The sequence below is a fragment of the Antribacter soli genome (assembly GCF_021568775.1).
GTDB classification, from domain to species: Bacteria; Actinomycetota; Actinomycetes; order Actinomycetales; family Cellulomonadaceae; genus Antribacter; species Antribacter soli.
In genome coordinates this window covers 1-43,612 of record NZ_JAKGSG010000004.1, presented here as the reverse complement: position 1 = coordinate 43,612, position 43,612 = coordinate 1, and the positions used below count along the sequence as shown (strand labels likewise).

General features: G+C 73.0%; 34 protein-coding genes. 20 read left to right on the top strand and 14 right to left on the bottom strand.

From position 1 onward, the window contains the following. The first annotated feature begins 196 nt into the window (after positions 1–196). On the top strand, positions 197–1,246 hold the full coding sequence (locus L1785_RS00530) for a hypothetical protein (RefSeq protein WP_236087160.1): 1,050 nt from the start codon (positions 197–199) through the stop codon (positions 1,244–1,246). Here L1785_RS00530 and L1785_RS00525 read toward each other — a convergent pair. The 4 genes from L1785_RS00525 to L1785_RS23105 all read right to left on the bottom strand — a co-directional run bounded on the left by L1785_RS00525 (position 1,176) and on the right by L1785_RS23105 (position 5,519). Continuing rightward, positions 1,176–1,625, bottom strand: a complete 450-nt coding sequence (locus L1785_RS00525) for a tRNA (cytidine(34)-2'-O)-methyltransferase (RefSeq protein ID WP_236087164.1) — start codon at positions 1,623–1,625, stop codon at positions 1,176–1,178. The genes L1785_RS00530 and L1785_RS00525 overlap by 71 nt on opposite strands. A gap of 124 nt (positions 1,626–1,749) precedes the next feature. Further along, the gene (locus L1785_RS00520; RefSeq protein ID WP_236087159.1) at positions 1,750–2,571 is read right to left on the bottom strand and encodes an alpha/beta fold hydrolase; all 822 of its coding nucleotides are present in this window, start codon (positions 2,569–2,571) and stop codon (positions 1,750–1,752) included. A 2-nt stretch (positions 2,572–2,573) separates the two neighbouring features. Then, on the bottom strand, positions 2,574–3,371 hold the full coding sequence (locus L1785_RS00515) for an alpha/beta hydrolase (protein ID WP_236087158.1): 798 nt from the start codon (positions 3,369–3,371) through the stop codon (positions 2,574–2,576). A gap of 87 nt (positions 3,372–3,458) precedes the next feature. Continuing rightward, a complete protein-coding gene (locus L1785_RS23105) occupies positions 3,459–5,519 on the bottom strand; it encodes a helix-turn-helix transcriptional regulator (protein ID WP_236087157.1) in 2,061 nt (686 codons plus the stop codon). A 290-nt stretch (positions 5,520–5,809) separates the two neighbouring features. Here L1785_RS23105 and trpS point away from each other — a divergent pair, with 290 nt between their 5' ends. Continuing rightward, positions 5,810–6,925, top strand: a complete 1,116-nt coding sequence (trpS, locus tag L1785_RS00505) for a tryptophan--tRNA ligase (RefSeq protein WP_236087156.1) — start codon at positions 5,810–5,812, stop codon at positions 6,923–6,925. A gap of 168 nt (positions 6,926–7,093) precedes the next feature. Here trpS and L1785_RS00500 read toward each other — a convergent pair whose 3' ends face one another. Next, positions 7,094–9,058: a phosphoenolpyruvate carboxykinase (GTP) gene (locus L1785_RS00500; protein ID WP_236087155.1), complete on the bottom strand. Its 1,965-nt coding sequence runs from the start codon at positions 9,056–9,058 to the stop codon at positions 7,094–7,096. A 199-nt stretch (positions 9,059–9,257) separates the two neighbouring features. Between L1785_RS00500 and L1785_RS00495 the strand changes: the two genes are divergently transcribed. From L1785_RS00495 to L1785_RS00485, 3 genes are all read left to right on the top strand, one after another. Continuing rightward, positions 9,258–10,721 (top strand): XRE family transcriptional regulator, encoded by a 1,464-nt coding sequence (locus L1785_RS00495; protein ID WP_236087154.1) that lies wholly within the window; start codon positions 9,258–9,260, stop codon positions 10,719–10,721. A gap of 81 nt (positions 10,722–10,802) precedes the next feature. After that, positions 10,803–11,513 (top strand): hypothetical protein, encoded by a 711-nt coding sequence (locus L1785_RS00490; protein ID WP_236087153.1) that lies wholly within the window; start codon positions 10,803–10,805, stop codon positions 11,511–11,513. A 79-nt stretch (positions 11,514–11,592) separates the two neighbouring features. Beyond that, the gene (locus tag L1785_RS00485) at positions 11,593–12,642 is read left to right on the top strand and encodes an AbrB family transcriptional regulator (protein WP_236087152.1); all 1,050 of its coding nucleotides are present in this window, start codon (positions 11,593–11,595) and stop codon (positions 12,640–12,642) included. Here L1785_RS00485 and L1785_RS23360 read toward each other — a convergent pair. From L1785_RS23360 to L1785_RS00465, 5 genes are all read right to left on the bottom strand, one after another. Further along, a complete protein-coding gene (locus L1785_RS23360; protein ID WP_372461764.1) occupies positions 12,555–12,743 on the bottom strand; it encodes a ribonuclease HepT family protein in 189 nt (62 codons plus the stop codon). The two genes, L1785_RS00485 and L1785_RS23360, sit on opposite strands and share 88 nt — an antisense overlap. Before the next feature lie 80 nt (positions 12,744–12,823). Further along, positions 12,824–14,128 (bottom strand): alpha/beta fold hydrolase, encoded by a 1,305-nt coding sequence (locus tag L1785_RS00480; RefSeq protein WP_236087151.1) that lies wholly within the window; start codon positions 14,126–14,128, stop codon positions 12,824–12,826. 128 nt (positions 14,129–14,256) lie between these two features. Then, complete coding sequence (glpK, locus tag L1785_RS00475; RefSeq protein ID WP_236087150.1) at positions 14,257–15,777, bottom strand: glycerol kinase GlpK; 1,521 nt, start codon at positions 15,775–15,777, stop codon at positions 14,257–14,259. A gap of 93 nt (positions 15,778–15,870) precedes the next feature. Then, complete coding sequence (locus L1785_RS00470; RefSeq protein WP_236087149.1) at positions 15,871–16,602, bottom strand: MIP/aquaporin family protein; 732 nt, start codon at positions 16,600–16,602, stop codon at positions 15,871–15,873. A 157-nt stretch (positions 16,603–16,759) separates the two neighbouring features. After that, positions 16,760–18,505, bottom strand: coding sequence for a glycerol-3-phosphate dehydrogenase/oxidase (locus L1785_RS00465; RefSeq protein WP_236087148.1), 1,746 nt, complete (start codon positions 18,503–18,505; stop codon positions 16,760–16,762). A 144-nt stretch (positions 18,506–18,649) separates the two neighbouring features. Between L1785_RS00465 and L1785_RS00460 the strand changes: the two genes are divergently transcribed. Next, positions 18,650–19,165 (top strand): amino-acid N-acetyltransferase, encoded by a 516-nt coding sequence (locus tag L1785_RS00460; RefSeq protein WP_236087147.1) that lies wholly within the window; start codon positions 18,650–18,652, stop codon positions 19,163–19,165. A gap of 49 nt (positions 19,166–19,214) precedes the next feature. On the opposite strand, the gene L1785_RS00455 is transcribed toward L1785_RS00460, so the two are convergent. Continuing rightward, on the bottom strand, positions 19,215–20,141 hold the full coding sequence (locus L1785_RS00455; RefSeq protein ID WP_308113215.1) for an iron-sulfur binding domain-containing protein: 927 nt from the start codon (positions 20,139–20,141) through the stop codon (positions 19,215–19,217). A gap of 192 nt (positions 20,142–20,333) precedes the next feature. Here L1785_RS00455 and L1785_RS00450 point away from each other — a divergent pair, with 192 nt between their 5' ends. Together L1785_RS00450 and L1785_RS00445 are read left to right on the top strand one after the other, a co-directional pair. Beyond that, a complete protein-coding gene (locus tag L1785_RS00450; protein ID WP_236087146.1) occupies positions 20,334–21,104 on the top strand; it encodes a hypothetical protein in 771 nt (256 codons plus the stop codon). A gap of 47 nt (positions 21,105–21,151) precedes the next feature. Continuing rightward, a complete protein-coding gene (locus L1785_RS00445; RefSeq protein WP_236087145.1) occupies positions 21,152–21,556 on the top strand; it encodes a RidA family protein in 405 nt (134 codons plus the stop codon). A 53-nt stretch (positions 21,557–21,609) separates the two neighbouring features. Here L1785_RS00445 and disA read toward each other — a convergent pair whose 3' ends face one another. Together disA and radA are read right to left on the bottom strand one after the other, a co-directional pair. Beyond that, on the bottom strand, positions 21,610–22,695 hold the full coding sequence (gene disA / locus L1785_RS00440) for a DNA integrity scanning diadenylate cyclase DisA (protein WP_236087144.1): 1,086 nt from the start codon (positions 22,693–22,695) through the stop codon (positions 21,610–21,612). Positions 22,696–22,788: 93 nt separating this feature from the next. Then, on the bottom strand, positions 22,789–24,249 hold the full coding sequence (gene radA, locus L1785_RS00435; RefSeq protein ID WP_236087143.1) for a DNA repair protein RadA: 1,461 nt from the start codon (positions 24,247–24,249) through the stop codon (positions 22,789–22,791). 200 nt (positions 24,250–24,449) lie between these two features. Here radA and L1785_RS00430 point away from each other — a divergent pair, with 200 nt between their 5' ends. The 4 genes from L1785_RS00430 to L1785_RS00415 all read left to right on the top strand — a co-directional run bounded on the left by L1785_RS00430 (position 24,450) and on the right by L1785_RS00415 (position 30,107). Further along, complete coding sequence (locus tag L1785_RS00430; protein ID WP_236087142.1) at positions 24,450–25,175, top strand: hypothetical protein; 726 nt, start codon at positions 24,450–24,452, stop codon at positions 25,173–25,175. Between the two features lie 17 nt (positions 25,176–25,192). Continuing rightward, on the top strand, positions 25,193–26,005 hold the full coding sequence (gene proC / locus L1785_RS00425; RefSeq protein WP_308113214.1) for a pyrroline-5-carboxylate reductase: 813 nt from the start codon (positions 25,193–25,195) through the stop codon (positions 26,003–26,005). A gap of 183 nt (positions 26,006–26,188) precedes the next feature. Further along, positions 26,189–28,900, top strand: a complete 2,712-nt coding sequence (locus L1785_RS00420; RefSeq protein WP_236087141.1) for a beta-galactosidase — start codon at positions 26,189–26,191, stop codon at positions 28,898–28,900. 103 nt (positions 28,901–29,003) lie between these two features. Next, the gene (locus L1785_RS00415; protein ID WP_308113213.1) at positions 29,004–30,107 is read left to right on the top strand and encodes a LacI family DNA-binding transcriptional regulator; all 1,104 of its coding nucleotides are present in this window, start codon (positions 29,004–29,006) and stop codon (positions 30,105–30,107) included. Positions 30,108–30,124: 17 nt separating this feature from the next. Here L1785_RS00415 and L1785_RS00410 read toward each other — a convergent pair whose 3' ends face one another. Then, on the bottom strand, positions 30,125–32,089 hold the full coding sequence (locus L1785_RS00410; RefSeq protein WP_236087140.1) for a hypothetical protein: 1,965 nt from the start codon (positions 32,087–32,089) through the stop codon (positions 30,125–30,127). A 181-nt stretch (positions 32,090–32,270) separates the two neighbouring features. Between L1785_RS00410 and L1785_RS00405 the strand changes: the two genes are divergently transcribed. The 8 genes from L1785_RS00405 (at position 32,271) to L1785_RS00370 (ending at position 43,524) form a co-directional block, all read left to right on the top strand. Then, the gene (locus L1785_RS00405; RefSeq protein WP_236087139.1) at positions 32,271–33,884 is read left to right on the top strand and encodes a xylulokinase; all 1,614 of its coding nucleotides are present in this window, start codon (positions 32,271–32,273) and stop codon (positions 33,882–33,884) included. A gap of 54 nt (positions 33,885–33,938) precedes the next feature. After that, a complete protein-coding gene (locus L1785_RS00400; RefSeq protein ID WP_236087138.1) occupies positions 33,939–34,649 on the top strand; it encodes an L-ribulose-5-phosphate 4-epimerase in 711 nt (236 codons plus the stop codon). A gap of 57 nt (positions 34,650–34,706) precedes the next feature. Beyond that, positions 34,707–36,218, top strand: a complete 1,512-nt coding sequence (gene araA / locus L1785_RS00395; protein ID WP_236087137.1) for an L-arabinose isomerase — start codon at positions 34,707–34,709, stop codon at positions 36,216–36,218. Between the two features lie 265 nt (positions 36,219–36,483). After that, positions 36,484–37,452 (top strand): ABC transporter substrate-binding protein, encoded by a 969-nt coding sequence (locus L1785_RS00390; protein ID WP_236087136.1) that lies wholly within the window; start codon positions 36,484–36,486, stop codon positions 37,450–37,452. A gap of 164 nt (positions 37,453–37,616) precedes the next feature. Then, on the top strand, positions 37,617–39,158 hold the full coding sequence (locus tag L1785_RS00385; RefSeq protein ID WP_236087135.1) for a sugar ABC transporter ATP-binding protein: 1,542 nt from the start codon (positions 37,617–37,619) through the stop codon (positions 39,156–39,158). Beyond that, on the top strand, positions 39,155–40,198 hold the full coding sequence (locus L1785_RS00380) for an ABC transporter permease (protein WP_236087134.1): 1,044 nt from the start codon (positions 39,155–39,157) through the stop codon (positions 40,196–40,198). The genes L1785_RS00385 and L1785_RS00380 overlap by 4 nt, the downstream gene beginning before the upstream one ends. Then, complete coding sequence (locus L1785_RS00375; protein WP_236087133.1) at positions 40,195–41,259, top strand: ABC transporter permease subunit; 1,065 nt, start codon at positions 40,195–40,197, stop codon at positions 41,257–41,259. The genes L1785_RS00380 and L1785_RS00375 overlap by 4 nt, the downstream gene beginning before the upstream one ends. A gap of 102 nt (positions 41,260–41,361) precedes the next feature. Continuing rightward, a complete protein-coding gene (locus L1785_RS00370) occupies positions 41,362–43,524 on the top strand; it encodes a LamG-like jellyroll fold domain-containing protein (RefSeq protein ID WP_236087132.1) in 2,163 nt (720 codons plus the stop codon). Positions 43,525–43,612 lie beyond the last annotated feature (88 nt).

Below are 43,612 nucleotides of genomic sequence, written 5' to 3'. Positions count from 1 at the left end.
CCCCCCCCCCCCCGCCCCCCCCCCCCCCCGGCCCCCCCCCCCCCCGGGGGGGGGGCCCCGGGGGGCGGCCCCCCCCCGCGGCCCACTCTCCGACCAAAAGGCAGCAACCGCGGTTATCTGATTACATCCGGCTATGGCTCGGCCCCGAACACTGCCAGACCATCTCATCGCCGTCGCACGCCTTCAGGCGGGTCTGGTGACGGTCGGCCAGTGCGAGGAGGCGGGCGTCACCAGGAAGCACCAACGGAGGCTGCTGGACTGCGGCACGTGGACCCGTGTGACGACCGGGGTGCTCGACACCAGCGCCGTCGACCCGCGCCAGCACAGGAACGACGTCCGGCGACTGCGATCCGTGTGGACGGGGCTCCTCGCCTACCCGGGCTCCGTCGCGGTCGGCGCCTGCGCGCTCATGCTCCTCGGGGTCAGGGGCCTGCCGCGCGACCTGACACCCGAGGTGGCCCTGCCCGGCGGGCAAGCGGGCAGGCCGCGCGACGGCATCCAGGTACGCCAGTACACGTTCGACCTGGCGCCCGTCGTCGTCACCCGGCGCCGCATGGCCGCCGTCGAGTGGGCGTTCGCCCAGGCGCTCCCGGATCTCCCGAGGTTCCACGCGGTCGCGGCTCTCGACTCGGCTCGCAACCAAGGGCTCATCGACGACGCCGGGCTGGCGCGGGTCCGGGGGCTGCTGTGGCGGCGTCGCAGCAGTACCCGCTGCCGCTCGTTCCTGGACGACGTCGACGGCCGGGCGGAGTCACCGCCCGAGACCTTTGCCCGGCTGCAGTGCCAGGACGCCGGCATCGGCCCGGACGACCTCCAGCGCAACCTCTACGACGACGGCCGGTTCCTCGGACGCGGCGACCTCCTCTGGTACCTCGGCGACGGCCGCTGGCTCGTCGTGGAGATGGACAGCGCCCAGTTCTACACGGGCGACGCGGCGCTCCGCCATGACACCAGCCGGCAGAACGGGCTGGTCGGACGCGGCGGTCTCGTCCTGCTGCGGTACTACGCCGACCAGCTCTGGCCGCCAGGAGCGGTCACCGGGGAGATCACGTACTTCCTCCGCAAGCACGGGTGGGCGCCAGGGCGTGCGCTGCCATCCATGAGCGGCGACCACGACATCGTGGCCCCAACCGAACGGAGTTGGGGCCGCGACGTCGTGGTCGGAAGGCCCGGCCTCAGCCGCCCGCGAAGCCTGCCTGCCGCCACACCTCGTACACCGCGATCGATGCGGCGTTGGTCAGGTTGAGCGACCGTCGACCAGGCAGCATCGGGAGCTTCACCTGGTCGGTGATGCGGGGGTGGGCCAGGACGTCGTCGGGCAGGCCGGTGGGCTCCGGACCGAACAGCAGCACGTCGTCCCAGCGGTACTCGACGTCGGTGTACCGGGTGGTGGCCCGTGTCGTGAAGGCGAACACCCGCGAGCCGGGGAGCGCGTCGAGGGCGACGTCGAACGACGGGTGCACGTCCATGACCGCGAGGTCGTGATAGTCCAGGCCGGCGCGCTTGAGCTTGGCTTCGGACAGGTCGAAGCCGAGCGGCTCGACGAGGTGCAGCCGCGCCCCGGTGACCGCCGCCAGCCGGATCGCCGAGCCCGTGTTCCCGGGGATGCGGGGCTCGAAGAACATGACGTGGACGAGCGGGGCGGCGTCGTGGGGCACGGCCCCATTCTCCCAGCCGCCGCGTCGGCTGCCCGACGCCGGTCGCGCGCCCTCGCGAGAAGGCGAGCGACCAGCGTCGGGCACCGACGGCTCAGGAGGCGATGAACTCCAGGAGGTCCTTCGTGAACTCCTCCTCGTACGTGCCGAACAGGCCGTGCGGGGCACCCGGGTAGACCTTGAGGGTGGCGTCCTTGACGATCTGCGCCGTCTTGTAGGCCGCGGCGGCGATGGGGACGATCTGGTCGTCGTCGCCGTGCGCCACGAGGACCGGGATGTCGATCTTCTCGAGGTCCGCCGTGTAGTCCACCGCGGAGAACTGCGCGATGCAGTCGTAGGCGGGGGCGAGGCCGGCCTGCATGGACAGCCGCCAGAACTGGTCCCGCACGCCCTGGGTCAGCGCGGAGCCCTCCCGGTTGCCGCCGTAGAACGGGACGGACAGGTCCTGGTAGAACTGCGACCGGTCGGCGAGGACGCCGGCGCGGATGCCGTCGAACGCCTCGATCGGCGTCCCCTCGGGGTTCTCGGGCGTCTGCAGCATGAGCGGCGGCACGGCACCGAGGAGCACCGCCTTGCGGACGCGGGACGTCCCGTGCCGGCCGAGGTAGTGCGCCACCTCGCCGCCACCGGTGGAGTGGCCCACGAGCACGGCGCCCGTGACGTCGAGCGCCTCGAGGAGCGCCGCGAGGTCGTCGGCGTAGTGGTCCATGTCGTTGCCGGTGGACGTCTGGGTGGAGCGCCCGTGGCCGCGACGGTCGTGTGCGATGGCGCGGTAGCCGGCGTCGGCCACGGCCTTGAGCTGGTAGTCCCATGCGTCCGCGTTCAGGGGCCAGCCGTGGCTGAACACGACCGGGCTGCCCGAGCCCCAGTCCTTGTAGAAGATCTCGACGCCGTCAGAGGTGGTCACGTACGACATGGTCAGAATCCCTTCTCTTTCAGCCAGGCCAGGGCCGTGTCCGCGACCTCGGTCCAGCCGTGATCGATGGTCAGCGAGTGCCCGCGGTCCGGGTACTCGACGAGGTCCGTCACCACGGCGGTGTTGCGACGGTGCAGCTTGTACGCGGTGCGCGTCAGGGACGCGGGCACCGTGTGGTCCATGCCGCCGGCGACGAGGAGCAGCGGGCCGCGCTCGGCGTCGAAGTCCACGGTCGCGGGCGAGCCCGGGAGGATGTTGGCCGCGGCGTCCTCGAAGAGGGGCCGGCCGGGTGACGGGATCGTCCACCGCTCGTACAGGTCGGCGCACTCCTCGGCGGTGAGCTCGTTGCCGAAGCCGTAGGCGAACTCGTCCGGCGTGAGCGTCACCGAGCCGCGGAAGTTCGCGGGGTTGCGCAGCGCCACCGATGCGACCTTGAGCGACGACGGCGGCAGCAGGATGTTGCCTCGCATCGGCGCCGGGTCGATCGCGACGGCCCCCGCGACGTGCCCCTCCGCCAGGAGGCGCTGCACGATGAGGCCGCCGAACGAGTGGCCGACGGCCACGACGGGCCCTTCGGCTGCGTCCAGGCCCGCGATCAGCTCCACGTAGTGGCGGACCACGTCGCTGATGCCGAAACCGCCCGCCCGGTCGGGGTTGGCGCGGGCCTCCGCGACCGTGGGCGAGTCGCCCGGCCAGCCGGGGTGGTGGGCGTTCCAGCCTTCCGCGGCGAACCGCTCGGCCCAGGGTGCCCACGAGCTGGCGTGCAGCCACAGCCCGTGGACGAAGACGACAGTGCTCATGTGTGCTCCCGTTGTCCGACGACGTCGTTGTCGCCCAGCCTCGCCGCCGCGCCCGGGGTGGCGCTTCCGTCAGATGACTGCTCCGCGTCAGCGGGGCGGGACCACGTCCCGGAGCTGGGCCCGGCTCGTCACGCCGAGCAGCGGGAACACCCGGTACAGGTGGGAGCTGACCGTGCGCGGCGAGAGGTACAGCCGCTCGCCGATCTCCTTGTTGGTCAGGCCGCGTGCCGCGAGGAGAACGATCTCGCGCTGCTGCGGGGAGAGGCCGTCGAGGGTCGCGGGCGCGGGGTCCGAGCGGGCGGTCACGCCCGCGGCCCGCAGCTCGGTCGCGGCCCGCTCGGCGAAGGGCCGGGCGCCGAGACGCTCGAACGTCTCGGCGGCGGCGGTCAGGTGGGGCCGGGCCTCCTGCACGCGCCGACGGCGGCGCAGCCAGGCGCCGAGGTCGAGGAGTACACGGGCGCGCTCCACGGGGCGCGCGTCACCGTCGGGGTCGGACAGGGCGCGTTCGAAGTGGATCTCCGCCTCGTTTCCGGAGCCGGGCGAGGCAGCGACGACCAGCGCCGTCGCGTGCTCGGAGAGGGTGCGCAGCCGCGCCGATCCGCCGTCGCGCAGGCTGTCCCGGAACCGGTCGGCGACGTCGGCCGCCTCCTCGTACCGCCCGGTGCGCAGCGAGCTGGTCACCAGGTCGACCAGTCCGAAGAGGGCCGCGTGCGGGTGCGCGGGGTCGCCCTTGTCGTCGACGAGGAAGCGCAGGACGTCGTGCGCCCGCTCGTGGTCGCCGTCGGACAGGGCGGCGACGCCCAGGGCCTGCCGGGCGAACGCGCCGACCGACCGTGAGGTGCCCGGGTCGATCCCGGCCAGCGCGGTCCCCGCCAGGTCGCGGGCCCGCGCGGTGTCGCCGCGCAGGGCGACGAGATGGGCGAGGTCGATCAGCGCGTTCCGGCGCACGACGTCGGCGCCGCGCGCCTCGGCCTCGACCGCCGTCTCCTCGAGGATCGCCTCGGCCTCCGCCCAGGCGCCCGCGTCCCGGAGCGCCGCGCCCAGGGTGCCCGTGGCCAGCGGGTTCGCCCCGCTGGTCGCGAGTCGCTGGTGCTGGTCCCGGAACGCCCGCAGCATCGCGACGGCCTCGGTGGTCCGGTCGGCCATCCACGCGGCGCCGCCCAGCATGTTCAGCGTCACGTGGTCCAGCTCCAGCGGGTGCCCGACGGCGGCCAGCACCTCCCGCACCCACGCCGCGTGCCGCACCGGGTCCAGGGCGACGGAGAGCCACAGGTGGTGCGCGAGACCCGGGGACCGGTCGAGCGGGCTGCGGCCGGGCCGGAGGGGCGCGGGCGCCGGGACCAGAGCCAGCGCGGCCGCCACCTCCGCCGTCAGGACCGGGTCGCCCGCGTAGTACGCCGCGACCGCGGCGGGGGCGAGCGCGCCGTAGGCCACGTCCAGGTCGCCACCGCCCGCAGCGCGCGCGGCGACCGAGGTGAGCAGCCGGACGGCGTCCTCGTGGCGCGTCGTCTTGGACATGGTCCAGCCGGTCGCGAGCCCGGCCTCGAGCGTGAGCCGGGGGTCGTCCGTGAGGGCGAGCGCCCGGTCGCCGAGCCACGCGACCCGCTGCGCGTCCCCGGCGTACATCGCCGCGCGCATCGCGTGCATGAGTCGGTCGGCGGCGTCGGTCGGGTCGGGCGTCAGGGAGGCGGCGCGTTCCAGCAGGCGGGAGCTCGCTGCCCACCCGCCGTGCGCGCGGGCGTCCTCGGCAGTGCGCTCGAGGGCGGCGGCCGCCACCTCGTCGGGCCCGAGCGTCGCGGCCGCCAGGTGCCAGGCCTGCCGGTCCGTCCGGTGCGCGGCGTGCGCGCGATGTGCGGCGGCGAGCGCGAGGTGGCCGCGCCGTCGGTCCACGAACGGGGCGCGCTCGTAGAGGGCGGCCGGCAAGTCGGGCGAGGACCACAGGAGCGGGGTGCCCGCGGTGCCGTCGAGCCGGAGCAGCCCCGCGCGCTCGGCGGGCGCCCAGGTCGCGAGCTCCTCCTCGGTGAGCGAGCCGAGGAAGACCGGCAGGTCCTCGGGGTCCGCGGCCGCGGCGGTCATCAGCAGGTTCCGGGTGGCCTCGGGGAGGCCGTCGGCGACGGCGAGCATGGTGTCCAGGTCCGCCACGTCCACCGTTCCATCCCATCCCGCACGGCCCGCCCTGTCTCGCCGGGACGGCGAGCCGAGCGGGTGAATCGACGGACGACAGTACCCCGGGCGGTGACGCCGCCAGGCTCTCCCGGGCGGCCGGGCACCCGGTGTACCGTGAGGCACATGGCTCTCCGGCGCGACTGGTGGCGGCTGCACCCGCAGCCGTGACCTCGCGCGCCCGAGCGCACCCCGTCCCGAGCTGCCCGCCGCAGCCCGGGACGTCTTCTTATGCGTGGGGACCGGCGGGCGGCGCCCGAAGAAGGAGCCGACCCATGACCACCCTGACCGACACGCCCGAGGCGACCCGTCCGACGTCGGGCACCACACCCTCCGTGGAGGCCGCGCGCTTGCGGACCGCCGAGCTGGAGGCACGCATCGCGGGCGACCCCAGCGGGTTCCGCGTGCTGACCGGCGACCGCCCGACGGGCGCCCTGCACCTGGGCCACCTGCTCGGCACGCTCGCGAACCGCGTCCGCCTCCAGCAGGCGGGCGTCGAGCTCTTCCTCGTGCTCGCCGACTACCAGGTCGCCACGGACCGTGACGACGTCGGCGACCTGCCCGCGACCGTCCGCGAGGTCCTCCTCGACTACCTGGCGGCCGGGATCGACCCGGGTCGCACCACGGTCTTCACGCACTCCGCGGTACCGGCCCTGAACCAGCTCCTGCTGCCGTTCCTCTCGCTGGTGACCGTGGCCGAGCTGGAGCGCAACCCCACCGTCAAGGCCGAGGCGGCCGACGCCGAGCGCCGCCAGGGCCGCGGCATGTCGGGCTTGTTGTTCACCTATCCCGTGCACCAGGCCGCCGACATCCTGTTCTGCCACGGCAACCTCGTGCCCGTGGGACAGGACCAGCTGCCGCACCTGGAGATCACGCGGGCCGTCGCGCGGCGCTTCAACCAGCGCTACAGCGCGGCGCGGCCCTACTTCCCGGAGCCGGAGGCGCTGCTCGCGCCGTCGCCGACCGTGCTGGGCAACGACGGCGCCAAGATGGCGAAGTCGCGCGGGAACGCGCTCGAGCTGCGGGCAACCGAGGACGAGACGGTCGCCTTCGTGCGGCGTTCCCGGACCGACGCGGAACGGCGGATCACCTACGAGCCGGAGCGCCGGCCCGGCGTCGCCAACCTGCTCGTGCTCGGGTCGCACTTCGCCGGGGTGACGCCGGAGGCGCTCGCGGAGGAGGTCGGCTCGGCCGGCGCGGGCCGCCTCAAGCAGGTCGTGACGGAGTCCCTCGTGGAGGGCCTGCGCCCCCTGCGTGCCCGACGCCGGTCGCTCGCCTCGGCCGGGGACGAGCACCTCCGCGAGGTGCTCGCCGGCGGCAACGCCCGCGCGAACGAGATCGCGGACCGGACCTTGGACGACGTCCTGGAGCTCATGGGGATGCGGTACTGACCGCACCGGCACCGACCGCACCGGCACCGACCGACTACCTCGGCGACGAACACCCGCCGAGATGGTCACTCCGTCCGACCGGCCTACTACCTCGGCGACGAATACCCGCCGAGATGGTCACTCCGTCCGACGGAGTGACCATCTCGGCGTCTGAGGCGAGTGTCCGGGCTACTGCTCGAGGCGGTTGCGCAGCTGGGCGAGCTGCACCCAGAGCTGCTCCGGCACGCGGTCGCCGAACGTCTCGAAGAAGTCGCGCGTCAGGTCGGCCTCGGCCAGCCACGGCTCGACCGGGATGTCGAACAGCGCCTCGAAGTCGTCGGCGGGCACGTCGAGCCCGGTCAGGTTGATCGAGCCGTCCTGGGGCAGGCGCCCCACGGGCGTGCCGACGGACGCGTCGGGGCGCAGCCCGCGCTCGGCCTCGACCTGCCCGACGATCCACTCGACGACGCGCGAGTTCTCGCCGAAGCCCGGCCACAGGAACCGGCCGTCGTCGCCGCGGCGGAACCAGTTGACCTGGAAGATCTGCGGCCGCCGGTCGGCCTTGACGACCTCGCCCATGTGCAGCCAGTGCGCCCAGTGGTCGGCCATGTTGTAGCCGCAGAACGGCAGCATGGCGAACGGGTCGCGGCGCAGCTCGCCGAGCGCCCCCTCGGCAGCCGCGGTGCGCTCCGACGAGATCGTGGCGCCCATGAACACGCCGTGCTCCCAGCCGTACGACTGCGCGACGAGCGGCACGTTCGTGGCGCGGCGGCCGCCGAACACGATCGCGTCGACCGGCACGCCCTCCGGGGACTCCCACGTGTCCGCGATGGACGGGCACTGGGCGGCGGAGACGGTGAAGCGGGAGTTCGGGTGCGCCGCCGGCTCGGCGGAGTCCGGCGTCCAGTCGCGGCCCTGCCAGTCGGTCAGGTGGGCGGGCGCCTCGTCGGTCAGGCCCTCCCACCAGACGTCGCCGTCGTCGGTCAGCGCCACGTTCGTGAAGATCGTGTCGCGGGAGAAGGTCGCCACTGCGGTCGGGTTCGTGTCGATGCCGGTGCCCGGCGCGACGCCGAAGAAGCCCGCCTCCGGGTTGATGGCGCGCAGCGAGCCGTCCGGGCCGGGGCGCATCCACACGATGTCGTCCCCGATGGTCTCGACCTTCCAGCCCGGGATGGTGGGCTGCAGCATCGCGAGGTTCGTCTTGCCGCACGCGCTCGGGAACGCGGCCGCGACGTGGTACTGACGGCCCACGGGCGACGTCACGCGGACGAGGAGCATGTGCTCGGCGAGCCAGCCCTCGTCGCGCGCCATCGCGGACGCGATGCGCAGCGCGAAGCACTTCTTGCCGAGGAGCGCGTTGCCGCCGTACCCCGACCCGTAGGACCAGATCTCCCGCGTCTCGGGGAACTGCACGATGTACTTCGTGTCGTTGCACGGCCACTCGACGTCGGCCTCGCCCTCGGCGAGCGGCGCGCCGACGGAGTGCACGGCGGGCACCCACTGGGCCCCGGCCTCGATGAGCTCCAGCACGCTGGACGAGACCCGGGTCATGACATGCATGGACACCACGACGTACGGGGAGTCGGTGATCTCGACGCCGACCTGGGAGATCGGCCCGCCGACGGGGCCCATCGAGAACGGCACCACGTACAGGGTGCGGCCGCGCATGGAGCCCTCGAAGACGCCGCGCAGCTCGGCGCGCATCTCGTCGGGCTCGCGCCAGTTGTTCGTGGGGCCCGCGTCGTCCTTCGCGACGGAGCAGATGAAGGTGCGCGACTCCACGCGCGCCACGTCACTGGGGTTGGAACGCGCCAGGTAGGAGTTCGGGCGCTTCGCCTCGTCGAGCTTGATCAGCGTGCCGGCCTCGACCATCTCGTCGATCAGGCGCTGCTTCTCGGCGGCGCTGCCGTCGCACCACACGACGCGGGCGGGCTGGGTGAGCTCGGCGATGCCGGCCACCCAGGCGCGCACGTCCTGACGGCCGGTGCCTCCCAGCGCTCGCGGGCTCGCACCGGTGGGACGCCCGGTCTGCCCGACGTCGGCCGGGGTCGCCTCGCCTGGGGCGACGGCGCTGTCGGTGGAGGTCTGGTCGGTGACGTCGGCGACGAGCTCGGCGACGAGACGGGTGCGGCGGGGGTTGGCGAGGAACGACATCGGTGGGCTCCGTTCTGCTGCTGCGGTCCGGATTTCCACTGTGCGGCCCTCGGGGCCTACTTTTCCAGGCAACCTGCTGTGAAGATTCGCCGATCTTTACATATGATGAAGGACCGTCGTCCTGCGGGCAGTTCCGGGGTCTCCGGACGGTGACGGCGGTCACGTTTCACGGCGAACAGGCGAGTACGGGAGAGATGCCATGGTGCAGGCGGACGAGCGGCCGGCGTCGGACACCGACCTCATCACCCTCGGGCGGCGGATCCGGCACGCGCGCACGGCGCGCGGCCTGACGCTCGACCAGCTCGGGGAACGGGTCGGCTCGGCCCCGAGCCTGCTGTCCCTCGTCGAGAACGGGCGGCGCGAGCCGCGGCTGTCGCTGCTGCGCGCGATCGCCGAGGCGGTCGGGGTGCCCCTGAACGACCTGCTGTCGACGGAGCCGCCGTCGCGCCGGGCGGCGCTCGAGATCGCGCTCGACCGGGCGCAGCGGGGGCCGCTCTTCGCCGCCCTCGGCCTGCCTGCCCTCAAGCCGAGCCAGAAGCTGCCGATCCCCGTCCTGGAGCAGCTCGTCGGGATGCACCAGGAGCTTGCGCGCCGCGAGGAGGAGGCGATTGCGACGCCGGAGGAGGCGCGGCGCGCCAACACGGAGCTCCGGCTCGAGCGGCAGGCTCGCGACAACTACTTCCCGCAGTTCGAGACGATCGCCGAGGACCTCGTCACGCGCGCCGGCCACACCGGCGGCGCGCTCACCCACCGGACCGTCGCACGGATCGCCGAGCAGCTCGGGTTCACGCTGCTGCACGTGGAGGACCTGCCGCGCTCCGCCCGCACCGTGACCGACCTGCGCAACGGCCGGATCTACCTGCCGCCCGCCTCCACGCCCGGCGGCCACGGGCTGCGGTCTCTCGCGCTGCAGGCGATCGCGCACCGGGTGCTCGGGCACGAGCGGCCCCGGTCCTACGGCGAGTTCCTGCGGCAGCGGGTCGAGATCACGTACTTCGCCGCGGCGTGCCTCGTGCCGCGGACGCAGGCTGTTGCGTTCCTCGAGGCGAGCAAGCGGGAGCGTGACCTCGCGGTCGAGGACTTCCGGGACGCCTTCGGCGTCACGCACGAGGCGGCGGCCATGCGGCTGACCAACCTCGCCACCGTCCACCTCGGCATCCCGCTGCACTTCCTCCGGGTGGGCGACGACGGCGCCCTGTTCCGGGGGTACGCCAACGACGGCGTGCCGCTGCCGCAGGACGTCACCGGGGCGATCGAGGGGCAGCTCGTGTGCCGGCGGTGGGGCGCCCGCGAGGCGTTCGCACGCCGCGACAAGGCGAGCGAGTACTACCAGTACACCGACACCCCGGCCGGGACGTTCTGGTGCTCCACCCAGACCGGGTCCGGCGACGCCGGCGCGTTCTCCATCACCGTGGGCGTGCCGTACGCGCACGCCAAGTGGTTCCGCGGACGGGACACCCCGGTGCGCCGGGCCTCCACCTGCCCCGACCCGTCGTGCTGCTCGCGGCCCTCGCCGGACGCCGCGGAGCGCTGGGCGGCGTCGGCCTGGCCGAGCGGCCGGATGCACCAGCAGGTCCTGGCTGCCCTGCCGCGCGGGGCGTTCCCCGGCGTGGACGACGCCGAGGTCTACGCGTTCCTGGACAAGCACGCGCCGGAGCAGTGAGGCGAGGTTTTTCCTCTCAGGGCCGGATGGCGTTTACCGTTCGTACTCATGGCGACGAACCTTGCGTGCGTAGGACTGGACGTGAAGACTCGCAGCGGCTTCCGCGACCTGGTGCAGTCGGCGCTCGGCGAGGCCAGGCTCATCGCGAGGGAGCGCGACGTCGCGCTCCAGGTCTGGACGGACTCCTCCGGCGCCCGGCTCGTCATCACCACCGAGGGCGATCTCGTGCGCGCGGTGACGACGTCGTTCGCCGGACCGCTCGGCGCCCGCCTCGCGGACGTCCAGGCGGCCGACGGCGGGCTCGTCATCGCCGAGGTGGTGGACTCCGACCAGGAGGTGCTCGCCGCGTTCGCGTGCGAGCTCGAGGAGATCGCGCTGCTCGGCGACGCGCAGCACCCGGTCGTGGGCGACGCCTGCGTGGTGGCCCTCGGCCGGTCGCTCGACGTGTTCCCCGACGAGGACGCCTTCTACGCCTCCGACGCGTCGCTCATGACCTTCGCCGACGCCGACCCCGACGACGAGCCGCTGCGCTTCGACCCCGAGGCCTTCAGCCCCGACGGGGCCTTCACGATGCAGGTCGACGCCGTCGCGAGGATGAACGGGACGGTGCTCGAGGTGTCGCGCCGGCACGTCCGGCGGACGGGCCAGTACTTCGACGTCGCCCGCGTCCGCACCGGCGGCTTCGAGGCGAACCTGTGCGTTCCGGCCATGGAGGTGCCCATGCGGCCCGACGACGTCGTGGCCGCCCACGTGTACCTGGTGGCGTCGGTCCCGGGCCTGGTCCGGGCCTGACCTGCGAGGCCCGCCGGGGGATGGACTGTTGCCCCGGCGAAACACGGGACGCCTACGGTGGAGCCGTGAGGTGCACGGCGTGAGCTGGGAGCGGACCAGGTGGCAGGGATACCTGCTGGTCGCGGCCGTGGCCATCGGAACGAGCGTGCTGCTCGACCTGGCGGGGATGCCGTCGCCCGTGCTGTTCGGGGCGCTCGCGGGCGGGATGGCGCACGCGCTCACGTCGCCGACGCGCATCGATCTGCCGGCGCCGCTGTTCCGCGTGGCGCAGGGGCTCATCGGCGTGATCACCGGCTCGATGGTCAGCGCGGCTGCGCTCGCCTCCATGGCCGCGTCGTGGCCGACGATCGCCCTGGTCACCCTCGGGACGGTGGCGGTGAGCCTGGCCGCCGGCCAGGTACTGGCTCTGCGCCGGGACGTCAACCGCGTCACAGGGGCGTTCGCGCTGCTCGTGGGCGCGGCGTCCGGCATGGTCGCGACCGCGCGCGAGCTCGGCGCGGACGACCGCGTCGTCACCGTCGTCCAGTACCTGCGGGTGCTCGTCGTCCTGGTCACGATCCCGCTGGTCACCACCGTCGTGTTCGACGCCGGGGACGCGCACGCGGCCCTCCCCGTCACAGACCCGCGCCTGGGCCGGTCGCTGGCCTTCGTCGGCGTCTCCCTCGTCCTCGGGCTGCTCCTCGCCCGCGTGCTCCGGTTCCCGACGGCGGTGGTGCTCGCGCCGATCGTCGTCGCGGCGGTGATCGCCGCCGAGGGCTGGCTCGGACCGGTCGCCGTGCCGGAGCCCGTGCAGTGGTTCGCGTACGCGCTCATCGGCGCACAGGTCGGGCTGCGGTTCACGCGAGCGAGCCTCGTCGCCATCGCCCGCCTGCTGCCCGCGGTGCTCGGGATCATCGTGGTGATGGTGGTGGTCACGGCCCTCATGGGCGGGCTGCTCGCACTGCTCACCCCGGTCGACGGGATCACGGCCTACCTCGCCACGACGCCCGGCGGGATCTTCGCCGTGCTCGCCATCGCCGCCGACACGGGCGCGGACGCCACCTACGTCGTCGCCGTCCAGACCGCGCGGCTGCTCGTGATCCTGGCGATCGCGCCCCTGCTGGCCCGCTGGTACGGCCGCCGGCCGTGAGGGGCGAGCTCCGCCACCATCGTCGGCACCCGGTTCGCGAGTGCGCGCCAGACGAACTCGTCGTCCACCCCGTCGCAGACGTGTGCGATCAGGTTCCGCATGCCCTTGAGCGCCTGCTGTGATCACGCTGTCCCGTCCGCCACCGGTCAAGCGGTGCCGCCCTTGCAAGGCTGCGCACAGGTCAGCGCAGCGCGCCGCCGCGGGCGTCCAGGCGGGCGAGCAGGCGGTCGAGGACGTCGCCGAGCCGCAGGCCGTCGTGCTCGAACTCGTTCGTCACCCACGCCTCGGCGTTGCCCACGTGCGCCGCCGTCTCCAGGGACAGGCCCGCGTCGACGAACATGTCGTCGAAGTACACCGCCGCCTCGACCGGCACCTCGTTGGAGGCCAGCAGGTCGAGGTGGTAGAGGTCGCTCCAGTGGTCCCGCTCGGCGAGGGCGTCGGCCGCGGCCTCGAACGGCCGGAGAGCCGCGACCTCGCGGAACATCCAGGGGTAGATCATCTCGCCGGTGAGGAGCAGCGGCCGCGCGTCCTCCGCGAAAGCTGGGTCGGCGTCCCGCACGGCCTGCGCCGACCACGCCGTCGCGCCCGAGTGCGCCTGCGCGTAGATGCTCTCGTGCAGCACGGCGTACAGGGGGTTCGTCGCGAACGACGTCTCGGTCTCGACCGTGGCGAGGAACGTGTCGGTCAGGTCGTCGCCGGCCTCGGCCGACCACCCGTCGAAGGCCTCGTCCACGATCCAGTGGACCCGCTCGAAGCCGGGCTTCATGCCGAAGTCCATCCCCAGGGACTGGAAGCGGCGGACCGTGAGGAGGTCGCCGCCGGGGAGGCGGACGTCGTCGGCGGCGAGGCGGTCGGCGATGCGACCCAGGAGCTCGGTCACGTGCGGGTAGCGCGCCCGGAAGCGCTCGTTCTTCGCGGCGACGCGCGGCTGCGTGCGCTCGTACACGTCGCGGGCGCTCGCCGTCAGGCCCGGCAGGCCGCCGGTCACGAGGCACGCGGCGAGGCCCTGCGGGGCGCGCGAGAGGTACGTCATCGTGATGAAGCCGCCGTACGACTGGCCCAGCGACGTCCACCGGCGGCCGCCGTACAGGGTGGTGCGCACGTGCTCGGCGTCGGCCACGACGGAGTCCGCGCGGAAGTGCGTGAGGTACTTCGCCTGCTGCGCGGGCGTGCCGACCGCCGCGAGAGCCGCGCCGCGGACCGCGCTGCTGCGGCCCGTCCCGCGCTGGTCCAGCAGCACCACGCGGTAACGGCTGAGCGCCGTGCCGAGCCAGCCGTCCGGGCCGGTCGGCCGCGGGCCCTTGCCGCCGGGTCCGCCCTGGAGGAACACCAGGAGCGGCAGGTCCTCGCGGCGCCGCGCGGGGTCGACCAGCTCGCGGGCGAAGACGGTGATCCGGCGGGGGTCCGAGTCGTCCCACCAGTCGAGTGGCACCTCGAGGCGGTGGTCGGTGACGTGGGCGCCGGGCAGGGTGTAGCTGAGGCTCACGGGCCAACGGTATCCGGGGAGGGCGGGCGCGAGGTCCGCTTCGAGAACGCCATCAGGTATCGCCCTCGCACGGAGGGCGATACCTGATGGCGTTCTCGAAGCGGACAGCCGCCGCCGGCAGCGTCCGGCTAGTGCGAGTGGGTGTCCTCGTCCACCCAGTCGAACGTCTTCGTCACGGCCTTCTTCCAGTTCCGGTAGAGCCGCTCCCGCTCGCCTTCCTCGACGTCGGGCGTCCAGCGCCGGTCCTCCGCCCAGTTCGCGACGACGTCCTCCTCGCCCTTCCAGAAGCCGACGGCGATGCCCGCGGCGTACGCGGCCCCGAGCGCGGTGGTCTCCGCGACGACGGGCCGCACGACGTCGACGCCGAGCTGGTCGGCCTGGAACTGCATGAGCAGCTCGTTGTTGACCATGCCGCCGTCCACCTTGAGCTCGGTCAGCGTGACCCCCGAGTCGAGCGCCATGGCGTCGACGACCTCGCGGGTCTGGTAGGCGACCGCCTCGAGCGCGGCGCGCGCGATGTGGTTGCGGGTCACGTACCGGGTGAGCCCCACCAGGGCGCCACGGGCGTCGGGCCGCCAGTACGGCGCGAAGAGCCCGGAGAACGCCGGCACGAAGTATGCGCCGCCGTTGTCCGTCACCTTCCGCGCCAGCCACTCGACGTCGGCCGAGTCGGAGAACAGCCCGAGGTTGTCGCGCAGCCACTGGACCAGCGCCCCGGTGACGGCGATCGACCCCTCGAGCGCGTAGACGGCGTCCGCGGACCCGATCTTGTAGCAGACCGTGGTGAGCAGACCGTGCTCCGACGGCACCTTCTCGGTCCCCGTGTTGAGGAGCATGAAGTTGCCGGTGCCGTAGGTGTTCTTCGCGGTGCCGACCTGGAAGCACGCCTGCCCGAACGTCGCCGCCTGCTGGTCGCCGAGGATGCCCGCGATGGGCACGCCCGGCAGCAGGCCGCCGGCCCGCCCCCTGCCGTACTCCTCCGAGGACGAGCGGATCTCGGGCAGCATCGAGAGCGGGATCCCCATGTCGGCGGCGATGTCCTCGCGCCACGACAGCGTGTCGAGATCCATGAGCATGGTCCGCGACGCGTTGGTGACGTCGGTGACGTGCACGCCGCCGTCGACGCCGCCGGTCATGTTCCACAGGACCCACGCGTCGGTGTTGCCGAACAGGAGGTCGCCCCGCTCCGCCTTCTCTCGCGCACCGTCGACGTTGTCGAGGATCCACTTCACCTTCGGTCCGGAGAAGTACGTCGCGAGCGGCAGGCCCACGATGGCCTTGTACTTGTCGGCGCCCTCGGCCCCGCCGAGCGCGTCGACGATCGGCTGCGTGCGCGTGTCCTGCCAGACGATGGCGTTGTGGACGGGCTTGCCGGTCGTCCTGTCCCACACCACGGTGGTCTCGCGCTGGTTCGTGATGCCGACGGCGGCGACGTCCGTGTGGTTGATGTTCGCCCTCGTCAGGGCCAGGCCGACGGCTTGGCGCACGTTGTCCCAGATCTTCTCCGGGTCGTGCTCCACCCAGCCCGCCCGCGGGAAGATCTGCTCGTGCTCCAGCTGGCCGGTGGACACGATGGTCCCGCCGTGGTCGAACACGATCGCCCGCGAGCTCGTGGTGCCCTGGTCGATCGCGAGTACGTAGTCAGGCATGTCGACTCCTTCGTCAGTTCGTCCCATTCTTGCGCCCGACGCCGGAGGGTCACCTTCCGTACGGAAGGCTCGCCCCCGGCGTCGGGCACCCCGTCAGAAGGCTGCGCCCGCGAGGAGGCCGCCCAGGGCTCCCCCCACGAGGGGGCCTACCACCGGTACCCACGAGTAGGCCCAGTCGCTGCTGCCCTTGCCGCGGATCGGCAGGAGGAAGTGCGCGATGCGCGGGCCGAGGTCGCGGGCCGGGTTGATGGCGTAGCCCGTGGGCCCGCCGAGGCTCGCGCCGATGCCGAGCACGACGAGCGCGGCGCCGAGAGGGCCGAGGTCGCCGGGCCAGTTCCCGAACGCCAGGATGACGAACACGAGGAAGAACGTGCCGATCACCTCGGTGACGACGTTCCAGCCGTACGAGCGGATGTTCGGCCCGGTCGAGAAGACGGCGAGCTTGATCGCGGGCTCGGCGTCCTCGTCGAAGTGCCGCTTGTAGGTGAGGAAGGCGAGGGCGGCACCGACTGCCGCGCCCGCGAGCTGCGCCACGGCGTAGGCGAAGAAGTTCGCGACCGACACGGGGATGTCCGGGCCGAAGTTCTCGGCGCCCGAGGCCCAGATTCCGACGGTGACCGCGGGGTTGATGTGCGCCCCTGAGTGCAGGGCGACGTAGACGCCGGCGAAGACCGCCAGGCCCCACCCGAAGTTGATGAGGAGCCAGCCGCCGCCGTTGCCCTTGGTGCCGGGGAGGATCGCGTTCGCGACCACGCCGGCGCCGCCCAGGAGCAGGATCATGGTCCCGAGGAACTCGGGCACCATGATGTCGTTCCACACATTCATCACGGTCTCGCTTTCTGCCGACCACGATGTCGGCGACATGTCCGCGCTCCCCGGGCCGGTGGGTGACCGGGCCCGGGCAGGGCGGGCGAGGGTGTTCAGTTGTGTACGTCCCGGTGCTGGCCGACGGCGTCGCGGGTCGCCCCGCGGCTCCGGCCGCCTACACCCGCAGCGGCTGCATCACCGCCACGTCCTCGGCCTCCCGGCGAACCGCCTCGGCGGAGTCGTCGTCCGGCGCGTCCTGTGCGGCGAGGAACGCCGTGACGCGCGAGCGCCACTGCCCGACCTCACGCGCGACCGTCGCCTCGTCCCAGCCCAGCAGGGGCGCCGCGATGGCGGCGGCCTCCTCCGCGGCAGCCGATCCCCGGTCCACCACCTCGTAGACCAGGCGCGTGCGGTGCGCCAGCAGGTCCTCCAGGTGCAGCGCACCCTCGTGCGAGACCCCGTAGTGCACCTCGGCCCGCAGGTACGCGGGGGCGTGCTCGAGGGGCCGGGCGAGGTCCGGCTGGGCGTCGCAGAGCTCGACGATCTCCGCCAGGTTGGAGCCGTACCGGTGCAGCAGGTGGTCCACCATGGGCGGCGACCAGCCGAACCGCTTCGCCCACGCGCGGGCCTGGCGCTGGACGGCCCGGAGGCCCACCGCGCCGGCCAGCGGGATCTGGTGCGTGATGCTCGGCAGCGCGGCGGCACGCTGGCCGATCGCGAAGTCGACGGCGTCCTTGGCCATGATCCGGTAGGTGGTGAGCTTGCCGCCGGCGATCACCGTCAGGCCCGGGGTGGGGCTGGCGACGGTGTGCTCGCGGGAGACCTTCGCGGAGCTCGTCCCCGCCTTGGTGCCGGGCTGCAGCAGCGGGCGCAGACCCGCGTAGGTTCCGATGATGTCGTCCCTGGTCAGCGGGTGGGCGAGGACGGCGTTCGCGTGGTCGAGGACGTAGTCGATGTCGGCGCTGGTCGGCACGGGGTGCGTCGGGTCGAGGTCCCACGGGGTGTCCGTCGTGCCGATGATCCAGTAGCGGGACCACGGGATGACGAACAGCACCGACTTCTCGGTCTGCAGGATCAGCCCCACGTGGCCGCGGATTCGCTCGCGCGGCACCACGATGTGCACGCCCTTCGACGCGAGGACGCGCAGCCCGCCCTCGCTGCCGGCCAGGGCCTCGGTGTCCTCGGTCCACACGCCGGTCGCGTTGATCACCGAGCGGGCGCGCACCGTGATCTCGCGCCCGGTCTCGAGGTCCACGACGACGGCGCCGTTGACCGCGCCCGTCGACCCCTGCGTCAGGCTCACCACCTGGGTGCGGCTCGCGGCGTGCGCGCCGTAGCTCACGGCCGTCCGGACCAGGGTCGCGACCAGGCGCGCGTCGTCGACGGACGCGTCCCAGTACTGGACGGCGCCGACGGCGGCGTCGTGCGCCAGGTCCGGGAACTTGGCCTCCATGCGGGCCTTGCTCAGGTGCCGGTGGAACGGCATGGGCCGCCGCCCCGGGGTGAGGGTGGCGAGGATGTCGTAGAGCGCGATGCCCGCGCCGACGTACGCGCGCTGCCAGACCCGGTGCTCCAGCGGGTAGAGGAACGGGACCGGCCGGACGAGGTGCGGCGCAAGGTCGCGCAGTAGCAGGTCTCGCTCGGTCAGCGCCTCGTGCACCAGGTGGAAGTCCAGCATCTGCAGGTAGCGCAGGCCGCCGTGCACCAGCTTGCTGCTGCGGCTCGACGTGCCCGAGGCCCAGTCCTGGGCCTCGACGACCGCGGTGGACAGGCCGCGCGTCACGGCATCCAGGGCGATGCCCGCGCCCGTCACCCCGCCGCCGATCACGAGGACGTCCAGCTCTGCCGAAGTGCTCACGCTGGCCTCGAGCGCGGCCAGGGCTTGAGCCCGGGACTCCGCGGTGAGCCGGGTAGATGCCATGGATCCACGTCACCATGCAATTCGGACGTTGGCAAGGGGGCGGTCTGCGTGTCGCAACGGCATTCCAGGTCACCCGGTGGAGGTGCCCGCGCCGGGCGGCGCCGTGGTGTCCGCGCGGGCCGGCGCCCGGCGTAGGGTGGCGCCGTGCCTGGCGAACCGCGCATCACCGTCCGTCCCGCCCTCCCCGCCGACGTGCGTGCGATCCGCGCCCTCGTCGAGCCGTACGCCGAGCAGCGCATCCTCCTCGCGAAGGAGATGGTGGGCTACTACGAGGCGGTCCAGGAGTTCCTCGTCGCCGACGCCGGGCCGGCCGGACCGGTCATCGGCTGCGGCGCGCTGCACGTCATGTGGGACGACCTTGCCGAGATCCGCACCCTCGCCGTGTCGCCCGAGTACCGCGGGCTGCGCGTGGGACACGCGATGGTCGAGGCGCTCGTGGCGCGGGCGCGCGACCTCGGCCTGCGCCGCGTCTTCTGCCTGACCTTCGAGGTGGAGTTCTTCGTCAAGCACGGCTTCAGGGAGATCGAGGGCACGCCCGTCACGCAGGAGGTGTACGCCGAGCTGCTCCGCTCGCACGACGACGGCGTGGCCGAGTTCCTCGACCTCGCCCGCGTGAAGCCGAACACCCTCGGCAACACGAGGATGCTCCTCGAGCTCTGACGCAGCGACCACCACGGCGGGGTGGTCCTGCCGAGCTGGTCGGTCCGTCCTACGCCGGCAGGTGGTAGCGGCCGGCCTCGTCCTGCTCCGCCAGTCCGTCCTCGATGAGGCCCGACAGCGCGCGGTCGAGCTGCCCCGGGCGGAGCTGCGGTTCGCCCGCCCACACCTCCTCGAGCAGCGCCCGGTCGACGGGTCCGTGCGCGCCGCGCAGGACCGACATGACCCGGCCTCGTGCCTGCCGGTCGGTGCCCGCCCAGGCCTGCGTCCGGCGTCGGGCGGCGTGGGCGTCCGGAGGCGACCCGGCCGCGCGCCATGCGCACAGGTCCGCCACGGGACAGCCAAGGCACTCGGGGGAGCGTGCGGTGCAGACCAGCGCGCCGAGCTCCATCGACGCCGCCGCCCAGCGGGCGGCGTCCGCGGCGTCGTCCGGCACGAGGGCGGCGGCCAGCGCGCGCTCGGCCGCCGTGTACGACGGCGCCGGCAACGCCGTCCCGCTCACCACCCGGGCGAGGACGCGCCGCACGTTCGTGTCGACGACGACGGACCGCCGGCCGAACGCGAACGCCCGCACGGCGGCGGCCGTGTACTCGCCGACGCCGGGCAGGGCGCGGAGCTGCTCCTCGTCGTCGGGGACGCCGCCGCCGTGGCGGTCCACGATCGCCTGCGCGCACTCCTGCAGCCGCAGCGCGCGCCGCGGGTAGCCGAGCCGGTCCCAGGCGCGCAGCACGTCGGCGGTCGGGGCGGTGGCCAGGGCGGCCGGCGTCGGCCACTGCGCGAGCCAGGCCCGCCAGACCGGCTCCACCCGTGCCACCGGCGTCTGCTGCAGCATCACCTCGCTGACGAGGATGGCCCACGGTGTTGGTTCTTTCCCGGATCCCGCCCGCCAGGGCAGGTCGCGTGCCGCCTCGTCGAACCACCGCACGACGGCGGAGCGCACCTGCGCACGTCGCGCCACCTCGGCCAGGGCTTCCGTCACGAGGACCTATCTTCCCCTGCCTTCCCGTCGTCGCTGTCAGAAGCTCTCCGCTATCTCCTTGCGTGCCTCTGACGACGCGGGTGGGGGCCCCGGCGAGGGGCGGGTGCGGGTGGGGCCCGGCGCGGCTCCGCGGCCGGGCGTCCCGGCCGTCGTACGGTGGGGCCGGCGTGGCGCGTCGGCGCACGTCACGGCATGAGCACGGCACGACGAAGGGCACAGCAGGTGGTCGGGGGACCGGACCGGAGCAGGGAGCGGACGCCGGTGCAGATGGACCGGATCGGGCCGGGCCGCAGGCGCCGCCGGGTGGCGCGCACCCTGGTGGTGGCCGTCCTCCTGGCGGGCGGCGCGGGCGCGGTATGGCTCTCCTGGCCGGACCCGGAGCAGCCGATCGTGTCGCACAAGGTCCACCCGCCGGAGCCGGTGAGCCTCACGGGACCGGCGGACCGGTGCTCGGCCGACGTGCTCGACGTCGCGTTCCGCACGGACCGCACGTCCTTCGGCCCCGGGCAGCCCGTCACGTTCGACCTCACCGTCACGAACACGGGGCGCGTGCCCTGCCTCGTCGACGGGTCGGACGCGAACTGGACGGTGACGGTCGTGGCCGGTGACGTGGACTCGGTCGACGCCGGCGTAGAGCGCGTGTGGTCCTCTGGAGACTGCTCGAGCGACGAGCGGATGCTCCTGCTCGGGCCCAAGGACGTCTACTCGCGGGAGGTCCGCTGGTCGGACGTGCGGTCCGTGCCCGGGTGCGGGGCCGGCCAGCCGCCGCTCGGGGGCGGGACCTACACGGCGCAGGTCACGCTGGGCGACGTCCCTGCGGCACAGAGCCCGGCCGTGACGATCACGCGGACGGAGCCGTTGCCGGCGCCGTCGCCCACCGACGCACCCTCCGGTAGCCCCGCCCCGACGCCCGCGCCCTCACCCTCGGGTGACCCATCACCATCGGCACAGCCCGGCGCGTAGCACCAGGCGGGCGTGTGACCGTCCTCGTCTGCACCTACCGTGGCGGCATGAACGAGATCGAGCTGCTCCAGCCAGAAGGACTCGTGAAGTCCCCCGCCTTCAGCCACGTCGCCGTCGTCCCGCCGGGGGCGACCACCATCCTCGTCGGCGGCCAGAACGCCGTCGACCGATCGGGAGCGCTGGTCGGCGGGGAGGACGTCGCGGCCCAGACCAGGCAGGTCATGGCGAACCTCGCGACGGCGCTGGCAGCCGCGGGAGCGGGAGTCGAGCACCTGGTGAGCGTGTCGGTCCTGCTGGTGGAGGGCGTCGACGTGAACGCGGCGTACGCGGCTGCGGCGGCCTCGCTCGCGGACGCCCCGAAACCGCCGTTGGTCGTCGCCGCGATCGTGCGCGGCCTCGGGGTCCCGGGGGCCCTGGTGGAGGTGTCCGCGCTCGCGGCGGTCGTCCGATGAGGTAGTCGGCCTGTCGGACGGACCGACTACTTCGGCCGGGCCACCGGACGCTGTCAGACGTAGCGCTCGAGGATGCTCGACTCCGCGAGGCGGGACAGACCCTCGCGGATGGTCCGGGCGCGCTGCTCGCCGACGCCGTCGACCGACATCAGGTCGTCGACGCTCGCCGCGAGCAGCTTCTGCAGCCCGCTGAAGTGCCCGACGAGGCGGTCCACGATCGGGCCCGGCAGGCGCGGGACCTTCGACAGCAGGCGGTAGCCGTGCGGTGCGACGGCGGCGTCGAGGGCGTCCCCGCCACCGGGCAGGTCGAGCACGCGACCGATCTGGCCGAGGTCGAGGAGCTGCTGCGAGGTCAGCTCGGACAGGTCGCGCTGCACGTCGGTGACCGCCCGGTCCTTGCGGCCGAGCTCCACGTAGTCGCGGATCACGAAGTCGCGGTCGGCGACCACGTCGCCGATGAGCTCGTCGAGCTGGAGGGCCAGGAGGCGGCCGTCGACGCCGAGCTCGATGACGTAGCCGGCGATCTCGTCGGAGATGCGGCCCACCATCTCGAGGCGCTGCACGACCGAGCACACGTCGCGCACCGTGACGAGGTCCTCGATCTCCAGGGCGGAGAGCGTCCCGGACACCTCGTCGAGGCGCGCTCGGTACCGCTCGAGCGTGGCGAGGGCCTGGTTCGCGCGGCCGAGGATCGTGTCCGAGTCCTCCAGGACGTACCGCTGGTTGCCGACGTAGAGGGCCACGATCCGCATCGACTGGCTCACGGAGATGACCGGGAACCCGCTCTGCTTCGCGACGCGCTCGGCGGTGCGGTGGCGCGTGCCGGACTCGGTGGTCTCGATCGTCGGGTCGGGCAGGAGCTGCACCGCGGCCCGCAGGATGCGGGTCGCGTCCCGGTCGAGCACCACGGCGCCGTCCATCTTCGACAGCTCACGCAGGCGCGTGGCCGAGAATCCGACGTCCAGGACGAAGCCGCCCGAGCACATCTCCTCGACCGTCTTGTCGAGGCCGAGCACGATCAGGGCGCCCGTGCGGCCGCGCAGGATACGTTCGAGGCCGTCGCGGAGCTGAGTTCCGGGCGCGACTGCGGCCAGTGTCTCCCGGAGCAGCTCGTCAGGATGCGAGGGGGTCGTGGCCACGGAGAAATCCTACGCTGTGCATCTCATCACAAGCAGTTCGTTTCACTCGCTGTTCATCCGAGGGTGCGCCGGGGCAACGTCCGGACCGGGTTCTCATGCGCGTCCGGCCTGGTCACGGCCGTCGCCGTCCGCAGCGGCGCGAGCGAGCTCGATCGCCTCGGCGATGTGCCGGGCCTCGAGCACGAGGAGACCCTCGGGCGGCTTCGCGCCCGACCCGGCCGGCACCACCGCGCGGGTGAAGCCGAGCCGCGCGGCCTCGCTCAGGCGCCGCTCCAGGCCCGTGACGGACCGCAGGTCGCCGGACAGGCCGACCTCCCCGACGGCGAAGGTGCCCCCGGGCAGCGCCGTGCCGGTGCGCCCCGAGACGAGCGCGAGGGCGGTCGCGAGGTCCGCGGCGGGCTCCGTCACCCGGGCGCCGCCGATCGTCGAGACGTACACGTCCTGGTTGCCCGCGTTGAGGCCCGCGTGCCGGTGCAGCACCGCGAGGATCATGGCGAGCCGGCTCGAGTCCACGCCGCTCGTCGCACGGCGCGGGTTCGCCAGCGATGTGGGCGCCACGAGCGACTGGATCTCCAGCGCGAGCGGGCGGCGTCCCTCCAGCGTCACGGTGACGCACGAGCCGGGCACGCCCGCCCCCGCGTGCGAGAGGAACAGCCCGCTCGGGTCCGGCAGGCCGACGATCCCGGCCTCCGACAGGTCGAAGCAGCCCACCTCGTCCGTGGGCCCGTACCGGTTCTTCACGGCCCGGACCATGCGCAGCCGGGAGTGCCGGTCGCCCTCGAACTGGCACACGACGTCGACCAGGTGCTCCAGCGTTCGCGGACCGGCGACGCTGCCGTCCTTCGTCACGTGACCCACGAGGATGACCGGGACCTGGCGTTCCTTCGCGGCGGCTATCAGGGCGGCCGCCACCTCCCGGACCTGGCTCACGCCACCCGGGGCGCCCTCGACCTGCGCGGACGCGATGGTCTGCACCGAGTCGACGATGAGGAGCTCCGGCTGCGTGGCCTCGACGTGGCCCAGCACGGTGGCGAGGTCCGTCTCCGCGGCCAGGAGCAGGCTCGGTGCGAGGGCGCCGATGCGCTCGGCGCGCAGCCGCACCTGCCCGGCGGACTCCTCGCCCGTGACGTACAGGACCGTGCGCGGCGCCTCGGACCCGAGCGCCCCGACGGCGGCGTTGCTCGCGACCGCGAGCAGCAGCGTCGACTTGCCGACGCCGGGCTCCCCGGCGAGGAGAACCACGGCACCCGGCACCAGGCCACCTCCCAGCACCCGGTCGAGCTCGCTCACGCCGGTGGGCGTGGCCCGGGCCGCCTCGACGTCGATCTCGCCGATCGGCAGGGCGGGCGAGCGGGTCGGCGTCACGGCCGTGGTGCGTGGCCCCGCGGACGCCGGACCTTCGTCGGACACCGTGCCCCACGCCTGGCACTCGCCGCAGCGGCCCACCCACTTGGCGGTGCTCCAGCCGCACTCGGAGCACCGATAGGCGGGGCGCGTGCTGCGCCGGGAGGTCGAGGTCGTCACGGCCCTGACGCTACAAGCCGCCACTGACATCGGCGCAGGTGCAGCGCAGGGTGGGGGCCGAGGCACGAGGCACCCGCCCGGAGCGGAACCGTAGGCGAGGTCGGTCGGGGAGCACTGACACGGACCCCGCAGCGGGTGAAAGGGCGCGCCTGCGAGCCGGGCGAGCCGCCCCGGCATAGAGTGCGTGCGACCGCCAGATTCAGTCGGCGGCGGAAGACCAGGAGAGCAAGATGAGCGACCAGCGCGTCAGCCGGCCGCGCCGGCCCGGCGACGAGGCCGGGGACGGGGCGGGGCAGACTCCGCGTAAGCGGCCCCAGTACCTCGAGCCCGACTATCGGTCGCCAGGCGAGCGGATCCACCGGCGGCCCTCCAAGGAGGTCTTCCGGCGCCGTCGCCTCGTCGTGGCCGTGCTCGCCGGGATCCTCGCTCTCGTTCTCGTCCTGCTCCTCGGGTTCGTGTGGCCGGGCTTCTGGCGCTCGGACGAGGAGCCGGAGCCGCTGCCGACGGTGACGGTCACGGCGCCCGCACCGACCCCGACCGTCGACGCGATGGCCCGTGCCCCCGAGGAGACGGCGTTCCAGAAGGCGCTGCCGTCGGCCGTGCTCCAGTTCGCGCTCGTGTCCCAGGCGGAGTCGCCGGCGACGCTCGACGCGGGCGCCGTCGAGGCGTGGACGTTCGAGTACGGCGACGGGTCCCGCACGGTGACCGTCGTGGCGGGGCAGTGGGCCACGCCGGAGGAGGCGACGGCGGCGACTCAGGCGATGATGGCCGCGGCCGGGCAGCCCACGGCGCAGGGCGACGTCCTGGTCGGTGACCAGGTCGTCGGAACCTACGTGATCACGCCCGGCAGCGCGGCGGATCTCGCCGTCGCCACGTGGCACAACGGCACCGCGGTCTTCCAGGCCACGGGACCTCTGGACGTGATCGAGGAGTTCTACGCGGCGTTCCCGCTCTGACGGGGGAGGATGACACCGTGAGCGGACGACTTGCGGTGCTCGGCACCGGGAACATGGGCGAGGCGGTGCTCGCCGGGGCGCTCGCCGCGGGCTGGCCCGCGGATCGGGTGGTGGCGACCACGACGTCGTCGGACCGGGGCCAGGCCCGCGCCGAGGCGCTTCGGGAGCGCTACGAGGTGGAGACCACGAGCGACAACGCCGCGGCCGTCAAGGGCGCGAGCCTGGTCGTGCTCGCGGTGAAGCCGAAGGACATGGCCGGCCTGCTGGAAGCCATCTCGCAGGGGCTGGCCGACGGCGTCGTGGTCGCCAGCATCGCGGCCGGCCTCACCGCGGCCTGGTTCGAGGAGCGGCTGCCCGCCGGGACGCCCGTGGTGCGCGCGATGCCGAACACCCCGGCGCAGATCGGCGCGGGCGTGACCGCGATCGCGCCGGGGGCGCACGCGACCGAGGAGCACCTGGCGCTGGTCGAGAGCGCCCTGTCGGGGGCGGGGACCGTGGTCCGCGTGGCCGAGAAGGACATCGACGCCGTGACCGCGCTGTCCGGCTCCGGGCCGGCGTACGTCTTCTACGTGATCGACGCGCTGACCGAGGCGGGCGTGCTGCTCGGCCTGCGGCGCGACGTCGCGAGCACGCTCGCCACGCAGACCGTGCTCGGGTCGGCGCGCCTGGTCGCGGAGACGGGGGAGCACCCCGTGCTCCTGCGCGAGCGAGTCACGTCCCCGGGCGGTACGACGGCCGCCGGCCTGCGCGCCCTGGACGACCGCGGCGTCCGTGCCGCGTTCCTGGCCGCCGCCCAGGCGGCGTACGACCGGGCTCGCGAGCTGCGCTGACGGCCCGCCGCGCGAGGCAGATGCCCCTCGAGACGGATATGGGGCCCTTGTCACGTCATTAGCCCGAGCCCATACTCCAACGGTCAGAGCAAAGGTGCTCGTGCCGGCCCCCCTGGGCCGGACGACCGCAAGGAGGCGGCAGATGGCAGCACGGTTCACGGTGTCCCGGCGTCCGGGGGTCAAGTGACGGCGGGTACCTCCCGGGTCCTGCCTGGTGCCGAAGGCGTCGTCCTGTGCGCGTCGGTGTTCTCGTTCCGCCTGCCCCGGCAGGAGTGGGCGTGGCGCCTCGCGCAGGTGCGGGACGCGGGCTACACGTGCGTGGGCCTGTACGTCCCGTGGAACACCCACGAGCTCGCGCCCGGGGTGTGGGACTTCACGGGACCTCGCGACGTGGGCGCGTTCCTCGACCTCGCCGCGGACGCCGGGCTGGACGTGCTCGCGCGGCCGGGCCCGTACATCTGCTCGGGGTGGGACGGCGGCGGGCTGCCGGCATGGCTCACCCTCGAGCCGGGCCTCCGGCTGCGGCAGGCCGAGCCGCGCTACCTCGCCCAGGTCGGACGCTGGTTCGAGCGGGTCCTCCCGATCCTCGCCGAGCGGCAGACCGATCGCGGCGGGCCCGTCGTGGCGGTCCAGCTCGAGAACGAGCTCGACCTCTTCGACTGCGACGACCCGGCGGCGTATGTCGGGGCGTTGCGGGACCTCGCCCGGTCTGCGGGCCTCACCGTCCCCCTCGTGGCGTGCGCCGGCCAGGGGGACCTGGAGCGCGCCACGGGCGGGGTGCCGGGCGTGCTCCCCACGGACAACTTCAACCCGTCGGACGCCTCGCCCGACATCGAGGCCGAGGTCGTCGCCTACGCCCGTGACCTGAGGTCCCGCGGGCTCCCGCTCTGGGTCACGGAGACCGGCCGGTCGCACACGACGCTGCGCCGCCTGCTCGCCTCGGGTGTGTCGTTCCTCGGCCCGTACCTGCAGTCCTCCGGCCGGGACCTCGGCTGGACGCCCTCGACCGGCAGCTGGGGCGATCCCGGCGCGTTCATGACGCACTCCTCCGACCTCGGCGGGCTCGTCTCCGCCACCGGGCAGCAGCACGCGGAGCAGCGCGCGGAGGCGCGCCTCCTCGCACGGGTCGTCGATGCCCTGGGACCGGCGCTCGAGGGCGCCCGGCCCGGCCCGGCGGCCACGGTACGGGCCGGATTCCCGACGGCGTCGCACGTCGCCACTCTCGACCTCGCGGGCGGTGGGCGCCTCGTAGGCCTGCCGAACCTCGGCAGCGTCCCGGGCTCGGCCCTGCTCGACGTCGGCGGGCGCGAGGTCCCGGTCGTCGTCCCGGCCGGGGCGTGCCCGCTGCTGCCCGTGGGCCTGCCGCTCGCCGGGTGGGGCGCGCAGGCCACGCTCACTGTCGCCACTGCCGAGGTGGTCGGGCTGGCGGGCCGCGGTCGCCAGGGTGGGCTGGCCAGGCCGCGCGACTCCGGGGCGCACCTCGTGCTCGCGGCCGACGGACCCGCGGTGGCCGTGCTGGACGTGGCCGGCGACGAGATCTGGGTCCCCCTGGCGGCGCCCGGGATGCCGGGGGCCCGGGCCGTGGTCCGCACGCCCGCCGGGTCGCTCGCGATCCAGCTGGTGAGCCGGGCGGTCGCGGGGGCGTCGGCCGGCGGGCCCACGCCGGTGGCGGCGGGGACCGACGCGGCGGCTGCTTCGCCGGAGCCGGTGGCGCTCCGCCGGGCGGTGGTCGGCTCCTCCGACAAGGTCGACCGTCCCAGGCGTCCCGCGTCCCGCACGGTCGATCCCGAGCCGCTCGAGGCCGCCGGTGTCTACCGCGGGTGCGGCACCTACCGCGCCGTGGCCGACCTGTCCGGGGTGGCGGAGCTCCTTGTCGCGGGCGCCGCCGACGTCGTCGAGCTCCGGGTCGGCGAGCGGGTGCTGCCGGCGTTCGCGCGGTCGGGCGCGGCGACGTGGCTCGACGTCCGCACCGACGACGGCTCGTCCGCTCTGCGGGCCGACGTCGAGACCTGGGGCCATGCCGGCTTCGACGACGCGCGGCTGCCCGCGCTGCGGCTCGGCTCCCTGCGCGGCCTGGGGCGCGTGTGGGCGGTGACCGGCCGGGCCGACGTGTCGGCGCTCTGGCGGGTCTCGGGAGCTGGAGCAGGGAGCGCGCCCGCACCGCTGCGCACGCTCGGCGGGTGGAGCAGCACCCGGCTCGGAGACCCGGTGACGTACACGCGCGACCTGCCGCCCGCCCTCGCGGAGCGGGCGCTGCGGCTGTCGGGGCTGACCGGTCCGGTCGCGGTGAGCATCGTGGCCGACGCCGGCCCGGGGCCGGCGTCCGTCGTCGTGCCCGACGATCCCTGGGTGCTGCTGCCCGCCGGGGCCGGGGGCGTGGCGGTGACGCTGCCGCACCACCCGGGTGGGCCGGCCCTCGGCGCCGAGCTGCTGGACCTGCGGCCGGTGACGGGCTGGACGCTCGAGCCCGAACCGGACACCGAGCTGGACCGGCGGGCGGTCGAGGTCGCGGAGGGGCGATCTGTCGCGGAACCGGACGCCGTCGGCCCGGCCGGCGTGTCGCTGGCGGTCGCCGCGGGCGCGGACGTGTGGCTCGTCGCCGACGTGCCGCCGCACGCCGGCGGGTACGAGGTGCGCCCGAGAGGCACGGACGTGCGCGTGCATGTCTGGGTGGTACGTCAGGGTGAGGCGACCCTGACCGGCCGGGCGTGGCTCGGCGCCGGCCGGCCCAGGTTCACGGGTGGCGAGCCGGACGTCGCGTGGGTGCCCGGGGCCCCGGACGGGGCGCGGATCGTGCTCCGGGTGCGGGGACTGGCGGGCGGGGGTGATCCCGTGCTGCACGGCGTCGATGTGCGGCCTCTACCGGTGCGCGCGCCGCTCCGGTCGACGGTATGAGCGGGCCTGGGCGGGCGGTAGGTGCGCCGCTCGCCTGCCGATCTGAGGTGCTCACGGAATGTGAACGCACACAATCGCCTCTGGAGGGGGCAGGATGGGCACCGTGAACGATCCTGTCGCGGCGGAACGACCCGCCGCTCCGGCCGCCGGCTCCCCGGCCGACGCCGCACTTGCTCCGGCCGATGCAGCCCGGCGCCGCCCGCCCGCGATGTCCGACGTCGCGGCGCTGGCGGGCGTGTCGCACCAGACCGTGTCGCGCGTGCTCAACGACCACCCGAACGTCCGCGCGGAGACGCGGCAGCGTGTCCTGGACGCGATCAGGACGCTCGGCTACCGGCCCAACATCGCGGCCCGTGTCCTGGCGACCGCGCGCTCGGCGACGCTGGGCGTGGTGACGACCGGCTCGGCGCTGTACGGCCCGACGAGCACCCTCATCGCCGTCGAGGAGGCCGCGCGCGAGCAGGGCTGGTACGTGTCCGTCGCGACGATCCGGCGCTACGACGCGGAGACGATGCACCAGGTCCTCGACCACTTCATGGACCAGGGCGTCGCGGGGATCGTCGTGATCGCACCCCAGACGGACGTCGCCGAGGCGGTCGACACGTTCCGGGCCCCGGTCCCGGTCGTGATCGTCGCGGCGCGGGACGCGGGCGCCGACGGGTCCAGCCTGTCCGTCGCCGTGGACCAGCAGCGTGGCGCGCGGATCGCGACGGACCACCTGCTCGACCTCGGTCACGAGACCGTGATGCACATCGCCGGCCCGCAGGACTGGTACGACGCTCGGCAGCGCGTCGCGGGGTGGCGGGAGGCGCTGGAGGCGCGTCAGGTCGCCGTGCAGCGGCTGCACGTCGCGACGTGGACCTCGGACGACGGCTTCCGCATCGGCACCAGGCTCGCGGACGAGGTCCGGGCGGGCATGGGTCCCACGGCCGTGTTCACGAGCAACGACCAGCTCGCCCTCGGACTGCTCCACGCGTTCTGGGAGCAGGGGGTGCAGGTGCCGCGCGACGTCTCCGTCGTCGGCTTCGACGACATCGCCGGCGCCTCGCACTTCATCCCCCCGCTGACGACGGTGCGGCAGCCGTTCGCCGAGCTCGGCGCGGCGAGCGTGGGCCTCCTCCTGCGGGCGCTCGACGGCGACGTCGTCCCGGTCGAGCGGATCGCCCCGTGGCTCGTGGTGCGGGAGAGCGCGGCAGAGCCCCGCTGAGCGGCTTCCCCGCAGGTTCAGGGAAGCCGCCAGAGCACGTACGCACCGTCGGCACCGTACGACCGCTCGGTCACCTGGGTCGCGCCTGCAGCGTCCAGGTCCGAGGCCCAGCCGCCCCTTGCGCAGTCGGAGTCGGCCACGACGTAGCCGATCCCGGCCTTGCTCGCCTCGTCGAGGTCGAGCCGATCGTCGAGGCGGGCGTCGAGGACTGCCCGGTAGTGCGCCGGGTTCTCGGGCCAGGCGAGCCCCAGGTTGTAGTACGCCGTCGGGCCGCCCCAGGCGATCTTGAGCACGAACGGGTCGATGCACGGGTCCGGCAGGACGACGCCGCCGTCCGCCTCCGACGCAACCTCCGCGAGGACGGCGGACCGGTCGTCGAAGAACGTGATCGGTTCCTGTCGAGCGATGTCCCGCCGGAAGTCGGCGAAGTCCGCCGTGCTCACGGAGAAGAGCACCACCACGACGGTGAGCGCCCCGACGAGCACCTCCGTCCGAGGGCGCCCGCCCGACTCCAGCCTGAGCTCGCCCTCGGCGCCGGGGACGCGCAGGACGGTGCGGAGGACGACGACGAACGCGTCGACCAGCAGCGGGAGCAGACCCACGGAGATCAGGAGCATCATGTCGAGCCAGAACCGGTAGGGCTCCTGGTTCGCTCCCCACACGTCGTTCGTGGCACCGAGGTACCAGGCCAGCGACGCCCCCAGCGGCGCGCCCGTCGCGAACCAGGACCGGCGGAGCGCGCCGACCAGCACGACGAGGGCCAGCGCGACGACCAGCACGACTGCCGCCCGCGCGCCGTCGCCTGCCGGGACGCCCAGGTTCGCCGACGACACCGCGCGGTACGTGAGGAACTCGTCGCCCGACGCGACGCCGACGACGGTGGCGAGCAGCTGCGGCGCTGCGAAGGCGCCCGCCACGAACACGGCAAGGAGGAAGCCCGGCCAGCCGTGGCGTCCGGCGACGAGCACGATCCCGGGGACCGCGGGCACGAGCCCGAAGGCGAGGGCGGCGAGCGGGCTCACGGACGAGACGGCCGGACCGAGAAGGAAGACCGCCACGACGAGCGCCGCGGTCACCGGAACCCACACCACCCGCCACGGAGAACGGGCCACACCGACGGCGGCGGTCGCACAGGCGATCAGCATGATGGTCGTCAGGAAGGTGTAGGTCTGGATGTCCGCGAGAACGCCCACCGCGGCAGCGGCCGCGATCACCAGCACCCATCGCGTGCGGACGGAGCGCACCGCGCCGCTGGCGACGACGACGAGCGCGAGGATCGCCAGACCGGCCAGGCACAGGGCCGCGGCTTCGCCGTTCGCGGTGAACAGCACCCCGAACGGACCCCAGAGCACCGCGTGCGAGCCGAGCTCGGTCATCCAGGTGCCCTGCGTCGCCACCGCGAGGGTGCCCATCACGAACGGCAGCGGGGCGGCCAGGCCGGCCCACCATCGCCGGGTCACGAGGATCGTCGCCGTGGCCAGGCCGGCGACGAGCATCGCCTGGACCGCCGCGCCCAGCAGGTTCCAGACGACGACGGGGTTGGCGCCGACGAGGTCGGCCAGCCATCCCATGGTGCGGTAGTAGAGGTCGGGGTACGGGCTGGTCCCCGTGCGCGTGAAGGGCTCCGTGTCGGCACGGAAGCCGTGCGCCCAGTTCGTCGCGATCGCGAGGTACGACTTCTGGTCGTCCGGGTAGTAGTCGCGGAACGAGCTCAGCGTCCAGCCGGCTTGCGAGAACAGAGGACCCAGGTGCAGGTACAGGTGAGCGGCGACGGCCACGATCACCGCCCCGGCCGCCCGCAGGCGCGGGACCGGGAGTGCGGGGGCCGGGACGGGCGCAGCCTCGATCGGGGGGCCCGGTGCGTGGTCGAGGTCGTCAGTACCTCCGAAGATCTCGTCCAGCGCCTCGGCCTCGTCGCGCGGACGGTCGAGGAGGCGCTGTGGCGCCTCCTTCCGCTCCAGATCTTCGGGTTCGTTGTCCATGGCCCCCAGCATCACGTGCCGCGTCCCGATTGTCTCGTGAGAACGGCGCCCTGGCAGGAACCGGTCGTCCGACATGCGCTTTCACCGGGTCGGTGGCAGAGGTACGATGTGAGCGCTAACATCAGGACCCGGACAGAACCGGGACGACGCCCGCGACGGAGCGGGCGAGGACGGAGCAGTGATGGTGCAGCAGGACCAGGCGGCCGAGGTTCGGGCGGCGATCGTCGCAGGTCGGGCAGTGCTCGGCATCGAGCTCGGGTCGACCCGGATCAAGGCGAGCCTGATCGGTCCGGACCACGCGCCGATCGCGAGCGGCAGCCACGACTGGGAGAACCAGCTCGTCGACCGGGTGTGGACGTACTCCCTGGACGCCGTCTGGGCCGGTCTGCAGGACTGCTTCGCCCGGCTCGTGGCCGACGTCGAGGTGCAGTACGGGGTCCGCCCGACCACCTTCGCCGGCATCGGCGTGTCGGCCATGATGCACGGCTACCTGGCGTTCGACGCCGACGACCGGCTGCTGGTGCCGTTCCGTACCTGGCGCAACACCAGCACGGGCCCGGCCGCCGCCGAGCTGACCGAGCTGTTCGGCTACAACATCCCGCTGCGCTGGTCCGTCGCCCACCTGTACCAGGCGATCCTCGACGACGAGCCGCACGTGCCGCAGATCGCCCATTTCACCACGCTGGCCGGCTACGTCCACTGGCGCCTGACCGGGCGCAAGGTGCTCGGCGTGGGCGACGCGTCCGGCATGTTCCCCGTCGACCCTGAGACAAGGGGCTACGACCGGAAGATGCTCGACCAGCTCGACGCGCTGGTCGCAGAGCGCCGCCCCGGCCTGGCCGTCGCAGACCTGCTGCCCGAGGTGCTTCCGGCGGGCCAGGAGGCCGGCCGCCTGACCGCCGGGGGTGCCGCACTGCTGGACCCGACCGGCGCGCTCCAGCCGGGCATCCCCCTGTGCCCGCCCGAGGGCGACGCCGGCACCGGCATGGTCGCCACGAACTCCGTGGCGCCGCGCACCGGCAACGTCAGCGCCGGCACGAGCATCTTCGCCATGATCGTGCTCGAGCGGGCCCTGGCGAAGGTGCACCACGAGCTCGACCTGGTCACGACCCCCGCCGGCGACCTGGTGGCGATGGTCCACTGCAACAACGGCGCCAGCGAGCTCGGCGCGTGGGCCGACGTGTTCGGCCAGTTCGCCGCCGCACTGGGTGCCCCGGCCGGGCCGGACGACGTCTTCGCCACCCTGTTCCGGGCGGCGCTGGAGGGCGACGCCGACGGCGGCGGGCTGCTGGCCTACAACTACCTGGCCGGCGAGCCCATCACCGGCCTGGAGGAGGGGCGGCCGCTGTTCGTTCGCACCCCCGACAGCAGCCTGACGCTGGCCAACTTCATGCGCACCCAGGTCTACGGCGCTTTCGGCACGCTCGCGCTGGGCATGCGCGTGCTCGCCGAGGAGGGCGTCGAGGTCGACGCGATGTTCGCCCACGGCGGGCTGTTCCGCACCGAGGGCGTGGCGCAGCGCCTGCTGGCCGCTGCGATCGGCGCGCCGGTCGCCGTCGGCCGGACCGCGAGCGAGGGCGGTGCCTGGGGCATCGCCGTGCTTGCCGCCTACCTGTCGGCCGCGTCCGAGCCGGACGGCCCGGACCTGGGCACCTACCTGAACGACCGCGTGTTCGCCGACGCCGCGCTGGACGTCGCGCAGCCCGACGCCGGCGACGTCGCCGGCTTCGCCACCTACCTGGAGCGGTACAGCGCGGGCCTCGCGGTCGAGCGCGCCGCCACCCTGGCGATCTGACCCGGCCGATCTGAACCGGCCGATCTGACCTGGAACGGAATGGAGATCCGCAGTATGAGCACGCTCACCGAGGTCCCTGCCCACCTACGCGCCGCCGTCGACGACGCCAAGGTGCGCGTGGCGGCCCTGCACGCCGAGCTGCCCCGTTGGGACCTCGTCGTGTGGACCGCGGGCAACGTGTCCGAGCGCGTCCGCGACATCGCCGACGGCGAGGGTGCCAACGACCTCTTCGTCATCAAGCCCTCGGGCGTCTCGTACGACGACCTCACGCCCGAGGCGATCGTCGTGTGCGACCTCGACGGGAACCTCGTCGAGGGCGACCGCTCGCCGTCGAGCGACACGGCCGCGCACGCGTACGTGTACCGGCACCTGGACCACGTCGGCGGCGTCGTGCACACGCACTCCACGTACGCGACGGCCTGGGCCGCGCGCGGCGAGGAGATCCCGTGCGTGCTGACGATGATGGCCGACGAGTTCGGCGGGCCCATCCCCGTGGGGCCGTTCGCGATCATCGGCGACGACTCGATCGGCCGGGGCATCGTCGAGACGCTGCGCGGGTCGCGCAGCCCCGCGGTGCTCATGCGCAACCACGGCCCGTTCACGATCGGCAAGGACGCCAGGTCGGCCGTCAAGGCGGCCGTGCTGTGCGAGGAGGTCGCTCGCGCGGTGCACGTCTCGCGCCAGCTCGGCGAGCCGGTCCCCATCGCCCAGGAGGCGATCGACGCCCTGTACGCCCGCTACCAGAACGTCTACGGCCAGCACTGACGCGGCCTGCGGCCGGGCCGCGGCGGCCCGGCCACCCCAGAACGGAAGGAACCCCCAGTGAGCAAGCCCTATGCAGACCGCGAGGTCTGGTTCTTCACCGGCAGCCAGGACCTGTACGGCGAGGAGACGCTGCGCCAGGTGGCGGAGCAGTCGCAGGAGGTCGCGCGACTGCTCGACCAGTCGGGCGACGTGCCCGCGCGCATCGTCTGGAAGCCGGTCCTCAAGGACTCCGCGTCCATCCGCCGCGCGATGCTCGACGCGACGAGCGACGACAACGTCCTCGGCGTCATCACGTGGATGCACACGTTCAGCCCGGCGAAGATGTGGATCGCGGGCCTCGAGGCCCTCGGCAAGCCGCTGCTTCACCTGCACACGCAGGCGAACGTCGAGCTGCCGTGGGACACCATCGACTTCGACTTCATGAACCTCAACCAGGCCGCGCACGGCGACCGCGAGTACGCCTACCTCGCGACCCGCATCGGCGCGACGCGGACCACGGTGGTCGGTCACGTGTCGAACCCGGCCGTGACGGGGCGCGTGGGCACCTGGGTGCGCGGCGCGGCCGGCTGGGACGCGGTGCGCAACCTGCGCCTGGCCCGCTTCGGCGACAACATGCGCAACGTCGCCGTCACCGAGGGCGACAAGACGGAGGCGGAGATCCGCTTCGGCGTCTCCGTCAACACGTGGGGCGTGAACGACCTGGTCGCGGCGGTCGCCGCCGTGTCCGACGAGGACGTGGACGCCCTCGTCGCCGAGTACGAGGTGCTGTACGACGTCGTCCCCGAGCTCCGCAAGGGTGGCGATCGCCACGAGTCGCTGCGCTACGCGGCGAGCCAGGAGATCGCGCTGCGCTCCTTCCTGGAGGGCGTGGGCGCCAAGGCGTTCACCACCACGTTCGAGGACCTCGGTGACCTGCGTCAGCTGCCAGGCCTCGCCGTCCAGCGCCTCATGGCCGACGGCTACGGCTTCGGCGCCGAGGGCGACTGGAAGACCGCCATCCTCGTGCGCGCGGCCAAGGTGATGGGTGCCGGCCTGCCCGGCGGCGCCTCGCTCATGGAGGACTACACCTACGACCTCACTCCCGGGGCGGAGCTGATCCTCGGCGCGCACATGCTCGAGGTGTGCCCCTCCCTGACGACGTCGAAGCCGCGCGTGGAGATCCACCCGCTCGGCATCGGCGGCAAGGAGGACCCGGTCCGCATGGTGTTCAACGCGGACGAGACGGAGGGCGCCGTCGTGGTGTCCCTCGCGGACATGCGGGACCGGTTCCGGCTCACGGCCAACGTGGTCGACGTCGTCCCGCCGCCGGCCGACCTGCCGCACCTGCCCGTGGCGCGCGCCGTCTGGAAGCCGCGGCCGTCGTTCGCGGTGTCCGCGGAGTCGTGGCTGACCGCCGGTGGCGCGCACCACACGGTCATGTCGACCGCGGCCGGGATCGAGGCGTTCGAGGTGTTCGCCCAGATCGCGGGGGCCGAGCTGCTCGTGATCGACGAGGGCACGACCCGCCGCGGGTTCGCCGACCAGGTGCGCTGGAACCAGGTGTACTACCGCCTCGCGCAGGGGTTCTGAGCACCAGGGTTCTGACAGTCGGAGCGGGCCGTGTGAGCGTTCACACGGCCCGCTTGGCGTCTCGCTGGCTCGTCCGTGCGAACCGAATACGTTTTCGGGGCGAATCTCCCCGGGTGAACCCCTCGGGGGTTGGGATTGTTACCGAAATTTGACCCGTGAACGATTGATCGGCGTCTTGTGAGCGCTAACATCTGTGTGCGGGGCAGAGCATCCCCGGGCTTGAAGGCCAAGGCGGGCCGACAAGGATCTCAAGGAGGAGAACACCATGGCAGGACGCAACGTCCGTCGTGCGGGGGCCGCGGCGCTTGCCGCTCTCTCGCTCGCAGCTCTCTCGGCGTGCAGCAGCGGCAGTGGCAGCGACGAGGGGTCCGGCGACGAACTCATCAGCGTCGGCTTCTCGCAGCTCGGCGCCGAGTCCGGCTGGCGCACCGCGAACACGGAGTCCGTGCAGGCGAGCCTCACGGAGGAGGCCGGGTTCGACCTGACCTTCGTCGACGCTCAGCAGAAGCAGGAGAACCAGATCAAGGCGCTGCGCGACTTCATCGCGCAGGACGTCGACGTGATCGCCTTCTCCCCGGTCATCGAGACCGGCTGGGACGAGGTCATCGAGGAGATCAAGGACGCCGAGATCCCGCTGGTCCTGGTGGACCGCACGGTCGACACGACCGTCGAGGACCCGTACGTCACGTGGATCGGTGCCGACTTCAAGCAGGAGGGCATCACCGCCGGCGAGTGGGTCAAGGAGAACGCCCCCGACGCCAAGATCTTCGAGCTCCAGGGCACCATGGGCTCCGGTGCCCAGGTGGACCGCGAGGAGGGCTTCGACAGCGTCGTCGGCGAGGAGAACATCGTCGGCAAGGCGAGCGGCAACTTCACGCGTGCCGAGGGCAAGGCGGCCGTCGAGGCGGCGCTCCAGGCCTACCCGGAGACGAACCTCATCTTCGCCCACAACGACGACATGGGCCTCGGCGCCATCGAGGCCATCGAGGCCGCGGGCAAGGTCCCGGGCGTCGACATCAAGATCGTCACCATCGACGGCGTCCACGACGGTCTCCAGGCGCTGCTGGACGGCAAGTTCAACTACGTCGTCGAGTGCAACCCGGTGTTCGGCGACCAGATCGCCGACGCGATCAAGAAGGTCTACGCCGGCGAGGAGCTGCCCAAGGAGACCATCGTCGTCGACCAGGCGTTCGAGTCCATCACGCAGGAGGAGCTCGACGCCCGTCTGTACTGACGGCTCCCCTGACCGCGAGGTAGGGCCACCGTTCGCACGGTAGGCAAGCGTTCGCGAGGCAGGGCCCCCCGGCCCTGCCTCGCGGACCGCGAACCCACCGCGGACGCGGGCACTACCGGACGCGAGCCGGGCACTCACGCCCGGCCGCCGATGGAAGGCTCAGCATGACCGACCAGAAGGACCCCGGGCAGGCTCCTGTCGTGGAGATGCGCGGGATCACGATCGAGTTTCCGGGCGTCAAGGCGCTCGACGGCGTCGACCTCACGATCCGCCCTGGCGAGGTGCACGCCCTGATGGGCGAGAACGGCGCGGGCAAGTCCACCCTCATCAAGATCCTCACGGGCGTGTACCAGCCCGGCGCCGGAGCCATCCGCGTGGCCGGCGAGGACGTCCGTTTCGGCAGCACCGCCGACTCGCAGGCCGCCGGCATCAGCACCGTGTACCAGGAGGTGAACCTCTGCCCCAACCTGTCGGTGGCGGAGAACATCATGCTGGGGCACGAGGTGCGCCGCGGCCCGTTCGTCGACTGGTCCGCCACCCGCCGCGCGGCGACGAAGCATCTCGCGCGGCTCGGCCTGGACCTGGACCCGGCGTCGATCCTCGACTCTCACTCCCTCGCGGTGCAGCAGCTCTGCGCGATCGCCCGCGCGATGGTGGTGCGCCCGCGCGTCCTCATCCTCGACGAGCCCACCTCGAGCCTGGACAAGGCCGAGGTCGCCGAGCTCTTCCGCGTCGTGCGCGGCCTGCGGGACGAGGGCGTCGCGATTCTCTTCGTGTCGCACTTCCTCGACCAGGTGTATGAGATCAGCGACCGCATGACGATCCTGCGCAACGGCAGGCTCGTGGGCGAGCACCGCACCGCCGAGCTGTCTCGCATGGACCTCGTCTCGGCGATGGTCGGCCGCTCGGGCGAGATCCTGGCCGACGTCGGCGAGCGGGCAGCGCGCGTCGCCGCCGCGGAGCACGACCGCGCCGAGCCGGTGCTGAGCGCCCAGGGCCTCGGCCGGCCGGGATCGGCCGCCCCCTTCGACCTCGACCTGTTCGAGGGCGAGATCGTGGGCATGGCCGGCCTGCTCGGCTCGGGCCGCACGGAGCTGGCCCGCCTGCTGTTCGGCGCGGACAAGCCTTCCGAGGGCGCGCTCGCCGTACGGGGCGACACCCGCGCGCCCTCGCCGCTCGTCTCCCTGCGCCGGGGCGTCGTGTACTCCTCGGAGGATCGCAAGAAGGAGGGCATCATCGGGGACCTCACGGTCCGCGAGAACATCGCCCTCGCCATCCAGGCCGGCCGCGGGGCGCTGCGGAAGGTGCCGGCCAAGGAGCTCGACGCCGTCGTCGCCAAGTACATCGAGGCGCTGCAGATCCACCCCGCCAACCCGGACGCCCTCGTGCGCAACCTCTCGGGCGGCAACCAGCAGAAGGTCCTCCTGGCACGCTGGCTCGCCACGGGGCCGAAGGTGCTGATCCTGGACGAGCCGACCCGCGGCATCGACGTGGGTGCCAAGGCCGAGATCCAGCGTCTCGTCACCGAGCTCGCCGACCAGGGCCTGAGCGTCCTGTTCATCTCCTCCGAGCTCGAAGAGGTGCTCCGGCTCAGCGAGCGCGTCGTCGTGCTCCGCGACCGCCACGTGGCGGGCGTGATCCACAACGGACCGGACGTGACCGTGGAGACCGTCCTCGAGACCATCGCCGAGAGGGCCGCGTCGTGAACGCACCGAACAACGTCGTCGCCAACCTGAGGCGGCTGACCCGTCACCACCTGTTCTGGCCCGTCGCGGCGCTGGTCGCGCTCGTGCTCGCCTGTGGCGCGTACAGCCCGGGCTTCCTGGACGTGACCGTCGCGGACAGCCACCTGTTCGGCCAGCCGGTCGACATCCTGCGCCAGAGCGTGACGCCCCTCCTGCTGGGCCTCGGCATGTGCCTGGTCATCGCGACCGGCGGTATCGACCTGTCGGTCGGCGCGGTCATGGCGATCTCGCTGGCCGTGTCGCTGACGTTCATCGACGCCAACGGCCCGGGCACGGCCACCGCGCTGACGGCCCTCGTGATCGGACTGATCACCGCCCTGGTGATCGGCACCTTCAACGGCTTCCTCGTGACGGTGCTCGGGATCCAGCCGTTCATCGCGACGATGATCCTCATGGTCGCGGGCCGCGGTGTCGCGATGCTCGTGACGAAGGGCCAGATCACCACCACGGCCAGCCCTGCCTTCAAGTCGATCGGCTCCGGCTTCGTGCTGGGCGTCCCCACGCCCGTCGTGATCGGCGCGGTCGTCCTCGCGATCGTCGCGGTGCTGGTGCGCCGCACCGCCCTCGGCATGCTCGTCGAGTCGATCGGCATCAACCGCGAGGCAAGCCGGCTCGCCGGCGTCCGCGCCACCGGGCTCATCTGGACCGTGTACGCGATCTGCGGCCTGCTCGCGGGTCTCGCCGGCATCGTCTACGGCGCCCCCACGATGGCGGCCGACGCGAACAACATCGGCCTCATGAAGGAGCTGGACGCGATCATGGTCGTCGTCCTGGGCGGGACGAAGCTCGACGGCGGCAAGTTCTCGCTCGCCGGCGTCGTCGTCGGCTCGCTGCTCCTGACCACGATCGAGCGCGCAGTGATCATCTTCCACATCCCCTCGCAGGTGACGCCGCTGTTCAAGGCGCTCGTCCTCATCGTCGTGTGCCTCGCCGCCTCGGAGCGCCTGCGCCGTGCCGTCACGGGCCTGCTCCCCGTCCGCCGCCTTCAGGAGGCGTCATGAATGCCCTGCTGACCGCGGTGCCCCAGTGGGGTGCCCGCCTGCGCGACCCGCGCTACCTGCCTGTCACCGGCACGCTCGTCGCGCTCCTGCTGATCCTCGTCGTGGGCCAGCTCCGGTACACGGAGAAGCGCAGCTTCCTCAGCATGAAGCTGTTCTCGAACCTGCTCGTCGACAACTCGTACCTGCTGGTCCTGGCCGTTGGCATGACCTTCGTGATCATCACCGGCGGTATCGACCTGTCTGTCGGCGCCGTGGTGGCCCTCGTGGGCCTCACGACGGCGAAGCTCCTGATCGCCGGCGTCCCGCTGTGGGCGGTGCTCGCGATCGGGGTGCTCGTCGGCTCGGCGTTCGGCACGCTGATCGGCGTCATGGTGCAGTACTTCGACGTCCAGCCGTTCATCGCGTCGCTGGCTGCCATGTTCCTCGCGCGAGGACTGTGCAACGTGGTGAGCGTGGAGTCCCTCGGTATCAAGCACGAGGGCTTCGCGGAGCTCGCTTCGTGGAAGCTGAAGTTCGGCGAGGGCCGGGAGTCGTGGAGCATCAACCTGTCGATGCTCGTGGCGTTCGCGGTGCTGGCCGTCGCGTTCGTGATCCTGCACCACACCCGGTTCGGGCGCACGGTGTACGGCCTGGGCGCAGGTGACGGCGGCACCGCCGTCGCGCTCATGGGCCTGCGGGCGAAGTCGACGCGCGTGTGGGTGTACGTCATCAGCGGCACCTGCGCGGGCATCGCGGGCATCCTGTTCACGCTCTACACGAAGTCGGGCTTCAACCTCACCGGCATCGGCATGGAGCTCGACGCGATCGCCGCCGTGGTGATCGGCGGTGCCCTCCTGACGGGTGGCGGCGGCTTCGTCCTCGGCTCGGCTGCCGGCGTGCTGGTGTACGGCCTCCTCCAGGTGGTCATCGCCCGGGAGGGCCTGCAGTCGTGGTGGACCAAGGTGCTCATCGGCGTCGTGCTGCTGGCGTTCGTGCTGCTGCAGCGCGCGCTCGGCACGCGGCGGGCCCGGCGCCGGCCCGTGCCGGTCACGCCGACCCCGCAGGTGGCAGCGCCCGCCTGATGTGTCCGACGCCGGGTGGGTCGCCTCTGGAGGCGACCCACCCGGCGTCGGGCCGCGTCGCGCAGCACGAAGACAACCGAAGACAGAACGGGTGGAGCAACGATGCACATCTCACGTCAGTCCCGGGCAGTGGCCGCCCTCGTGGCCGCGACCCTGACGGCCGCGCTGGGCGTGGCCGTCGCCGTACCCGCGGCGCAGGCCGCGGCCCCCACCAACGGCCTGCGGGTCTACCTCCCCCTGGACGAGTCGAGCGGCACGGTCGCCGGCGACGACTCCGGCAACGGGCGCAACGCGACCCTCGTGAACGGGGCGGCGTTCTCCGGCGGGTACGTGACCCTCGACGGGACCAACGACTACGTCGACCTGCCGGACAACCTGCTGACCGGGCTCACGGACGTCACGGTGAGCGTCGACGTGTGGATCGACTCCACGCAGGCCGGCCAGTACTTCGTCTACGGGCTCGGCAACTCGAGCGGCACCGCCGGCAACGGGTACCTGTTCACCACCGGCAACGCGTACCGCAGCTCGATCGCGACCGGGAACTGGTCGACCGAGCAGACGGTGACGAAGGAGTCGAACCTGGCCCGCGGGGCCTGGAAGACCCTCACCTACACGCTGACCGGCACCACGGCCACACTCTACGAGGACGGGCTGCAGGTCGGCCGGGTCCAGGGCGTGACGACCGACCCGAGCGCGATCGGTGGCGGCACCACCACGGCGAACTACCTCGGCCGGTCCCTCTACTCCGGGGACGCCTACCTCAAGGGTCGCGTCCGCAACTTCCGCCTCTACGACCGCGCGCTGAGCACGTCGGAGGTGGGCGACCTCGCCGAGGTCTCGACCACGGCGAACGTGGGCTACCTCTTCTCGTACTTCGCGGGCGAGGCGACGTCCGACGGCGAGCAGATCTACTTCGGCCTGAGCCGCGGCAACGACCCGCTGCACTACCAGGACCTCAACGCCAACCAGCCGGTCCTCACGTCGAACGTGGGCACGGGCGGCGTGCGCGACCCGTTCATCGTCAAGCACCCCACGAACGGGAAGTACTACCAGATCGCGACCGACCTGAAGATCTACGGCAACGGGAACTGGGACGCGTCGCAGCGCACCGGCTCGCGGAACATCGTGGTGTGGGAGTCGACGGACCTGGTGAACTGGTCGGCGCCGCGGCTCGAGCTGGTCTCGCCCGCGACCGCGGGCAACACGTGGGCGCCCGAGGCGTACTGGGACTCGTCGCTGAACGCGTTCGTCGTGTTCTGGGCGTCGAAGATCTACGCGGAGTCGGACCCGAACCACACCGGGTCGACGCACAACCGGATGATGTACGCGACCACCACGGACTTCAACACGTTCACGCCCGCGCAGGTGTGGCTGGACCGCGGCTACTCCGTGATCGACTCGACGGTTGCCAAGGACGGGTCGACGTACTACCGGTTCACCAAGGACGAGCGGTCGAACACGACGTCGACGCCGTGCGGCAAGTTCGTGTTCTCGGAGCGGTCCACCTCGCTCACCGCTACCTCGTGGACGGGCATCACCGACTGCATCGGCAAGACCACGGCGACCAACCCCGGCCTGAGCGCCGGCGAGGGGCCGACGATCTTCCGGTCGAACTCGGGTGACAAGTGGTACCTGTTCATCGACGAGTTCGGCGGGCAGGGCTACGTCCCGTTCGAGGCCACGTCGCTGTCGGCGACCACCTGGGTCAAGTCCACGGACTTCGACATGCCGACCCGGCCGCGGCACGGCACCGTCCTGCCGATCACGTACGCGGCCTACACCGCGCTCCTCGCGGCGTACGGCACACCGTCCGACGGCGCCCAGGGCGTCACGAACGTCGCGACGGCGTCCGGTGCCACGGTGTCCGCCACGTACACCGAGCCCGGCTACTCGGCGGCGGCGCTGCGCAACGGGGTCACGGCCGAGAAGGCGTGGTCGAACTGGCGGTCCGGGACGAAGAACACGAGCGACACCATCACGGTCGAGCTCGGGACCTCCCGGGACGTCCGCTCCGTGCGCGTGTACTCGTGGCGCGACGGGTCGAACCAGTCGTGGCCGCAGACCGTGAAGGTCCAGGCCAGGAACGCCGCCGGCACCTGGGTGGACGTGAGCTCGGCCGTCACGGTGGACGGGTCCGGGTCGGCGCAACCGGTGACGGACGTGGCGATCACTGCCACCACCACGACCGCGGTCCGGGTCGTCCTGACGCCGTTCGCGAACTCGTACGTCACGCTCGGCGAGATCCAGGTCTACGCCGCCCCCTGACCCCCCACGACCCTTCGGTGGTGGGGGGGGGGGGGGGGCCGGGGGGGGGGGGGGGGGGGGGGGGGGCCCCGGGGGGGGGGGGCGCGGG

Excerpts from the sequence above, each read along its gene's own strand:
- L1785_RS00525 (WP_236087164.1), bottom strand. The coding sequence starts at position 1,625 with ATGTTCTTCGAGCCCCGCATCCCCGGGAACACGGGCTCGGCGATCCGG.
- L1785_RS00520 (WP_236087159.1), bottom strand. The coding sequence starts at position 2,571 with ATGTCGTACGTGACCACCTCTGACGGCGTCGAGATCTTCTACAAGGAC.
- L1785_RS00515 (WP_236087158.1), bottom strand. The coding sequence starts at position 3,371 with ATGAGCACTGTCGTCTTCGTCCACGGGCTGTGGCTGCACGCCAGCTCG.
- trpS (WP_236087156.1), top strand. The coding sequence starts at position 5,810 with ATGACCACCCTGACCGACACGCCCGAGGCGACCCGTCCGACGTCGGGC.
- L1785_RS00500 (WP_236087155.1), bottom strand. The coding sequence starts at position 9,058 with ATGTCGTTCCTCGCCAACCCCCGCCGCACCCGTCTCGTCGCCGAGCTC.
- L1785_RS00495 (WP_236087154.1), top strand. The coding sequence starts at position 9,258 with ATGGTGCAGGCGGACGAGCGGCCGGCGTCGGACACCGACCTCATCACC.
- L1785_RS23360 (WP_372461764.1), bottom strand. The coding sequence starts at position 12,743 with ATGCGGAACCTGATCGCACACGTCTGCGACGGGGTGGACGACGAGTTC.
- glpK (WP_236087150.1), bottom strand. The coding sequence starts at position 15,777 with ATGCCTGACTACGTACTCGCGATCGACCAGGGCACCACGAGCTCGCGG.
- L1785_RS00470 (WP_236087149.1), bottom strand. The coding sequence starts at position 16,602 with ATGAATGTGTGGAACGACATCATGGTGCCCGAGTTCCTCGGGACCATG.
- L1785_RS00465 (WP_236087148.1), bottom strand. The coding sequence starts at position 18,505 with ATGGCATCTACCCGGCTCACCGCGGAGTCCCGGGCTCAAGCCCTGGCC.
- L1785_RS00450 (WP_236087146.1), top strand. The coding sequence starts at position 20,334 with ATGAGCACGGCACGACGAAGGGCACAGCAGGTGGTCGGGGGACCGGAC.
- L1785_RS00445 (WP_236087145.1), top strand. The coding sequence starts at position 21,152 with ATGAACGAGATCGAGCTGCTCCAGCCAGAAGGACTCGTGAAGTCCCCC.
- radA (WP_236087143.1), bottom strand. The coding sequence starts at position 24,249 with ATGTCAGTGGCGGCTTGTAGCGTCAGGGCCGTGACGACCTCGACCTCC.
- L1785_RS00430 (WP_236087142.1), top strand. The coding sequence starts at position 24,450 with ATGAGCGACCAGCGCGTCAGCCGGCCGCGCCGGCCCGGCGACGAGGCC.
- L1785_RS00410 (WP_236087140.1), bottom strand. The coding sequence starts at position 32,089 with ATGGACAACGAACCCGAAGATCTGGAGCGGAAGGAGGCGCCACAGCGC.
- L1785_RS00405 (WP_236087139.1), top strand. The coding sequence starts at position 32,271 with ATGGTGCAGCAGGACCAGGCGGCCGAGGTTCGGGCGGCGATCGTCGCA.
- L1785_RS00400 (WP_236087138.1), top strand. The coding sequence starts at position 33,939 with ATGAGCACGCTCACCGAGGTCCCTGCCCACCTACGCGCCGCCGTCGAC.
- L1785_RS00390 (WP_236087136.1), top strand. The coding sequence starts at position 36,484 with ATGGCAGGACGCAACGTCCGTCGTGCGGGGGCCGCGGCGCTTGCCGCT.
- L1785_RS00385 (WP_236087135.1), top strand. The coding sequence starts at position 37,617 with ATGACCGACCAGAAGGACCCCGGGCAGGCTCCTGTCGTGGAGATGCGC.
- L1785_RS00375 (WP_236087133.1), top strand. The coding sequence starts at position 40,195 with ATGAATGCCCTGCTGACCGCGGTGCCCCAGTGGGGTGCCCGCCTGCGC.
- L1785_RS00370 (WP_236087132.1), top strand. The coding sequence starts at position 41,362 with ATGCACATCTCACGTCAGTCCCGGGCAGTGGCCGCCCTCGTGGCCGCG.